This window comes from Thermoplasmatales archaeon, assembly GCA_014361195.1.
Classification (GTDB): domain Archaea; phylum Thermoplasmatota; class E2; order UBA202; family JdFR-43; genus JACIWB01.
The window spans coordinates 1-57,671 of record JACIWA010000004.1 but is presented as its reverse complement, the minus strand read 5'-3'; the positions used below and the strand labels follow the sequence as shown (position 1 = coordinate 57,671).

Below are 57,671 nucleotides of genomic sequence, written 5' to 3'. Positions count from 1 at the left end.
GATGATAAGCGTGTATTAACAAAAATAAGGATTTGCCCATCACGAAGGGTATCTTCAACTATTCCTTCAAGCTTCGGATTTTCTATTTCCTTAAAACTCTCATCATCAAAATATATTTTCCTCCCAAAAAGCACCCCCTGCTTCAAAGGAACAGGCCTCCAGTCAGATTCAATAAGCTCTGCATTAAGCCATTCCGCAATCTCATAAGCATTTTTTATTGTTGCGGATAGAGCAACTATTTGAACAGGCATCATATGCATGAATCTTGAAATAATAACTTCAAGAGTTGGACCACGAGATGCATCATTTATCATATGAATCTCATCAATGATAACATTCCTGATCTCATATATCCATTCTGAATTATGCCTTAACAAAGAATCCGCTTTCTCGCTTGTGCATACAATTATATCATATCTGCCAAGTTTTTCGCCTTTATCATATAAGTCGCCGGTTGAAATACCAACTTTTATTCCAATTTTTTCAAACTTTTTTAAATCCTCATATTTTTCTCTTGCAAGAGTTCTTAAAGGAACAATATAAATACTTTTTCCTTTATTTAAAGCAGTTTTAAGCGAAGCTAAATATGCAATCAAGCTTTTTCCAGAAGCAGTTGGAGTGGAAACAACAACATTTTTCCCTTCTAAAACATAAGGTATTGCCTTTTCCTGCGGCGGGTATAGCTCATTTATTCCCTGCTCCTTTAAAATTTCCTTTATGCTTTGTTCAATTTGCAGTTCATCAATCTTTACCATAGCATTCCTTTGTAATATGGAGAAGAAGGACAGCCAATGCATTTTCCCTTTATATAGAAATCACAATTCTTGCAATCGCAACTCCCGCATCCATTGTTTGGCTCTGGAATTTTTATTGGAAGAACTAAATTTGGATAGGAAGATATTACAACTTCAAAATCATCCATGTTAAAGTGTTTCTTTGCTATTGCTTCAAGGCTTGAGAAATCCTCGCTTACAAGATATAAAACATTTTTATCAACTGTTTCAATTATGGAAAGAATGTAAGGACATTCCTTAATAAATTCCTTTTTATAATTTTTATTTAATTCTATTTTTGCAACATGGAGCCCTACTTTTTTAATATCTATTCCAAACATCAATGCAAGAACTCCACTTTCGCGCATTCTTTTAATTCTTGCACTTACAGAAGGCTGAGATAACTCCACTTCTTTTGCAATCTCGTTCTGAGAGATATTTGGATTTTTTTGGAGCAGGGAAATTATCTTCCTGTCTATACTATCTATTCTTGCATTCACAACCCTATAACAATTTTCTATTTAAAATATTTATGAAATAAAATCAAAAGCCTATAAACAAAAATTATATATCTACTATTATTTTAAGCTCATGAAAATTTTGCTTGTATTCCCTAAGCTTGAGCATGGAGTTACAACTTACAGGGATAGAAGAACTCCTTTTGTAAAACTCTTTGGAAACCCTTCTTTAAGCCTTGCTCAGGTTGCTGCTTGCTCTGACGGGCATGAAGTAACAATAGTTGATGAAAATTTTGAAGAAATAAATTTCGATGCAAAATGGGACATTGTTGGAATAAATTCTCTTACAATGACCGCTTTTCGGGCCTATGAGATTGCAGACAAATTCAGGAAAAAAGGCGTGAAAGTTGTGCTGGGTGGGTATCATCCAAGCGCCATGCCAGAGGAAGCAAAGGAGCATGCGGATGCGGTCGTTATAGGAGAGGCGGAAGGAATATGGAATGAACTGCTGAAAGATTTGGAAGCAGGGGAACTAAAGCCATTTTACTATGGCCCACATGTTGATGCGGGAGAAATTCCATTTCCAAGGAGAGATTTGATGAAAAATAAACCTCTTGCAGAAGGGGTTCAGACAAGCAGGGGTTGTCCAAATGCATGCGATTTCTGCGCTACTTCTGTTTTCCTTGGAAGAAAGTTGAGAAGCAGGCCAATTGATGCGGTTGTTAAAGAAATGAAGGAAATAAAAAATAAAGTAATAATCTTTAGAGACCCATCTCTTACAATAAACCCAAATTACAGCATAGAGCTTTTCAAGGCAATAAAACCTCTGAAGAAAAAATGGATTGCAAACGGAAATATAAATCTTCTTGGCAGAGATGAAAAATTTTTGAAATATGCAAAAGAAGCTGGGTGCATAGCCTGGTTTGTTGGGTTTGAATCAATAAATCCCGCAAGCCTAAAAGAAGCACATAAAGTTTCAAATAAAGCGGAGGAATATGATAAAGCAATAAGAAAAGTTAGAGAATATAGGATGGGGGTAATAGGTGGATTTATATTTGGTTTTGATGCAGACACACCAGAAATATTTGATACAACTCTCGAAGCAATTCTTCAATGGGAAATAGATGCTGCTGAATTCAATATTCTAACTCCATATCCTGGAACACCACTATATGAGAGACTGGAAAAAGAGGGAAGAATTCTAACTAAAGATTGGAGTAAATATACGCAAGCACATGTCGTATATCAACCAAAGAATATGTCGCCTGAAGAACTTCTTGAAGGAATGAAACATGTAATAAGAGGATTTTATTCAATGAAAGAAACCATAAAAAGAGTTTATAGATCAATAAAAATGACAAAATTCGCTCCATATTCTTTAGCTCTTCCTACAATAAATATTGCAATGAGAAGATATTACTGGCAGGAATTTATAAAGGGAAATGACGCTGAAAAACTTCCTCCTTGCTAAAAGTTAAGACATAATATTCTGCTTATTTCTTCTTCCTCTATATTTTTTGCATTATCTCTTGCAATTACCTTTATATTGTGCACTCCTGTAGGAGGATCCCAGAAATATTGATAAGGCCATTCGACAGGGAATGGCTCATCTTCATCTATTTTTATCCTAACATCTTGCAGTCCAGAATGAGTATCATATGCATAAATCTCGATTTTTATTTTTCCTATTATAATCGCATCATATAAAAATCCAAACAGTTGGAGGGGCGGTATTATGTCCTTCCCGAAGATATTTATATACAAATACCCTTTGCTAGGTTTTATTATTCTTAATTGAGGGGGTTGTTTGTCAATTGTGAAATTTGAATAAGCAAATCCTGTATTTCCCGCATCATCACTTGCAGAAATTCTTATAGTATATTGTCCATCTCCCCAATCACTTGCATTTGTTATTGTATATCTGAAGTTATTGTTATAGTTTTTTTCTATATCAAACCATGTCCCATTATAAAGAGAAATATTTATGCTTCCATTTAAGTCATCATCTATGGCATCAAATGCACTCCATATTATTTCAATTATTATATTTCCATATTCATCTTTTCCATATGCCTCTCCCTTTGGAGAAGTTATTGCAACGACTGGAGGTGTATTATCTAAAACAAAATTTTGAGAAATTGCATATCCAACATTTCCCGCATCATCTTCCGCTGAAATTTTTAAAAGGCCATTTCTTGAATCATTAAATAATCGAGTATTCCATGCATATCTCCCGCTGTTTTGGATATTTTCCTCTATTATTTCCCATGTTGTGCCATTATCTGGAGAATAATATAGAGAGATGCTTCCATTTAAATCTGTGTCTATGTTATCAGTTGCATTCCAAAATAGCTCATACATATCTTTTATAAATAAACCTGATAGATTGCCTATGGTTATTGTGGGAGGTGTTGAATCTTTTTTTAGTTCAAAACTTGTAATATTTTCATTTCCAGCAGAATCAATCGCTCTTATCGATATATTTAGATAACCTTCTTCCCTGACAGCAAAGAATCCTTTATATTCTTGCCATCCTTCTTCATTTATATTATAATCAATGCTTCCATCCATCATTCCACTTACACTATCATTCGCACTTATTGATATTGATACATTTCTATACCATCCATTTTTGCCGTTAGGGAGTGAGGGATCAATTATATATCCAATGGAAGGGGACGAGGTATCAACCTTAATTTCAAATTCTTCCTTAATAAAATTTTCATTTTTATCAAACACATAAACTTCTATATTATGGATTCCTTCTCCCAATGTTATATTAAATGATGAATTTGTTGTTGTATTTCTCAATCCATTTATGCTATAATTTATTTTAGATATCTCATCATTATCAAATGCCTCTATGCTTATAGTGACATTGCTCTTATACCACCCATTCTTTCCAGATTCTCCGGAAATTGTATAAATTAAAGAAGGAAGGGTTAAATCCCATGGCTCCAATGACGGATTTAAATCCTTATTGTCTCCTCCTGGAATAGCATAAGTTTCATCTGTTAAATCGCTCCAGTAATTTTCCTCCCATATGTTATCGCCATTATCAAAGGCATTCTGCGAGTTATTTATTATATTATTTCTCCTTATGCTATTTGAATAGCTTGAATTGATGTAAACTCCAAAATTATTGTTTGAAATAATACATCTGTAAATTGTGTTATTTGTTGAATTTGAAATATATATTCCATTTCCTCCAAAAATATTGCAATCAATTATTTTGTTGAAAGAAGAAAATATTTCAATTCCTTTTGAGGAGATATTCCTAACTTCTACTTGCCCATAGATACTTATTTTTCCATTAACAAATGTTTTCTCTCTATTTTCTCCAAAAATTTTTAAATTTTTATTTACACTCAAATTTTCAGAATAATTTCCATTATAAACAAAAACTGTTCCATTTTCCGCAACCTTGTTAATTGCTCCCTGAATGCTATTGAAGCATGTTATATTCCATCCACCAGTATTTTCATCAAAATCATCGTTAACATACACGACACTGAAATCGCTAGCTTTGTTATAATTCAGCAACATGAAGCAAAGAAAGGCAATCGCTACCATAATCACAAATTTTTTCATGAATATGTAAAGAAAACTTAAACATAAATTTTATTATTTGAATTTCAAAATAAAAACAGAAAAACTTAAATAATTGTTAGCATTTTGCTATCAATATATGCTGAATAAATATAAATCTATATATATCAAAAAAAATGTAGGATTTAGATGAAAAATAAAAATTTGCTTAAAGAGGAAGAAAAAGAAGAAAGGAAAAAAGCAATGTTTTTACTTAGTAAATATAAGGTTGATGAAATTATATCAAAAAATAAGAAAATTATAGAAGAGTTAAAAAATATTCAGCAAAATGAAGAAGTTTTTAAAGCCAGAGAAAGTTTGAGGTTGATTAAAAGAGGAGAGGACATAGAAAAACTTTTTGGTGTAAAAAAAGAAGTTGTGCAGATTCTTCCACCCAGAGAAGATTATATAGAGGTTGTTGAAGTTCATCCAATAAAAAAACCATATTCTTACATAAGAATACTATACGACAATAAGAATCACGAATATATTTATGAAGTAATTGAACCGCCTCTTTCCCTAGAAGAAAGAAAAATTTTAGATTTTATAAAAGAAACATTGATTAAAACAATGGATATAGAGCTGACTGAATTTAAGGAAGAAGAGGCGAAAGAATATTTGAAAAAAAATGTTGATAGAGTGATAAGAGATTATTCAATAAAGATAGATGATATAACAAGAGAAAAGATAATGTATTATGTGATAAGAGATTTTCTTGGTTATGGAAAGATAGATGTTTTAATGACCGATCCAATGATTGAAGATATATCATGCGATTCAGCAGGCGTTCCAATTTTCATATATCACAGAAATTATGAATCACTTAAAACGAATGTATATTTTCAGACAGATGATGAACTTGATTCTTTTGTAATTCAACTTGCCCAGAAATGCGGAAGACATATTTCCATATCCCATCCATTGCTTGATGCAACAATGCCAGATGGTTCGAGATTACAAGCATGCCTCGCGCGAGAGGTTTCTTCAATGGGTTCAAATTTTACAGTAAGAAGATTTAGAGAAGAGCCATTTACCCCAACTCATCTTGTAGAATTCAACACAATTTCTGCAGAGTTAGCTGCTTATTTCTGGCTTGCGATAGAGCACGGCGCATCCGCCATAGTTGCGGGTGGAACCGCTTCTGGGAAAACAACAACATTAAATGCCCTTGGCCTCTTTATACCACCTCAAATGAAAATAGTTTCAATAGAGGATACGAGGGAAATAAACTTGCCTCATCCAAACTGGATTGCATCCGTGACAAGGGAAACAGTAACAGGAGAAGAAGATACAAGAATTGGAATGTTTGATTTACTCAAAGCAGCACTCCGCCAGCGACCGGAGTACATCTTAGTAGGAGAGATAAGAGGGCAGGAGGCGGTTGTTCTTTTCCAAGCGATGGCTACTGGACATACTGTTTATTCCACAATGCATGCGGATTCAATATTTTCTGTTGTTCATAGGCTTGAAGGTGAGCCAATAAGCATACCTCGAATACAACTTCAAGCATTAGATATAGTAGCAATTCAGGGATTAATGAGGATAGGAAAAAAGAGGGTTAGGAGAATTAAAGAAGTTGTTGAAGTAGTTGGTATTGATCCCACTACAGATGATTTATTAACAAATGATGTTTTCAGATGGAATCCTAGGAAAGATAGCTTTGATTATTATGGAAAAGGTCATGTGATGGATAGAATTGCGGAGCAGAGAAATTGGAGTGATAGAGAGTTAAATGAAGAATTTAACAGGAGGGTGGAAGTTATAAAATGGATGGTTGAAAGAGGAATAAAGAATTATATCGATTTTGGGAGCATAGTATCTGCATATTATAAAAGTCCTGATAAAGTTATGGAAAAAGTGAATAAAAATGCTGACAAAATATCAGAATTTAGCATATAAAATATTTGGAAGAAAGGCATCAAAATCTCCTCAAATCGAATACATAAAAAGGGCACTTGAAAGAGGATTCTTTGAAATAAGAGCGGATGCATATATAGCGTTTGCATGGATGAATGCATTGATTTCTTCTCTTGCAGGGTTGATTTTTGTATTTATTTACATTATGTTTCTTTCTCCAGTCCTGAACTTGCCCAAGAAACTTCTCTCAATAATAATTCCTCTTCCAATTCTTCTTGCAGCACTCACATATTTCATAACCTTGACAATTCCTGAAAACAGAGCAAATAAAAGAAAAAAGGATATAGATGCAAAATTGCCATATGCCTTGAATTTCATAGCAGCAATGGCCACAGCGGGCATCACCCCTGCGGAAATATTCAGAAACCTTGCGGAGCAACCGATATATGGAGAAATACATAAAGAAGCAGCTTGGATTTACAGGGATATTTATATGTTTAACATAGATATAATAACCGCATTGAGAAATGCTGCCAATAGAACACCTTCAATAAAATTTCAGGAATTTTTGCAGGGAGCAATAACAACGATAACTTCTGGAGGAGATTTAAAGAGATATTTTCTGGCGAAAGCAGAAGAATATATGAGGGAAAACAGGAGGATTCAAAAAGAATTTTTAAATACTTTGGGAATTCTTGCTGAAAGTTATGTAACAGTGGTGGTTGCTGCCCCTCTTTTCCTGATAATAATGTTTTCGGTTATGATTTCATTTAGCGGGGGCGCACCTACCTCCCCAATAATCCTTTACTTAATTGCCTTTGTAATGCTTCCTATATCCCATTTAGGATTTGCTCTTGCAATAAGTTCCATGACACCGGAGGTTTAAAATGATCGCGAGGAAAATAACAATTTTTGCTTTAATTGTTTCCTTTTCCATAATACTTGCATCAACAATTGCCAGATTTTTTGAATATTATGCTCTTTCAAACATACTTTTCGCTACCGCGATAATATTATTTTTATTCTTCTCATATGTTCAGAGAAAAATAAAGGAAGATATGTTGCCATTTATACCGGATGAATATAAGGAAAGAGAATGGAAATATTATTTCACCTCCCTGTTTTCATTCATAATTTTACTTTTTGCGACAATTCTAAATATATTCATTGTTTTTTTTGCCATCAATATCTCAAGAGTTTTAATAAATATATTGCTTGGAGCGGTATTGTTGCTTATGCTTTATACAGTGCTCTCTATCCCATATGTTGAAAGAACTCCCGCTTACCTTATTTTCTTCATATTTTCAATAATTTTCTCTCTTGTTGTTATTGCCTCCCAGACAGATCTCTACCATTTGCCGAGAAATGTTCCTCGCATAATCATTAACATGGCAGACCCTCTTTTCCTTTTAAATTTTGCAATGATTTCCTGGATGATGTCCCTTATGATAGGAGGAGAAATGCCTTCTCCAATTGACTCAATAGTAGGTATTTATGAAAGTGGTAAAACTGTAAAGGAAGAAGTTGTTTTAAGGAGAAGGATATTGTATTTTGGAATAATTTTCCTTATAGTCGGTTTCATTGCTATCAATATAATAGCGGTTCTCCCGAAGCCAAGAATTTTTCTAGCAGAAATAAAATGGGTATATGTATTAATTGGATTGAGTATCTTTCTCTTATTTTTCTTAGTTTTATACATATTGTTTATATTACCTGAAAAAAGCGGTGTTCTCAAGGAAAAATATGATGTAGAAACAGTTAAAAAAATAGTGATTTTGTCTATATCAGCGGTTTTCGCTGCAATATTTATTGCAATTGCAATTTTACTTCAAGTTGGAAAAATAAGTTCAATAGGAGCACTATCCCTTTCCAGAGAATATTCAATAGACTTTGCGATATACGCAATACTTGTTTCTATTGGCCCCTTCGGATTTTATGAATATTTCCACTATAGGAAAATAAATTCAATGGAAGAAAGATTTCCAGAATTTTTAAGAGATCTTGCTGAATCAAGAAAGGCGGGAATGACCGAGGCAAGAGCGGTGGAAATGGCGGCAAGAGGCGACTATGGACATCTCACACCAGAAATTAAAAAAATGGCAATTCAGATTTCCTGGGGTATTCCTTTTACAGAAGCTCTAAGAAGATTTGGGGAAAGAATAAAAACACCTCTCATCCAGAGAACAACAACAATGGTCATAAAAGCTTCAGAGGCGGGAGGGAAAACTGCAGATGTGATAGAAGCTGCTGCAACAAATGCGAGGGAAATAAAAATTTTGCAAAATGAAAGAAAGACAGAAATGAGTCTTTATCTTATGATTATTTACATTTCATTTTTTGTATTTCTTGCGGTAATAGTAGCATTATCAAAATTTTTCCTATCAAATCTTATTTCAAAAGCGGTAAGCTTACCGGGCTTCTCGGGCCCATCAATTTCATTGAAAGAATATGAATTTATTTATATATGCACTGCGCTTGCTCAGGCAATAGGAAGTGGTGTTGTTGCGGGATCAATAACTGAGGGAAAAGCTATTGCGGGCTTGAGACATGCAACAATAATGATAATCATTACCTATCTAATCTTCAAATTAATTTAGAAAATTTTATTACCATTTTCTGGTTATATGAAAAGTATGACAAAAAACTATAAGGAGATACTAAGGGAGCTTGAAATGGAGAAAGGAGTGGAAGGAGTATTTATCGTTTCCAGAGATGGTCTTCCAGTATATACAAATATAGAAAATTTCCATGTAGAAGTTTTCTCTGCAATGGTAGCTACAATATTAAGCTCCGCAGAAATAGCAATTGATGAAATAAAAGGAGGTGTGCCAAAATTTGTTGTTATTGAGGGAAAGAACAGGAAGATAGTTGTAGGAGGCGCAGGGCCAGATTATTTGATTGCGGTTGTAACATCTCCTGACGTAGAATTTTTGGATTTAATGCAGAAGATTGGGAAAGAGCTGGGAAAAAATGATTGATACAGGCATATCAAAACTTGATAGATTTCTAAATGGCATACCTTATGGAAAATCTGTTTTATTTTATATTGATCCTGTAGTGGAGGAAAGCAATATAGGAATTCATGTCCTTCATCACAATCTTGAAAAAGGGTTGTATGGTGTATATGTTGTTTCAGAGTCCTCACCAAAAAATGTTGAAAAAGTTTTTAGAGAATTTAACTGGAGTAGAGAAAATTACGACAAAATGATTGTTGTGGATGCATACTCTTCTTTAATAGGAGCACCTTCTGAAGAGAAATATAGAATATATGAAGCACATGATATAGAAAACTATGAAGGTGTCTTATTAGATATTATAGAAAAAATAGATAGAGGAGTTGTTATTTTTGATTCCCTTTCAAATATAATGGATTTGTGTGGGGAAAAAGATACCTTAGATGGAATAGAAAAATTGAATAAGGAATTAGGCAAAAAAGAAGTTGTTTCATTTTATAATTTTATTTCATGGCCTTACAAAGAATCTATAATTTACAGATTGAAAAGAATTTTTAATGCGATAATAGAAGTAAATCTTGTTGAGGATATAGTTACAAGACAAAAAATGTGCATAAGAAAAGTCGATTGGAATGACTGCAAGGATAAAGAAATATATTTCAAAATATTCAAGCCGGAGGGATTAAGAGTATATATACCAAAAGTTTCTGTTATAGGACCGCATCAATCTGGAAAAACAACTTTTATAAAATCTGTCTCAAAAGAATTTACACCTGTAGAAAGAAAAGGAGCAACTGTTGGAATTGAGTATGGCTCTGTGGATTATAAGGGCTACAGAATTGATATTTTTGGATTACCTGGTCTCGAAAGATTCTCGCCCATAGCAGATAAAATGATTGGCTCATCAAACATCATATTTATTGTTGTTGACTCTACAAAAGAGGAGGATATTTTTTATGCTAAGGAGATTATATCAAAAATTAATATTCCATTCATTATTTTAGCAAATAAGCAAGATATACAAGGAGCAATGAGTAAGGAAGAAATAAGGAATAGGATGGAATTAAGTGAGGATATTCCTATTATAGAAATTTCCGCAAAAGATGGAAAGAATGTTTATGAAGTAATTGATAAAATGCTAGAAATTTTGGAGGATGCTCAGAATGCTTGCTAGCACTGGCATAGACAGACTTGATGAGCTTTTGAAAGGAGGAATACCATTAAAAACAAATGTTCTTATTTATGCCCCTCCATTTATAGGAAAGGAAATAATTCTCAGGAGATTTGCTTTATCTGGTCTGAAGAATAATGAGGGTGTTATTTTTGTTTTAACAGATTGTTCATTTTCAGAAATTAGAGATGAAATGGTTAAATTAGATCCTTCCTATAGGGAATATGAAAATAAGGGAATGGTAAGATATATAGATGTTTATTCTCAGAGCGTTGAATTAAAAGAAAAGGATGAGAGAGTAATATTTATTGATAGTCCTGTTAATAGGGAGAAAATTGCTTCATCTATAGTTCAAATTCATAGAGAAAATGCTGGATTATCAAGAATGGTTTTTGATTCCTTATCAACTTTAATTGTTTATTCAGATGCAAAAGCGGTTTTCAGATTTTTACAAGTTCTAAGCGGGATATGCAGTAGAATGGGACTCACATCAATGTTTTCGATGACAAGAGGAATGCATGATGAAATTGAAGTTCAGACAATGAAACATCTTATGGATGGAGTTATAGAGCTTAGAGAGGAAGGAGCAAAAATGCAGTTAAGGGTCCAGGGTTGTGGAGAAGTTATATCGCGCCACTGGATAGACTATAGTCTGGAAGAAGATGAAATAAGAATAACAGGAGCCTTCAGGATGGGAAGAGTTGCTTAAATTTCTTTCAATATATCCTCAATTAATTTTCTGAAATCAGATGGCAGAATTGTTCTCTCTATAATTTTTTTTGCGCCCGCCTCCTCCAGTTTTTTCGCCCAGGCGGTGGCGAACCAGGCGGTGTAGCCATAGATATTTGCATTTGGGTCAAATTCCAGGATTTTTTTGGTGGTTTCAACTCCATCCATCTTTCCCTTTCCCCATTGAGTAAGATTTAAATCCATTAAGACAAGATGGGGTTTTTTCCCTTGCTCTGCCAATTTTTTGTATTTTTCCAGCCCCTCTTCGCCACTTGTTGCTCCATAAACTATTACTGGTATGCTTATCTTTTCAAGATTTCTCTTTATTAGATCAATCATTGTTTCTTCATCATCTATTGCAAGAACTATTTTTTTCTCCATGCTATAGTGAAAAGGAATTAAATATTTTTAATTTCCGATGATACAACAAGATATATACCAAACAAGGTAATTACTCCTCCCGCTATGCTCCATAAACTAGGAATTTCTCTGAAGAAAAGCGTTGCTAATAAGGATGAACCAATTGGCTCACCAAGGAAAGAAACTGAAATAACCGATGCTTTAACATATTTTATGCAGAAATTGAAAAGAAAATGACCGAGCAATGTTGGAAAGATTGCCATAAGTAGGAAAATTGATAACTCCTTAGATGAGATTTTCAAATTTATTTTGAAAATAAGGCATAATAAAAGAAGGAAAAATGATGCAACTCCATAAACAGTGAAGCTGTATTCAAAAATATTCGCGCTCTGTCTCACTTTTCTTCCTCCAATTATATATAATCCAGCGAAAATTCCCCCTAAAAAAGCTAGTAAATCACCCTTAAATGTTTTTGGAAGAGAAAAATAATCTGATGAAAAAAGAACTATTATGCCAGAAAACGAGAGAATTATACCATATATACTTCTTTTGCTTAATTTCTCTTTAAAAAGGAGAAATGAAACTATCGACACAAAGAAAGGGTGAGAGGTTACAAGAATTACTGAACTTGCAATTGAAGTGTAAGAAAGAGATGTAATCCATGTTATAAAATGAAGGGCGAGAATTATGCCGATAAGAGAAGATAATAAAATCTCTTTTTTATTCATTTTAATTTTATATACTAACAGAAAGGGGAGAATTAAAAGAGAGGATAATGCCATTCTATAAAATGCAATAACAAGAGGAAATGAATCACTCATTTTTGTTAGAATGGAAGAAAAAGATATTGAAATAATTGAAATAATTAGCAATATTTTTATCTTCTTTTCTTCCACAGAAATATAAATTATGAAGTAATTAATTTTTTGAAAAAAATCGAATAAATTTCTTGATATTCCAGCTGAATTAATCGAAATTTTTATTAATGCAAAAGTATTTCATAAATTCTGTGATAAGAATTGGACCCGCGGGCATTCCTCTTTCCTGTAAGGAAAGGACATATAAAGATGGAATAATTTATACTCGTTGTCTTGGTTTATCCGCAATTGAGATAAGATTTTCAAGAGCTTTTTTAACTAAGGAAGAGGCAAAGATAATAAAGAGAGTTGCAAAAAAATGTGATATTGAAATAAATGTTCATGCCCCATATTATATAAACCTTGCAGGAGATGAAAGAATTGTAAATTTGAGTAAGGAAAAAATAGAGAAATCTCTTTATCTTTCTCATTTTCTTGGAGCAAGAATAATGACAACTCATCTTGGTTTTTATGGAGGACTATCAAAGAAAGAAACAATGAGGAGAATTGTAAAAAATTTAAGAGAGATAAGAGATAAAGCGAAGATGGATGGTATAGAGGTTGAAATAGGAATAGAAACCATGGGAAAGAAAGAGGTTTTTGGGAGTTTAGGCGAAATTGTAGAGGTCTGCAAGCGAGTTAAAGGAGTTGTGCCTGTTATAGATATAGCCCATATTCATGCAAGAGGAAATGGATGCTTAAAAAGCAAGGAAGACATGCAAAAAATTTTCGATGCCCTCAAAGATTTGAAACTTGATCATTACCTCTTACATGTTACAGGGGTAAAATATGATATGGAAGGGGAAAAATATCACACACCGATAAAGAAAGGAGACCTGCAAATTGTTGAGCTGATGAAATGCATAATTGAGAATGATTATGATGTAACAATTATTTCAGAGTCACCATTAGTTGAACATGATGCAATGTATACTCAAATATTATTACAAAGAACAATGGAGATGCTAAGATGAGGTTCAGGGAGGCGATTTCTTATATAAGTAATGAGGCAAAGAGAATAGTTGAAGAGGTTGATGATGAAAAAATAGAAAAGATGATAAAATATTTTTTTGATGCAAAAAACATTTTTGTTTACGGAGCGGGCAGGAGCGGGCTGGTGGGCAAGGCATTTGCGATAAGGCTGGTTCATCTTGGATTTCCAACTTTTGTGATAGGAGAAACTATAACCGTGCCTGTGAAAAAAGGGGATCTGGTTGTTCTGATTTCTGGTTCTGGAGAAACAATTCCTGTTGCAATGACCGCAGAAATTGCTCGCAGATTGGGGGCGAAAATAATTTCCATAACCGCAAATCCTGAATCGCATATTGCCAGATTTGGAGACATTGTAGTTGTGCTTAAAGAAAAAGAGAAGAATAAGGAACTTGCTCCATTAGGAACAATTTTTGAGGCTTCCGCATGGATTTTTCTCGATGCCCTCGTGGCGGAGATTATGGCAAGAAAAGGAGAAGATGAAGAAAGCATGAAAAGAAGGCATGCAACTCTTGAATAAAGTTATATATTTAAAAATACTTCACAACATGGATAAATACAACTATGAAAAACTTCTTGATAGGGCAATAAAGGGTTTGCCAAAGGAAATTATAGCAAAAGATAGGTTTCAAATGCCTGTTGGAGTTATTTATTATGAAGGAAACACAACTATATTAAAAAATCTCGGGGAAATAAGTGATAAGGTAAATAGGGACAAAAAACAAATATTCACATATATTTTGAAGGAAGTAGGAACTGCTGGAGAAATGAATGACAGGGTTGTTTTGCAGGGGAAAATACCTGAGGCAAAAATCCAAGAATGCATAAAGAGATTTGTAACAAAATATGTTCTATGCAGGGAATGCGGTAGACCAGATACAAAAATGACTAAAAGGAATAGAGTTTTAATGCTAAAATGTGAAGCATGTGGAGCAATCCATCCAATTGAAGGGAAAATAAAGAAAACCTAAAATAAATTTAACCAGTAAAATTCAATCCAATCCGTTGAGAATTTATTTTTGTTATATGCAATCAATTTTAATTCATGCTTGCCAAAAGAAGGAAAACTTATTTCCATTTCATAAGGTGGGAAATTAAACACATGAATGATTTTATTGTCAAGATAAACCTTTATTTTTTCCGCTTCATTTTTCAATGATAAACTCAGGAAAATTTTTCCAAGAGCAAATAATTTTTCATTCCTTAGCTCGTATACTTTTTCCCCGTTAAAATAAATTCCTCCTCTTCTTGGGGAGATAATAGAGAAATATGGTTTTTCAATTTCTGCATCCGCGGTGCAAGCGATTGCGCCCGCTATAAGACGGGTTGTTTTTAATAGATAGCTGAAATTAACATTGCTTAGGTCATCTTCTGGCTGATGCATATATGGGTTCCATTCATATTCAAAGAATGCTATTGATTCAAAACCATATTTTGCAAAGGACAGATAGTCGCTTCCTCCAAATTTTCTATTTATGTTGCCTATTATAAGCTCAAAACTCAAAAAATTTTTGTTGATTTCCTTTATTTTCTCCACTATCCAGTCCGCATCTTCAGTTGCATAAATCCTGAATTTGGAGCCATTTTCACCATTTGCATGAGCAATCATATCCGCATTCATTTCAACAATTATAAAATCATCTTTTTCATATGAATTTCTTGCATATTCATTGCTTCCCAATAAACCATTTTCCTCGCCAGAAAAAGCAACAAATTTTACTGTATGATTGAATCTGAATTTGCTCATCACCTCCGCAACCGCAATTAAACTCGCCACTCCCGCTGCATTATCATCCGCCCCAACAGTATTTTCAACACTATCAAAGTGTGCATTGAAAATAATTATCTTTTCATCTCCTGGCAAAACTCCTTCAACATTCTGCCCGTTATATTTTCTTAAGCCAGATGAAACACTCCAGTTATAAATAGTTGAATCAAGCCCGAAGGATAAAAATTTTTCATGGATATATTTCGCACAATTATAGCATGCGTCACTTCCAGTAACTCTTGGCCCAAAAGAAACTATTGCTTGAGTGTAATTGAAGAGCATTTCTTCATTCAGAAGAGATAAAATTTCTTCTATCCTATTTTTATCATAGTTATCATAACTACCATATTTATCATAATTATTATAGCAAAAAGAAGGAAAAAGCAGGAGAATTGCTATTCCTGCGGTAACTCTCCGTAAAGCTTTTTCCATTTTCTATCAACCCATTTCTGCAATTCCTGAATCATTTCTGGAGTAAGATGGCGGAATCTACCCTGTCCCTTTATATATTCTTCAACTGGTATTTTCTTCTTTGGCTTGTAAATATTTGTTATTTCCCCATATTCCGCTTCATATAATGTCCACATCCCGCTATCCACCGCTTTTCTTGCTATTTCAACACTTTTTGATGGATCAAATCTCCATCCAGTTGGACAGGGAGAAAGAACATGCAAATACCGGAAGCCACTCATTTCTTTTGCTTTCTTTGTCTTTTCAAGAAGATCCTTTGGATGGGATATGCTCATTGTTGCAACATAAGGTATTTCATGCGCCCTCATTATTTCCGCCATGTCCTTCTTATGCTCGAGCTTTCCAAGAATTTTTCTTCCCGCAGGGGTGGTTGTTGTATCCGCTCCATAGGGTGTAGCTCCACTCCTCTGTATTCCAGTATTCATGTATGCCTCATTATCATAGCAAACATATATGACATCCTCATTCCTTTCAGCAGCTCCAGATAAAGCCTGTATTCCAATATCATAAGTTCCTCCATCTCCCGCAAAACCCACCGCAATCACTTTTTTCCCTTTCTTCTTATAAGCCCTTGCAATTCCAGATAAGCAAGCTGCGGTATTTTCAAATGCCTCATGTAGATAGGGCACCTTCCAGGTTAAATAAGGATATGTTCCACTGAAAACAAGCAGGCAATTTGCGGGTGTATATACTATCGTATCTTTCCCGAAAACTTTCATCATGTTCCTCACTATGGCGGGCGCGGCGCAACCCGCGCAGGCGGTGTGGCCTGGCGTGAATAAGCTTTCTTCTGGCAAATCTTTTATATTCATATTTTCACCCCCCTTGTGTTAAGCCAGTATATATCTTCTTTTTTCTTTTCTATCATTATTTCAAACATTTTTTCAACATCCTTTTTTGTTACATCTCTTCCTCCCAAGCCAGCAAGGAAATTATAAACCGGCAAGTTATAGCCATATAAAGCATTTCTTGCTTCAATATATATTGGCCCACCTACACCATATGAAATTGCTCTGTCGTATATTCCAATTGCGGAAGCATTTTCAGCAACCTTGCGGAGTTCTTCTTTTGGGAACGGGCGGTAAAAGCGAAGCTTCAGGAGCCCTATTTTTTCCCCATTGCTCCTCATTTCATCAACAACATCTCTTGCGGTGCCAGTTACAGTACCAATTGTTACCAAAATATAGTCCGCATCATCGCATCTATATTCCTCAACTAGCCCGTGATAATTTCTTCCAAATTTCTCATAAAATTCTTTTGTAACTTCTTTTATAGCCTTTTTTGCTCTTTCCATTGCAATATGTTGCTGATATCTCAGCTCCTGTATATATTCTGGAGGAGTAAATGTTCCTATTGCCATAGGTTTGTCAGGATTAAGCTCTGCATGGGGCTGATATTTTGGAAGGAATTCCGCAACTTCATCACTTGAAGGTGCATCAACTGGCTCAACAGTATGGCTCAAAATGAATGCATCAAGGCATGGCATTACAGGCAACAAAACATCTTTTCTTTCCCCTATTTTATAAGACATTATTATCATATCAAGCACTTCTTGATTATCCTCGCAACTCATCTGGATCCAGCCCGCATCTCTTTCTGGCATGCTGTCATTGTGCTCACACCATATCCCAATAGGAGCTGCAAGAGTTCTATTCACAACTGGCATGACAATTGGAAGCCTTAAAGCGGATGCAATGAAAAGCATTTCATGCATAAGTGCAAGTCCCTGCGAAGAAGTAGCGGTAAAAGTTCTTACTCCACATGCCTGCGATGCAATACAAGCACTCATTGCGGAATGCTCTGATTCAACCATAATAAGCTCCGCATCAGTTATTCCATCATTAACAAAATTTGAGAATTCCTCAACTATAAGTGTTTGAGGGGTTATGGGATATGCAGCGACAACATCCACATCGCACAGCAAGGCGCCATAAGCAGTTGCATAATCACCTGTTACAACCATCTTCTTTCTTTCAAGCTTTTGAATCATGCTCTCACCTCCCTTTGCATTGAAATTGCTTTAGCAGGGCATTCATTTGCACATATCCCGCATCCCTTGCAATATTCATAATCAACTTTTGCTTTTTTATTCTCCATTTTTATGCATCCCTCAGGACAATAAAACCAGCAGAATTGGCAACCAATGCATTTCTCCTCATCTATAACTGGCATAAATGTTCTCCAGTCACCTGTCTTATTTTCCACAAATGAGCCAATTCCAACAAGTCCCGCTTCTGTAACAAGAGAGGAGGTTGCCCCTCCAACAGGCATTTCATCAACTCCTGGCAACCATTTCCTACGAGGTATGAATTCCTTGCCCGCCTTAGATTTTCCAATAAGTGTTTTTTCATATGCAACCCTTGCAGCCTCCGCATTTCTTTTGCCAGCCTCTTCTCCAAGCTTGCCTCCAAATTTCTCAATAATTGCCTTTTCTATTGATTCAATGCTTACTTTACCTGTTGCTTTTGCTATGGCTCCAAGAATGGAAGTATTAGTTATTGGTCTTCCAAGAATTTCAAGGGCAATGCTCGTAGCATCAACAGTTGCACATTTCACCTCCCTTGATAGCTTAACTTCTTCAGGCTTCCTTGAAGTATTTATTATAACCATTCCATCTTTTTTAAGCCCTTCAAGCACATCTTCTGTTTCAACAAGCGTCTCATCAAGCACCACTACATAATCCGGCTCATAGACCTGTGTCTTTATCCTTATCTTATTTTCATCAACTCTCGTAAATGCCCTCACTGGCGCCCCCCTCCTTTCCGCCCCGAAAAATGGGAAGCTCACCGCATACTTTCCTTCTAAGAAGGCAGCGAGCGCAAATGCCTCCGCCGCCATCCTTGCGCCTTGGCCACCTCTTCCATGGAAGCGAATTTCATACATGAAGGGGTAATGGAAGGGGATTTATTAATCTTGCGAGTAAAGTTTATCTTTCTGGATATTTTTATAAGCATGTATGTGAGCGTTGTAGGAGGAGAGAATTGCGAAGAAGAAATATATGAGATGGCAAGGGAAGTGGGAAGAAGGCTTGCGGAAAATGGAGCGGTAATTGTTACTGGAGGAAGAGGAGGGATTATGGAGGCGGTTTGTAGAGGGGCGAAGGAAAAGGGAGGAGTTACAATAGGAATTCTTCCTGGAAAAGATAAGAGTGAGGCAAACAGATATCTTGATTATGTTATTTTGACTGGCATGGGATATGCAAGAAATGTCCTCGTTGTTATGAATGGAGATATTGTTATTGCAATAGATGGAAGATATGGAACTCTTTCAGAAATTGCAATTGCAATGCAACTAGGGAAAAGAGTATATGGACTTAAAACCTGGGATGTTGGAATAAAAAATTTTGATAGTGTTGATGAGCTTTTTGAAGAGATTGAGAAATTAAAGCTATTTTAGCTCTTCTTTTGCCATTATTTCAATTATTCCCGCAATAATTAATATTATGCCTGAAATAAGAAGCATTATTGCCCCGATATCAATCCCCCATTTCAGATGCAAACTACCATATTCTGGGAGTAAAAGAGTTTCATCTCCTCCCAGAGGCGAGGAGGATATTTCAGCCATAATTTCTTTTACACCATATTTTAATTCCATGCTTTGATTTGATGCAAACTTTGAAATAAGAATTGCAACAATTAATATTAGCACGAAAGGAATTATTAACTTTATTCCCCTTGAAATATATTTTTTGCCCGCTTTTCCGCTTTCAATTATTCCAATACATGATAAAATGAAGAGAATTATTCCTATTCCAATTACATATGAAAATGGTATAGGAAAGGAAAACAGTTGAATTAATCCGCTATTTTTCTCCATTAAATTTACCTTTATTCCATCAATTCCATCTATTGAAATTATTTTCACCATACCTGGAGTTTTATATGAGCCAGTTTGAACATCCACAAAAGCATTATACCATGGGAATAAAAGAGAAAGGAAGGCAATAACTATTCCAATTATGCAGAGAATATTTCCAATGCTTTTTGCATTAATTCCATCTATAGAAGCTAGGAATAAGGATTTTTTTCCTGTCTTTTTGTATCTGAGATATATTGAGAATAAAATGATGGAAAGTGACAGAAGGGTTAGTATCAAAAATATTAAAACAAAATTGTAGAAAAACCATTCAATTTTAAGAATTAAAGGATTAAGTGATGGCAGGCTTTCTCCCCATCCAACAGGATTCTTCCACATTTCTCCATCTTCTCTGTAAGCTGGACCATATGGCCCTCTCTTTCCTCTCAGCTCTTCTTCCGCACTTCCAAATTCTCCCCATCTACCCGCAAAATCAATCCATCCTCCTTTCTCCGCCATCACTACTATGCGGTAATCTTCAGGCGAAAGTATTTTACCATTTTTCCCCACCCTATCATTTGCAAGCCCCATCTTTCCCTGACAATACCTGAAATAATTTGCATGGCTCCCCCCTCGCAACATATACCTTTATATGATTTCCTTCTTTTTCAACATCTTCCCAGCCCGCCTTCTGCCCGCTGATGTGCTGGCTGTACATCACCGCCAGGGGCTGGCGCGAGGGGTTTAGCAAAATCTGCACCATTTCCCAGTCTCCTTCATGAGTGTTGAGTGGGCCTTTATTGAAGGCGTAGAAGAACCAGTATTGGACTACTATATTACTTCCAGAAGTGGTAACTCTTGCATAAACAGTATAACCCAGATTTTCCATTTCATTCCTGTAATCTTCTATTATTCCCCTATCCTCTATGCTTCCTTTTCTGTTATCGAGATAGTAATTTTCGCCAGGATTTTTATATTTTGAAAGAATTTCTGCGGAAGGGTTTGAATCTATTAAAATGTTTTCGCCATCAACGCTCTTATTTAAATTGGAATTTTTTATATGATAATCCACGCTCACCGGATAAACTTCTTCGCCTTTCTCAAAATAAAGAAATGGGGAAAATTCATTTGCAAGAGAAATTTCATCCTCATCATTTATTCCATCATTATCGCTGTCTATTGCTTTTGCAAATGGTATCATCAAAAAAGCGCATATAATCACCAAAATTCCTTTAAATTTCATTATTTGTAAAAATAAGTTTATATATAAGGATTTCTTATACGAAAATCGCAATTGGGGAAAAGCAAAACAGTTATATTTAAATACCTAAAAATACTTTTTTCTAATGAGATTTGTTGTTGTAGCGGAGAGGGAAGGGATGAAAAATTTGGTTTATTATTTGAGAAAATATTTTCCAGATGATGAATTTATTGAAATATACAATGAAGTAGGATTTTATGAAATTGTTGATGGAGATTATGATTTAGTATTGACTGATTATGAAATTCCCTGGGGAAATGGAATTAGAGTTTTGATTGAAGTTAAGAAGAGAAAGGAATTTGTTCCTGTAATAATGGTTCTCTCGCCTGTTTTTGAAGAAGTAGTAATTGAAGCAATGAAGCATGGATTGGATGATTATGTTATCAAGGATAGCATAGGAAGATTGCCATTTGCAATAAAAATTGCTATTGAAAGAGTTAATAGGATAAAAAGGGATATGGAATACAAGAAAGCACTTCTTGAGCTATTTAAAACATCCTTTAAAGATTTTGATTCCGCAATAAGAAAGATAAATGAAACTGTTTCAAAAACAATGAATGTTGAAAGAGTTAGTTTGTGGTTTTATGATGAGCAAAAAAGAGAGCTTTCTTGCCATGATTTATATACTCTGAGTAAAAATTCTCATGAAAAAGAGCTCATTTTAAAAGCGGATAGCTATCCGAGATATTTTCAGGCATTTGAAAAAAGCATATTGATAGATGCAAGTGATGCAATGAAAGATGAGAGGACAAGTGAATATGCGGATTATTTGAGGAAATATGGAATTGTATCAATGATGGATGTTTCATTGAGAAAAAATGGAAAACTGATTGGTGTAATATGCTATGAGCACAATTCTTTTAGAGAATGGAGCATTGAGGAAAAAAATTTCGCTATTTCAATAGCGGAGTTTGTGGTGAATTTAATTGAATCTTTTGAAAGAAAAAAGGCGGAGGAAAAAATAAAGGAGAAGGAAGAGCTTTACAGGGCAATCTGCGAGAGCTCGGGAAGTGGAATATTTATTATGCAAGAAGGAGAGATAAAGTTTGCAAACCGCTCCCTTATAGATGCATTGGGCCATACCATAGATGAATTGAATAAAATGGGCTATTTATCTGTAGTATATGAAGAGGACAGGAAGAAAGTCGAGGATGCAATAAAAGAAATAATTGAAGGGAAAACAGCTATTGTGCCAGAATTCAGGTATGTAAGCAAAGACGGATTCATTCAATGGGCGGTTGGAAGTGGAAGAGTAATTGAGATTGAGGGAAAACCCGCATTTATTGGGGTAATAACTGATATAACAAAAACAAGGAGGGCGGAGGAAAGATATAAGGAACTTTTTGAGAAATCGAAAGATGCAATACTGATAAGCACGGTTGAAGGGAAATTTATTGATGCAAATGATTCCGCCCTAAAACTGCTCGGCTATGAAAGCAAGGAAGAGCTTTTCAAAATAGATATTGCAAAAGATTTTTATTATAACCCCAATGAAAGAGAGAAAATTATGAAGGAAATTTCAAAGAAAGGACATATTAAAGATTATGAAGTAGAGATAAAAAGAAAGGATGGAAAAAAGCTGATTGTTCTTGAAACAAGCTATGAATTGAGAGATGAAAAAGGGAATTTAATTGGATATGAAGGAATTATAAGAGATATAACAGAAAAGAAAAAAATGGAGGAAGAGATGAAGGAAAGAGATGAAAGGCTTTCATATTTTTTAAACAATGTGGAAATTGGGGTATATTGCTTCATGCTAGATGAGCCCTTAGATATTTCTACTCCCGAGGATAAGATAATAGAAGAGGCATTTAAAACAAAATGTGTTGAATGCAATAGCTCATATGCAAGAATGCTTGGAGCGGAGAGAGAGGAAATTATTGGAGCAAGACTTTCTGATTTCATGCCTGATACTGAAGAAAATAGGGAATATCTGAGGCAGGCAATAAGGAATGGTTTCAAAATTTATGGAGGAATTTCTCATGAAATAAACAAGAAAGGGGAGGAAAAATATTTTTCAAATTCATTTGTTGGAATTATTAAGGAAAATAAAATTTATGGGGCATGGGGCTTCCAGATAGATATAACTGATGAAATGAAAGCAAAAATTGCGCTTAAAGAAAGTGAGAAGAAGTTTAGGAAAATTTTTGAGAATGCAAATGTTGGAATATATAGAACTACTCCAGATGGGAAAATACTTTTTGTAAATCCTTTCCTTGCAAAAATGCTGGGCTATGAGAATGTTGAGGAATTACTTAAAAGAGATTTAAAGGATGAAAGATATTACGAGCCTGGTTATGAGAGAAAGAAATTTACCGAAGAGATAGGGAAGAAGGGATATTTTAGGGGAATTTCTGCTTGGAAAAGAAGAGATGGAAAAACTGTTTGGGTAAGAGAAAGTGCAATTGCAATAAGAGATGAGCATGGAAAAACTCTTTATTATGAGGGAATTGTGGAGGATATAACTGAGTTAATTGAAAAAGAGAAAGAATTACAGAAGGCAAAAGAGGATTGGGAAAACATTTTCAATTCAATAATTGATCCTTCAATAATTTTGTCTCCAGACCACACAATTCTTGATTTAAATGCTTCCGCTTTAGAATTGCTCAAAGTTAAAAAAGAAGATGTTGTTGGTAAAAAATGCTATGAAATTTTCCATTTAAGCACTAAACCAGCGGATAAATGTCCATTGGTTGATTTACTTTTATCATCAAAACCAGAATTAAAAACAATGGAAATGAGTGCGGTTCGGGGCGAGTTTATAGTTACAGTTTCTCCAGTGCTTAGAGAAGGAAAAATTGAGAAAATTATTCATATTGCAAAGGAAATAACGAAGATAAAGGAAATGAGCAGGGCGCTTGTAGAAAGTGAAAGAAAATACAGGGCAATTGTAGAGGGAAGCCATGATGCAATCTATATTTACAGAGGGAACAAATTTTTGTTTGTAAATGATAGAGTTTGCGAATTAACTGGTTATACTAAGGAGGAGTTATACAGTATGGAGGATATATATCAATTAATTCATCCAGATGATAGAGATAAGGTAAGAGAATATGGAGCAAAAAGAGCAAGAGGAGAAAAGGTGCCAACTATTTATTTTGCAAAAATTTTGAGGAAGGATGGAGATGTTAGAGAGGCTGAGTTCAGCGTTAGCCCGATTATATATGAGGGAGAGTATGCGGTAGTTGGAATGGTAAGAGATTTAACCTTAGAGAAAAGAGCATACAGGGCTCTTAAAGAAAGTGAGAAGAAGTTTAGAAGTTTGGTGGAGAGTGCAAATGATGCAATTTATATTGTTACACCTCGAGGATTTGAATATGTTAATCCAGAATTTGAGAGGATTACTGGTTATAGCAAGGAAGAGTTGCTGAGCAAGGATTTCAATTTCATGAATTTGATATATGAAGAAGACAGAAAATTGATTGAAAAAAGGAAAAAGGAAAGAATAAAGGGAAAGGAAATACCGGGCAGATATGAATTCAGAATCGTTAGAAAAGATGGGAAAATAAGATTTTTGGAAGCAAAAACCGTTGAAATAGGTGAGAAAGGAGAGGCAAAAGTTATGGGAATTTTAAGAGATGTTACTGAAAGAAGGGAAGCGGAGGAGGAAATAAAGAAATTATCTGATTTACACTATTATATAGGAAAATATGTTAATGAAAGTGAAAATTTAAAGGAGCTATGCAACAGTTTCCTTGAATCTCTGATAAAGATAATTGAAATTGACTACGGGAATATATTTATATATGAAAGGGAGAAAAATTCATTGGTTCCTGTTGCATTTGTCAACTATCCAGAAGAATTTGTAAAAAGAAACATAGTTGAATATAGCATTGATGATAAAAGAAGGGAGGCGGTAAAAGTTTTTTTAAGCGAAAAGAAAAGTTATATAAAAAATCTTCAAAATTACAAGCCACTTTCCTATAATTTTGATTTATATAAAAAATACAAGATGAAAGAATTGCTAACCCTTCCTCTAATATCAAAAAATGAAATTCATGGAATATTGCAGGTTATGGGAAGCGAAGAAGAGCCATTAACAGAAAGTAAGATAAGGCTATTGGAAGCAATAAGTGAAGAGCTTGCAGCGGGTATAGTAAAAATAAAGGCAATAGAAAAAGTAAGAGAAGCACTTGAAAGAGAGATGGATTTCAAGAGCAAAACCGCTCATTACTTCTTCAATCCTCTTGTAATAGCAAAAGGTTATCTTGAGCTTGCAAAAAAAGAAGATGGAAAGGATAAAATAGAAAAAGCAATTAAAGCCATTGAAAGAATAGAAAAGGTTATTAAAAATGTAACACAGAGAGGTGAGATAGTTGAATAAAATATTGATTGTTGATGATGAGCCAGATATACATGAACTATTGAAAATCTATTTAGAAAGAATAAAGGATGTAGAAATTATAAGTGCATTTTCTGGGGAAGAAGGAGTAAAAATATATGAAGAATTGTTCAGAAAAGGAGAAAAACCATCTCTTGTAATAATGGATTTAAATTTATCAGGAAAAAATGAAATTGAGCTCGATGAAATTAAGATGGATGGAATAAGAGCAACTCAAAGAATACTTAAAATTGATCCTGATGCAATTATATGGGGCTATACCGCATGGTTTGGGACAAAATGGGCGGAAGAGCTTAGGAGAGTAGGAGCAAAAATAATATTTGGGAGAACCACTCCATTCAAAGAATTTTCGAAAATGGTGGAGAGATTTTTGCAGGAAAGAAAATCATTTCTTATACCCTATCTTCCTTAAAAATTCAATTCTTTCCTTCTTATCTTCCTCTTTTTCTATTCCCTTGCTCTTGAATCCATCAACAACTCCAATTATTGCCCTCCCTTTCTCCTTGCCAATTTCTGTTTCATGAATCAAAACTTTTGTTGGATTTGCGGTTGCACAGTATATCCTGCATACTTCTGGCACATTTTTTATTGGATTAAGCACATTTATTGGATAGCAATCTTTCATGAATATGATAAAGGTATGCCCCGCCGAAATTTTCTCCGCATTTTTTATTGCAAGAGAAATCATTTCTTCATCATTTCCTTCATATCTTATCAAGCATTTTCCAGATGCCTCACAGAATGCTATTCCAAACTTTGCATTTGGAACATGCATCATTGCTTCATATAAATCTTCAATGCTTTTTATGAAATGGGTCTGCCCCAAAATGAAGTTTACATTTTCTGGCTTTTCTATTTCAACTTCAATCATGAATTTAAATAAAAAGCAAAATTTAATTATTGCGATTTTAAGGTTGCAAGGGTTGTTGATGCATTTGGAGAAACAACAATTTTTGCATCCTTCCCATGATTTTTGTAAATATGGTCAAGAATTTCATTTTCTTCTATTTTTTTCATTCTGAAATGAGAAACCATTTCCTCGCTCATTTTTGTTACCATATAAATTTTGAATTTCTCACATGCCTTCAGCATATAATAAACCTTGTGCTTTCCCATTATGAATTTTTTTAGCAAATCTTCTTTAACTTCCTGGCTGTTTTTGTATTTTCCAATTTCATCATAAAATTTCTTGCTTCCATGCCCTTCACTACACTCCGCTACCAAAAATATACTCCCTCCCTCCTTTACAACATCAACAACAGTTTGAATTGCCTTCATCGCCTGATAAAGATTTATGTCATGAGGATAGCCATCTGATGCAATTATGGCGCAGTCCGCTTTGTGGCCCACTTCAACTTTATACATTTTGTCAACCATTTTTGCGCCTTCCCTCAAAACTTCTCTATGCCCTCCGGAGAATGCTCCAACTATTTCATGCTTGCTGTTAATTACAACATTGAAACAGAAATCAATGCCTGCAATATCTGCTGCATTTTCCATGTCATCGCTTACTGGATTTCCATCGAGAACACCAAATCTTGAATTTTCATGAAACATTCTCTGATGATTTATTTCAATTGTTTTTTCAGATGCAACACCTGGCAAAACACTTTTTCTTCCCCCTCCATAACCCGCAAAATAATGATATTCTATATCTCCGAGCAAAATTTTAACATCCGCTTTCATGAATTCCGCATTAAGGAGCAATGGAGTGCCAAACTTTGTTTTTCCTAGCTCAACAAACTCGCTACTCTGACTATGACTGATCCATTCATATTGATATGCTATATCCCCAAGAAGCTCTTGAGCTTCTTTTTCATTCACCGCTTCATGTGTTCCAGTTGCAAAAATTATTTTTATTTCCCCTTTTAATTCATCCAATAGATAAGGAATAATTTTTTTGGTAGGGCAAGGGCGTGTTTTATCATCAACAACTATCGCTATTTTTCCCCTGAACTTTCTCAATGCTTCTCTGTTAATACCTCTTTCTATAATCTCCTCCTCATTTTCCGCTATTATCTCCTTTGCCCCAATTATTTTAAGAATATTCCTGTCAGGAATATCTAATCCAATCTTTCCTTTCCCGTAAGGAAGCAGAACTTCCATAAAGGATAAAAACGAGATATATTAAATTTGTTGCTCTATCCCGCTAAGCCTTTCCACCGCCCGCTCAACCGCCTTTACCGCGCTGGCGGGATTTTGGCCTCAAGCGAGTTGAACCGCATTTCCTGCATCTTTCCGCTTTTGATGGATTCCTTGCATTGCATTTCATGCATATAAGCTTGTTGAGTAATCTTGCTTCTGCTTCAGGGAAATTTGCCATGAGAATAAACAAAAGCATTTATAAAAGTTTGCCTGTTTTGCTAAAGCTCCGCTTCAAAATCTTCTATTCTATATTGGAATTCGTCATCGCTCTTTATATCCCCTCTCGCCTTCAATATTTCCCTTGCTAAAAGCCAGTAGGTTAATGCAAGAGATTTCCTTCCCTTATTATTAACTGGAATGATAAGATCAACAAAACCTGTCTCATTATTTGTATCACAAAGGGCTATGACTGGCAATCCCACTTTTATTGCCTCATTCATTGCCTGCTTATCACCTATTGGATCATTTATAAGGAGAATATCCACTTCTTTATAATTCTCAGAATTTGGATTTGTGAATGTGCCAGGCAGAAATCTTCCTGGCATTGCATTAAAACCACATATCTCAGAAAGCATTTTTATCGGTTTTTGAGCGTATAGCCTGACCGCAACAACCGCAACCTTCTCTGGCTCATATCTTGCAAGTAATTTTGCAGCATGTCTTATTCTTTTATCTGTCTCCTCTATATTTATAAGATAAAGTCCATCATTTCTTACTCTTGCAATAAATGGTCTCATATGCTCTGTTTTCTGCTGTGTGCCTATTTCCACACCACAGGAAATATATGTTTCTTCTGGAACCATAAACTTTTTTTCTTCCATGATGTCACCTTATACTACAGGCCCTTTTATAATTTTTCCTCTCCTCCTCACAGTTATAGGGATAACCCCTTTTTCAAATTCCATGAGAGCAAGCTTAATAGGATCTACAATATCATCCGTTATTTTTATAAGTAGGGGAGCACCCATCGCTATCTGCAATGCTCTCGCTCCTATTATTCTCGCTTTTTCGAATCTCGTATACTTCACAGTATCCCTTTTAAAATTCGTGAGTTGGAATATATTATCTATTTAAAAATTTTACCCTTTTTAGAGGCAATGCGAGAAAGAAGAAAACAATTTTTGCTGAATTCAGACGAGAATAATAAAATGTTGCAATAGAAGAATGGTTTTAATCTTCTTAAATGGTTTTAACCTTCTTAAGCTCTAGAAGGATGGAATTGCATTTGAAGCAATGTACAGTATGGAAAGAAAATTTCCCGATGCTATCAGAGGTATTTTTTCAATAGCAGGGGTATGTAAAGATTAATCTGGAAGAAGGAAATAGAGCAATGCTCTTCTATTCGGTAAAGATATATGTTCTATTCCTTGGTATTCATTATAGAGAAGAAAAATTATATCTTGAAGTTATATCTTAAAAGTCTCGCATAGCAAACATCATTTGAGAATATAATTGAGATATAAGGCAAGGATTTTTTCAAGATTGAAAAATAGAAAAATTTTTAATTTAAATAATTTTCATCTATAGCATTGAATTTATTTTTCCAGTGGAAATGCAAAAATAGAAAAATTTTTAAATAAGTTAGATATTATTGTCTGACAAATGATGGACAATGTCCTACAAAGTCCGTCATTTGGGGGAGAAAATGGAAACAGAAAAAGTCACAGTAAGGCTACCAAAACACCAAATTGCATGGATAGATACCTTGATTACCCTCGGTGAGTTCAGCTCAAGATCCGAGGCAATAAAAAGGGCGGTAAACTTATTGCTCAGAGACATCGGCAAAGAAGTAGAGGAAAGAAAGAAGACATGGGATACTTTCAGAGAGTTGCAAGCGTATGTAGAAGAGGTGAAAAAATATGATAAAAAATAAAGGAGGGGATGGGATGCCTTTGCAACCAGCCTATATAAAGAAAAAGGAGGGGATGTAAATGAAAAGTTTAGTAGAAGATGCGCTAAAGTTTGGGACGGAAAAAAAGGAAATAGATGATGGATTTGGAATACCAAAGATTGTGGTCATAGGGGTAGGGGGAGCGGGAGGAAACACAGTTAACAGATTACACAAGATAGGAGTAAAAGGGGCGGAGATAATAGCAATAAATACAGATAAGCAGGCATTGGACGTAGTTGAAGCGGACAAAAAACTTGTCATAGGGAGAAACATAACTCGCGGCCTTGGAGCGGGTGGGTATCCAGATATTGCAAGAAGAGCAGCAGAGGAGAGCAAGGATGAAATTGCCCAGATAATAGGCGAACCGGACCTGGTTTTCATAACCGCTGGCATGGGCGGTGGCACAGGCACAGGCGCAAGCCCATTGGTGGCAAAGATTGCAAAGAGGAACGGAGCGATTGTGGTTGGCATGGTATCTATTCCATTCAAGGTTGAGAGAGGAAGAATAGTAAGAGCGGAGCAAGGACTCGAGGAGCTCAGGAGAGAGTGCGACTCGGTGATAGTGCTTGACAATCAGAAATTGCTTGAATTTGTACCTCATCTGCCAATAGACAAGGCATTTGGAGTAATGGACCAGCTTATATCTGAAACAGTTAAGGGAATATCTGAAACAATTACCCAGCCATCTCTGATAAATCTTGATTATGCGGATGTAAAAACAATTGTAAGCGGTGGAGATGTGGCAGCGATGTTCTGGGGAGAGGGAACAATAAGGGATGGTCCTGAAGCACTAGCACATGAAGCATTGCACCATCCATTGCTAGAAGTAGATACTGCTGGAGCAAGAGGTTGCTTGATTCATATAACTGGCGGACAAGATATGAGCCTTGAATTTGCTGAGAAAATAGCGGAATATATGACAAATGAAATAGACCCATATGCAAATGTTATACTTGGAGCTAGAGTAAATCCAGATTACAACGGGAGATGCAGGGTTATGGCAATAATGACAGGAGTAACCTCACCTTATATTCTATCTCCAAAAACGGATGAAGTAAGACTTGCAAGATGGGATAGTGGAAAAAGATTGGGCGTTGATATAATAGCCTAATCTCCCCCTATCTCTATTTTCTCCCCATTTTTTGGAATATATGTATTTGCTTCTATTTCTTCCGCTAGCAGTTCGGGCTTTTCTGAATGAAATATTATAATATTTTCTGGAGAGCATTCATTTATAAATTTAACAAGCTGGCTGTGGCCTGCGTGGGCGGAGAAATCGTAAAATTTTACCTGGCAATTTACTTTCCTGACAACTCCATATAAATCTATTTCTTTATTATCGAGCAATCTCCTTCCATTTGTTCCCTCTACCTGGTAGCCACTGATAAATACCGCTGATTTTGGGTCATCCTTTATTTTATCTATATACCACAAAACCGGGCCACCATTCATCATTCCACTTGTTGTAATTACAATTCCCGCCTTCAATGCGAGTTTTTTCCCTTGATTTGAATAAACAAAATTGATTTTTTCAATTGCTTTTTTTAATTTTTGAGGAGATTTTATATATTTTCCATTCTCCAGGAATATTTCAGAAATTTGATAACCCATTCCATCAACCCATACTTCTTTTTCTCTTTCCGCAAGAATCATTGCAATTTCTTGGGTTCTCCCTAACGCAAATGCGGGAATTATTGCCTTTCCCCCATTATTTACAACATCCTCCACATCATCTATGAATTTCTTTTCTAACTCTATTCTATCAGGATGATCAACGCCCGCATATGTTCCCTCAATGAAGAGATTTCTGCATTTAACAGGCTTTACTCCATGAAGCAATCTTGTTTCTATTGTATTTATATCACATGCAAAAAGAGAATCATTTATTTTTATCATTGTTGATCCAGGAATATGACCCGCTGGATATAAATTTATTTCAATATCATCGTCTATGAAAATTTTCTTTTCAACATCAAAAAAATTCTGATTTGCTATCTCTATATCATTCATATCGTATGGAAAAGGATAACCGCTTGCATCCGCTATCTTTAACGTGTCATAAAAGAGAATTTGTGAAATCTCCCTAGTCAATTTTGTGGAAAAAACCCTTGTGTTATATCTTCTGCATATCCAGGGAATCATGCCAGAATGGTCAAGATGAGCATGGGATAAAATAACATCTTTTACTGGAGGAGATTCAATTGGATAAACTGGAGGATTTTGAGGAGATATGCCATAATCAATCAAAATTTTTTTATTTTCTATCTCCAGAAATATGCCAACTCTTCCTACTTCTCTTCCTCCTCCAAGAAATGTAGCAATCATCTTTATTCCACTTTTTCTATTTTCATTCCTTTATATTCAAGAATTTTTGACCTCTTCACAACGCATCTCATCTGAACAGGAGATAACCCTATCTCCTTTTCTATTTCTCTGCTTAACTCTCCTTTTTCCTTAACTCTTTCATAAATCTTTTTCTCAATTTCTCTAAACTTTTTATCATCCATGAGAACTATTGAAAATGTATCTTTTATGTTTTCTATGGATGTCATAACATTTATATGGAATGAATTATAAAAGGCATGATATTCCTTTCTTGCCTTTCCATCTTCTGGCATTATCCATCTTGTCTCCACCATTTTAACTTTTTCAAAAAATTTTAATGCTTCTTTTCCTTCCTTACCATACTTTTCCTCTATTTCTTCCATTGTTTTCCATCCTTGAAAAATTTCATTGAATACACTTCTCTTTACTTCTGTATCGAATGCTCTTGAAAGCCATGCTAAATCTGTAATATCATTAATTAATTTTGCTTGCATCATAAATATAATGCGGATTTAGAATAAATTTTTATTGTTGCTGTGCAATCAATATGCCAAATATTGCTATAAATCCTGAAACAATAGTAAGTATTTTTATTTTTTCATTTAAAAAAAGTCCTGAAAAAATCACTGAAAAAAGAGGCATCATGAAAGTAAAGAAGGATAATCTCGATACCTCAATTTTTTCCATCGCTGAATACCATAGGATATATGCAAATAAGGTTGTAACTATTGCAAGAAAAACCGCAAGAGCAATCCCTTCATAAACAATTTTTATTTCCTCTAAAAACAAGCATGGAATAAGAAAAATTGCCCCAGAAAATGAAGAAAAAGATAGCAATTGAATTGCCTTATACCCCCTGTTCAACAAATTTTTCGCAATTATTCCCCCCGCAGAATAGCTTATTGCAGAAAATAAAACAAGCAAGTTGCCCGCCACATTACCGCCGCCCTGCGGAGAAACAACAAAGTAGGTGGCGGAAATGGCTATGATTAAGCCCGCTATTTTTTGTTTTGTTATTTTTTCTTTTAGCATGAGATAAGCAAGGATTAAGGTATATAGGGGGCCGGTGCTCTGAATAAATCCAGAGATATAGGCATGGGTATATTTTAGTCCAACATTTTGAAGAATTGTGGGAAATGTTACGCTGAAAAGTCCCAAGAGAACAAAATCCTTTATTTTTATTTTAAAAGGGAAAAGAAATGGAATTAGAATTGAGCTTGCAATTCCATATCTCAGAAAAGCGAGCATTATGGGAGAAGCTCCATTCAGGGCAATTTTTGTTATTGGAAATGATGCCCCCCAGATCAAGGAGGAGATTGTTGCATATACCAGAATTTTTCTGTTCATGGATAACATTTACAGTTAAAAATATATCTTTTATATTAGTTTGTGTTATATAAGCATGGATGGAGAAGTAGTTTATTATTTCCTTTATGATATAGGAGCATTGCTTGATATAGAGAATGTAAAAAAGCTTGATACTCTGCTCATAGAAAAACTTGATATGAGCTTGATTGAAATTAAAAAATCCGCTCCAAAATATGTTAAGTTCCCTAAATATCTTTGCTTTAAATTTGAAGAGAGAGATGTTTTAACAAATAGAGGAAGGGTTCATTTAAGGACAAATATAAAACTTTTCCCGATCGGAGTAATTTCATATGAAATAAGAATAGAATTTTCAAATAAAAAATTTGAATCCCTCTTTTCCTACTATACCATAAAGATAATTGAGGATAACGAAGAAATATCACTGGAAAAATATGTGGAGAAAATTCATAAGGAAGTTCTTCAAGCGGTAAAAGAGAATATAATAGAGCCATATGGAATTGAAATAGAGCCAGAAACACATACAGTATTCTGTATAAAAAGAATAAACGAAATGGAATATAAAAAATTGCACGCCAGAAATTTGGCATCATTGCTTGCGAATGATGAAGAAATAAGAAAATTGAGTGATGATATAATAAAGGATAGAACAAAGTATAGTTATTCCTACTATGATGAGGATTTAATAGTAATAGACTGGGATTCCGCAATAATTGTTGAGCCAAGTGGAAAATATAATGATATTTTATTTACAATTGAGCTTGCAAATCTTCAACTTCTTGAATTGAGAACTTATGATAAATATTTTGATACAATTTTGGCAAAAGCTTATGATGATGTTGAAAAATTCCTTTATCAGAAAAATATTTTTAAATCTCCAAGAAAAATAATAGAAGAGCTTTCAAAAACAAAAATTGATTTAACAAAAGTTACTGATTATATATCAAATATATCAAAATTTTTTGGTGACTGGTATTTAGCAAAAATATATGGGATGACTAGTGAAAGATTTTATCTTTCTCAATGGGAAGAAAGAGTAAATAGCAAGATGGAAATATTAAATTCTCTCTACTTAATATTGAATCAAGAAAATGCAAATAAGAAGTTGCTGATATTGGAGCTTTTGATTGTAATTTTCTTCCTTGTTGATATAATATTGATACTTGCGGGTTACCTCAAAACATAGCTTCCACCCTCTATTTTTATTCCCTTTCCATTTATAATTGCATCCGCTATTTTAAAACGAGCATTTTTCAAATCGTTCCAAAGTGTTTTTTGAGAAACGCCCATTCTTATAGCTGCTTCATGCTGTGTCAAACCAAGATAATCAACTAAACGAAATGCCTCAAATTCCTCTATAAGAATAATAACTGTTTCCCTATATGGCATGTTAGGAATAAAGTAGTTTGCATTTGGTAACATGCTTACCCATCTTCTGCATCTTCCCCTACCTGGCATAATTTGTATGTAACTTTTATATAAAAATTTTGTGGAAAAATTTATATATTAAATGCTATATATTCCATGGTGATGAAATGTTCGGATGGTATGGAATATATAGATGGCCTGGAAGAGGACCTTTCAGCTACTTACCACCTTGGCAAAGACCTGGATGGCTATTTGGGAGAGGAGCATGCTGGTGGCTATTCAACCCATATTTTGCCACTCCTTGGCTACCAACCGCTTCTTTTCCAACCCCGACTACTTCTTTTGCACCAACAAAAGAGTGGGAAAAAGAAATACTTAAGAAAGAAATAGAGTTAATTGAGCAGGAATTAGAAAGGATAAAAAATAGATTGAGTGAAATAGAAAGCAAATAAATCAGGGGATAAAATGAGAATATTAATAGCAACAACATCTGGTGGTTTAGAGGATAGCATATCTTCTGTATTCGGAAGAAGCCCTACCTACACATTGGTTGAAATAGAGGGAAATAAAATAAAAAATGTTGAAGTTTTGCCAAATCCGTTTGCGGATTCCTTCAGAGGCGCAGGCATAAGGGCGGGGCAGTTCGCAATAGATAAAGGAGTAAATGTTGTGGTTGCGGGCAATTTTGGGCCAAATGCGGCACAAATACTTCAAAAAGCAGGAATTGAAATGTTAATTTTGCAGGGAAAAGTAAAAGATGCGATAGAGAGATATATTGAAAAAGAGGGGAGAGATGATATTAAAATGCTCGAAGAAGAAATAAGAAGGATAGAGGATATGCTGCAGGAAATTAAAAGGAAAATAGAGGATATAGAGAGCAAAAAATGAAAATAGCTTTTCCAACTCTTGGAAATAAAGGAATAGATGAGCAAATTGGGGAGCATTTTGGGAGAGTGCCAACCTACACTATTTTTGATTTAGAGAGCGATAAAATAAAAATTATTCAAAATATAAGCCACCATATGGGTGGAATGCTTTCTCCCCCAGAAATACTTTTAGCAGAAAAAGTTAAAGCAATAATATGTAAGGGACTTGGAAGAAAAGCGATTGAAATTTTTGAAAGAAGTGGGATAGAAGTTTATAGCGCGGGAGAAGCTACTACTGTCAGAGATGCAATTTATGCTTTCAAGAAAGGGCTTCTGAAGAAAATTTCAGGAAGTGAAGCATGTGACAGGCATCTTTTTGGACATCATCAAAAATGATTGTTGCGGTAGCAAGTGGAAAAGGAGGAACAGGGAAAACAACAGTTGCGGTAAATTTTGCTATAGCAAATGATGGCACAATATACGACTGCGATGTTGAAGAACCAAATGCAAATATTTTTGTCAAAGCAAAATTGGAAAAAATAGATGATGTTTTTTTAATGAACCCGGATTTTGATTTAAAAAAATGCAAATTCTGTAAAAAATGTGCGGAGTTTTGTGAATATAATGCAATTGCGGTTTTGCAATCCGATATTCTATTTTTTAAAGAATTATGCTCCGGATGCAATGGCTGTAAAATTGTTTGTCCCTATGATGCGATTAAGGAAGATAGAAGAAAAATAGGAGAAATTTATAGAGGCAAAAATGAGATAGAAATATATCAGGGGATACTTAATATCGGAGAAGCAAGATCCACCCCTATAATAAGAAAGGTTAAAGAATATGTCAGAAGTGAGGGGTTGTCGGTGCTGGATGCCCCTCCTGGAAATGCATGCCCCACCATAGAAACAATTGAGGGCTCAGATTTTGTAATCCTTGTTACCGAGCCAACACCTTTCGGATTACATGACTTAAAAATAGCAATTGAAAAGGTTGAAAATTTTGGCATTCCTTTTGGTGTTATAATAAATAAATATGGTTTAGGAGAAGAGGAATTGGAAAAATTCTGTAGTAGCAAAGGAATAGATATTTTAATGAAAATTCCTTATAATAGGGAAATAGCGGAAAAATATTCCAGAGGAATGATACTTGTAAAAGAAAAAGAATGGGAGAAGAAATTCAGAGAGCTTTATGAAATGATAAAAAGGTGAGAGAATGGAATTGGATGAAAAAATAGAAGAAAATATGAAGAATGTTAGGTATAAGGTAGCTATAATCAGTGGAAAGGGTGGGGTTGGTAAAACAACTGTTGCGGTAAATTTAGCATATGCTCTGGCATTGAAGCAATATGAAACCGGATTGCTTGACGCGGATATTCATGGACCAAATGTTGCAAAAATGCTTGGAATAGAAAATGAAAAAGGGATAAATCCTGTAAAAGTTTTCCCTCATCTCAAAGCGATTACCATTGCTCTCCTTCTTGAAAAAGATATGCCTGTTATATGGCGTGGCCCTCTTAAAATGAGCGCAATAAAACAGCTTATTGGGGATGTGGTGTGGGATAACTTGGATTTTCTTGTAATTGACCTGCCCCCGGGGACGGGAGATGAGGCTTTGAGTATAGCACAAACCATAAAAGGTTGCAATGCGGTGATAGTTACAACTCCTCAGGATGTTGCATTGCTTGACAGCAGAAAAGCGGTAAATTTCGCTCGCTATCTCGGGATGAATGTTATTGGAATTATAGAAAATATGGGCGGGTTCAAATGCCCTTATTGCGGTGAAAATATAGATTTATTTAAGATCGGGGGAGGAGAGGAGGTTGCTAAAGAGCTGGGCATAAATTTTCTGGGAAGAATACCCATAGATAGAAAAATTGTGATGGGGAGTGATGCGGGCATACCTTTTGTAAAAGAGGAGGGAGGGACAAAAATATATTCGTGGAGATAGTTTCCAACATTTTGGAAAAAATGGGAGTAAAATGATTGTTGCGGTAGCAAGTGGAAAAGGAGGAACAGGAAAAACAAGCGTCGTTGCATCTTTTGCAAGCTTTAATAATGCGGTTATTGCGGATTGTGATGTAGACGCACCAAACCTCCATCTTATTTTTAATCCAAAAATAGAGGAGGAAATTTCTTTTGAAGGGATGAAAGTAGCGGAAATAAATGAAAAATGCATAAAATGTGGGAAATGTGAAAAAGAATGCAGATTTAAAGCAATAAAGAATTTTAAAATTATAAGTGAAAAATGTGAGGGATGCGGGGTGTGCAAAATTGTTTGTCCCTATGAGGCTATTGAATTGAAGAAAAGAATCACAGGAAAAATTTATGTTGGGGAAACAAGATTTGGAAAATTGGTATATGGTTTGCTTTCATCCGGGGAAGGAAGTGGGAAATTAATCAATCAGATCAGGCAAAAAGCTAACGAAATTTCAGAAAAAGGGAAAAAGCCTGTTTTAATTGACTCTTCTGCTGGAATAGGTTGTCCGGTAATAGCATCCATTGTAAATACAGATTTAGTTGTTATTGTGGTGGAACCAACTTTAGCATCCATACATGATATGCATCGCATAATAGAAGTAGCAGAATATTTTAAAGTAAAATTTGTTGTGATCATAAACAAATATGATATAAATGAAGAATTGACTAAAAAAATCGAGGAATATTGCATAGACAATGGAATTAAAGTAGTTGGTAAAATACCTTTTGATAAAAAATTCATTGAAGCAATGGTTGAAGGAAAAAGTATTGTTGAATATGATGAAAATTTTAAAAAACTCATGAAAAAAATATGGAATAAAATCGAGGAATTAAATTATCTGTGAAGCTATATCTTCCGCTTCTCTCTCACAATAATAGCATTTTATTCTCAGCGGATTTCTGCTTTTAACTATGAATTTTGTTTCTATTGGCTCCTTACCATTTGATATGCAATTTGGATTTGCACATTTTACAATTCCAACAATTTCATCAGGTATAGAAACCTTGTATTTTTCAACTACTTCATAATTCCTTATTATATTTATTGTCGCATTTGGAGCAATTAATGCTATTTTATTCACTTCTTTCGGATCAATTTCTCTATTTTCAACCTTTACTATATCTTTAACTCCTCTTTTTCCAACAACATTCATTGCAATGCTTATCACCGAATCTGCATATTTTTCAGTTATTCCCAATATTTTCAGCACTTTTAGAGCATTTCCTGGAGTAATGTGATCAATAACTGTTCCATTTTTTATTGGCTGGACTTTAAGCTCCTTCATTTCACCACCCCGAGCACAAGGGCAAGAAGAGCCATTCTAACAGGCACGCCATTGAAGGTTTGTTTAAAATAGACCGCATTTTTTGTTTCATCCACTTCAGGAGAAATTTCATCAACTCTTGGCAATGGATGCATTATTATCATGTCTTCTTTCGCTTTCTTTAATATATCCATATCAATTCTGTAGCTCCCCGCAACTTTCTTATATTCCCCTGGATCAGGAAATCTTTCCCTCTGAATCCTTGTAACATAAAGAACATCAACATTGCCCAAATCTTCTATCCTATTTTTTACTTCTATATTTGCCCCCATTTCCCTGCATTCCTCAACAACTTCTTTTGGCATCTGCAATTCTTTAGGAGAGATAAATATCATATCAACCCCAAACAAGGCAAGAGCATAAGCAAGGGAATGAACAGTCCTCCCGTATTTCAAATCTCCAAGAAGAGCAACAGTGTTTCCTTCAATATTCCCCTTCTCTCTCCTTATAGTAAATAAATCAAGCAGACACTGGGTTGGATGATGCCCCGCTCCATCCCCCCCATTTATAACTGGCACGCTCGCAAATTGCGCAGCCATGCGGGCGGAGCCCTCCTGGGGGTGGCGCATCACTATTACATCGCAGTAGCTTTCCGCAGTCCTTATTGTATCCGCTAAGGTCTCTCCCTTTTGCATTGAAGTTGTGCCAGGTTGAGCAAAGCCGATTACTCCCCCACCCAGTCTTTTCATCGCAGCTTCAAAAGATAGTCTTGTTCTTGTTGATGGTTCAAAAAATAAGGAAGCCATGATATAGCCATTTAAAAGAGAGCTTTTCTTTTCTCCTTTTGCAATTGGAATCATTTCTTCCGCAACATCAAGAATATGCAAAATTTCTTCCTTACTAAAGTCTCTTATACTTATAACATCTCTTCCCTCAAACTTCATTAAGGATATATTGTTTTTAGTTAATAAAATTAATCTTTGTGAGATTTCAGGATAGATGCAGTTTTTACTCTTTTTAGGCTAACTTTCTTTATCCTCCCAAAACTATTACTTCATTTTTTACTTCTTCTTTTTCATTTTTTCCTATTGCTTTTAAAATATGAATCCCTTGAGGAAAATTGATGGTGAGACGAATGTCTCCTATGCCTTTATAGATAATTTCATCATCTAAATAGAGAATATTCTCAGAGGTATTTATTGCCTTGCAGAATATATTTGAAGCGCCAATTACAATTGTATTCTGGCTATAAACTATTTTTCTTCCATTTAAATAAATCCCATATCTTGGCTCTTCTATAATAATGCATGTATTGCTTGCGGGAGAAATTTCAAAATTTCCAGCCCATGCAACCGCTCTTCTCAAAATCCACCAGTTGTAGCTTATCTCACTTGAATTATTGCTCACCCAGTTATAAATAAACCAGGTAAAAGGAGAAAGTTTTTCATGAACAGGAAATTCTTCAACATATCCATCAAAAAATGTTTCTCTCTCTGGATGAGGGCCAAATAGAACAACTTTCCCCTTGCCATAGGTAGTTGAAATTACCGCATACTGTCCCTTTATATCAGTGGTGATATTTTTATAAGGAATCCATCCTCCCGCCCATCTCCAGTAATGCAATGGTGCCACTTCCATCGGCTCTTCTATATATGTAGCGAGAGGAACTATTTTTCCAAATTTCTCATCTTTTAGATTTGCTTCATACATTCCTGGCCCTCCCCAGTATCTTATACTTCTCTCCTCACCATAAAATCCGCTGAATATTGGATTTTCACTGAAATTTATGTAAATCTTTAAAGGCACACCTCCATATCTCCAGTTGGAGCGCCATAAATACTGCCATTCTTCATATTGCTCATCATTTACATAAACATTTGCTATCTTGAGCAAGAAAGGATTAAGAACAATATTTATATCCATGCCATCAAATCCAACACTTGCAAGATTTGCCCCTCCACATATTCCAATATACCCTCCACCATTTTCAACAAATTTCCTCACTTCATTCCTCCATCTCGCATCAATCGCATCCAGATAGGGGCGGGCGATGCCTGGAATAACAAGAACATCATATTGCGATAATTTCCCGTTTATTACATCCTTCCTAGTTATTATTTCAGATGAAATTTTATATTTTTCTCCACTGTGAATCCAGCTATATTCAATTGCATCTTTTATTTCTTCCGCATATCTTTTAACTCCTGAAAAATATATTGCAACATTTATTTCATTTTCTTCATCGCCATTAGCGAGGATTATGAAAAGCATGGAAATTATTAAGCATTGAGCTATCAGGCATCGCATAATCGCGCGCATGAGTATAATTTAAAATCTTTTTAAATAATTTTCATTTACATCATATTTTCAATATTTTTTTCAAGCCTTTTCAACTTTCCATCAATAACTTCAATCATATGATTGGCTATATCCCTCAATATTTCCAGATATTCATCACTTACAAATATCCTCCCATCTTTCCCAATTGGAACATCTATTCTTTCACTGCTCAAAATTTCAACAATAAATCTTCCATTGAAATTTTTTATTGAGGAATATTTAAACCCGCTATTATTTGCTATGCTCAAAATTTTTTTTGCATTCTCTATCGAAATTGTCGAAATATGGAAAATCGGGGATTGAACCAAAAACCATATCTCTCCCTTTTTTGCTTTTTTAATTGCATTTCTTAAATCTTTTTCATCAATTTTATCATGCCATTTCCCTAGGAAGCGAGCATTTCTTTTCATTCCAAAATGAGGTACTTCTATAATTACTATCCTTCCCGCACAACTGCTTGTTGTAAAAAAATCCTCTTTCTTATTTATCTTCTCCACTATTGGTAAAACTTTCTCATCCACTTTTTCTTTTTCAATTGCCTCTTCCAGAGCTTTTATTGCCCTCCCTCTTGTATAAATAAATTTATCTCTATGTTTATGAGCCATGTGCAATATATCCTTAAATTCCCCTCTTCTTATTGCAATTGTTCCAAATATAGCTATAATTATCCCCGCTAAGAGATCAGCAATTAAATCACCCATTGTATTATCCAAGCTTATTTGGGATGCGGAATAACCAAAGAAAAACTTATCATAAAAAAATTCAGCAATTTCCCATAGCCCCCCTATTGCAAGACTGAAAATTATAATAAAAAACATCATTGTCAAGGAATCCATATAAAGGCGGGGAGAAAAAACAGTCAAAATATAAACAACCATAAGAGCAAAAAAAGAAATAATAGCGGACACAATAAAGTGCGCAAATTTATCATAGAAAGGCAGGGAATAAAGGCCAAGCGCCCCACCCCATATATGCAATGATACAGAAAAAACAATAAGGAACTCAAATAACCATGGAAGAGATATTTTCAAATTCCTCTTTATAATTGTTGGCATAAGAGATAAAAATAGACCAACAAAGCATGCAAGAGATTGAGCAAAATAACCTTTATATATGCTGAAAATACCTATAGCAAATATTATTGCTTCTAAAATCCTTGATAATATCAACCCTTTAATTTTCATATTCCGATTGTAATATTTTTAATATTTTATCTTTTACTTTTTAATCTCCTCTCCCTATTTCTATCATTCTTTGAAGTGGCTTCCTTGCATTTTCAATTATATCATCGCTCAATTTTATTTCAGGTTCCATTTTTTCCATACTTCTTAAAACTTTTTCAAGAGTTATTTTTTTCATATTAGAGCAAATAGCTTTTTCCAAACAATAAAAATTCTTTTCAGGCATTTCTTTTTTCATTCTATAACATAATTCCTTTTCTGTTCCAACTATAAATTCCTTTGATTTAGATTCCCTTGCATATTTTATCATTCCTTCAGTGGAAGCAACTTTATTCGCAATATCAATAACATCTTCTTTGCATTCAGGATGAACAATTATTTCCGCAAAAGGATGCTCTTTTTTTATTTTTAATATATCCTCCTTCTCAATATTTACATGCGTCGGGCAGAAGCCTGGCCAGAGATAAATATCTTTATCTTTAACAAATCTTTTAACATATTTCCCTAAATTTTCATCTGGAGTAAATATTACCCCATTTTTCATTTTGCTTACAACTTTTACCGCATTTGAAGAAGTGCAACAAACATCACTGATTGCTTTTACATCCGCTGAAGTATTCACATATGAAACAATCTCATATCCACACTCTTCTTTTTTCTTCAATAAAGATTCAACATCAACCATTTTTGCCATCGGACACATTGCTTGCTTTTCAGGATGAATGACAACTTTTTCTGGATTTAATATTTTTGCGGTTTCTGCCATGAAATCAACTCCACAAAAAATTATTACATTCGCATCTGTTTCTTTTGCTTTCATTGCAAGGGCAAGGGAGTCACCAATAAAATCTGCTATATCCTGTATTTCGGGAAGTTGATAGTTGTGAGCAAGTATAATTGCATTCCTTTTTTCTTTCAATTTTTCTAATTTTTCCACGATATTATATAAAAATGGTATAAATAAAATGCGTTTTTGTAAAAAAAAACAAAAATTGCAAAATATTTAAATATTATTAAGATAATTTCTATTATGAGCTTAAAGGGAGAGGTAATTAAGGCAATGACCTCTCTTATAACAGCTGCCTTTGGACTTGTTGCCGCCCTTGCCTGGAATGGGGCAATTCTTGCAATATTCAAAGCGGTATTTGGTGGGCAGGAATCAATACCCGCGATGCTTGCATATGCAATAATAGTTACGATTATAGCGGTTATAGCAACAATAATGATAGCAAGGTCTGCAGCAAAAATAAAAGAATAAACAGGGATAGTTATTTATATAACAAAATACTATTTGCTTAGATGAAACTGGGCATAATAGGTTGTGGAGCAATAGGAACCGATGTTGCAAGAGCTGCGGATGAAATTGAGGAAATTGAAGAGATTTATCTTTATGATATAATAGAGGAAAAAGCAAAAAATCTTGCGGAAGAGCTTAGAAAAGCAAAATTTGAAAAAGTGGAAAAATTTCTTGATAAGGTAGATTTTGTTTTTGAAGCTGCCTCGCAAAAGGCGGTTTATGAATATGCGGAAAAAATAGTGAGCAAAGGAAAAGATTTGGTAATAATGACAATAGGAGCACTCTTTGATGATGAATTCAGAGAGAGATTGATCAGGAAGGCAAAAGAAGGAAAAGCTAAAATATATCTTCCATCTGGGGCGGTTGCTGGCTTAGATGCAATAAAGGCGGCGAGCATAGGAGGGCTTGATGAAGTTACTCTTGTAACGACAAAAGCACCAGAAGCTTTTGGAATGCATTTTGACAGAAGGACGGTTATTTATGAAGGAAATGCAAGAGAAGCGGTGAAGCATTTTCCGAAGAATATAAATGTTGCAGCTTGCCTCTCTTTAGCGGGCATTGGATTTGATAATACAAAAGTTAAAATTGTAGCGGATCCAGTTATAAAATACAACAGCCACAAGATACTTGCACATGGGAAATTTGGAAGACTGAGAGCGGAAGTGGAAAATCTGCCAAACCCGAAAAATCCCAGCACAAGTTATCTCGCTTCACTTTCCGCAATTGCGGTGCTAAAGAAAATTGTAAATCCATTGCAGATAGGAATATGAAAAAAATATTTCTAGCAATATCAATTATTCTTCTTATTTCAGGAGCATATACAAGATATAAAAAAACAAAGGAGCTGAATGAAATGGTCTGTCAGGGATGCATTGCAATAATTTCAAAATCTCAAAAATTTGAGGAATTTTGGATTGAATATCCTCATGGCTATGGAATGAGTGGCATACCATCCCATCCCCAATGGGCTTTAAATTATTCAAAAGATAAAGTTTTGATGATTTTCTTCTATGGCCCCGCTTGTGAGCCGTGCAACCAGCAATGGGAAGAAATGAAGAAAGCGGGCATGGTGGAAGGAAATGAAAAAGATGGAAAATTCAGCGAAAATTTTAGTTATGCCATTCTTTTCACAATAGACATATCTGATGACAGAGAAGACACAATAATAGTTTATAATTCAAAAAGATCGGTTCCAACAACAGTAATAATGTTCGAAAAAAATGATAAAATCTACTGGTATTCCTTTTCCGGCCCACCTGACGGAAAAGGAGGAAGACCCTCAATAGAGGAACTAAAAAATATACTGGAAAGAGCAAGGGATGAAAAATGGTCTGCAATTTAAATTGCCATTCCTGTCCATTTGCTTATATATGCATTCCTCTCGCAATCGCCTCATTTTTTGCCTTAAAAAAATCCTCTGGCTTGCAGAAAAAAAGATTCGCCTCTCAAATTTCATTCCTCCTGATAAGCAACCTTTCCTTCATTTTTGGAGCGACTGGCCTGATTTATTCATATTTTTATTGCTGGGAAAGCCCTTTTGCGCTTGCCGCCTGCCCGATCGGGGTGCTTGAGCATGCATTTGCGGACAGGGCTTTTTATCTTTTGATATATCTTTTTGGAGTGATTTTTACTGTCAGCATTGTTTTTGGAAGGGGTGCATGTGGATGGGCGTGTCCAATTGGGTTTTTGCAGGATCTGGTTAAGGGAAAAAGGGTGGAAAGGAAGGATAAGAAATTTAGATATGCTAAATATTTAATTCTTCTTGCAATTCCATTTGCATGCTTTTTTACAGGAAAACTGGCTTATACTGATATCTGCCCGATAGGTGGTTTAACAGGCACATTGCCATATCTATTAATTAATCCAACAGGTTATACATTCACTATTTTCTTCTATCCAAAAATGATTTTTGTTGCATCCTTTTTAATTCTGATAGTTATCATATCGAGAGGATGGTGTAGATATCTCTGCCCTGTTGGAGCAATGATGGCTTGCTTCAATAAAATAAGCTTTTTGCAGATTAAATATGATGAGGAAAAATGTATAAAATGCTTTAAGTGCTCTCAAGTGTGCCCGATGCAGATAGAAATGCCTTATGAGAATAAGAGCAATGAATGCATAAGATGCGGAAAATGCATTACTTCTTGCCCGAAAAATGCTCTTGAATTTAAATGGCAATAAGAAAATTTGAATACAGGGATTTGGATGCGGTATTAAAAATTGCGAATGAGTCATTTCCAGAAAAATATTCATCGGATTTTTTAATTTATTTGTGGACATCATATCCAGATGGCTTTTTGGTTGCGGAAAAAAATAATGAAGTTGTGGGCTTTATCATAAGCGTGAAGGTTTCAAAAACTGATTTAAGAGTTTTAATGCTCGCGGTAAGCAAAAAGTACAGGAGACAGAGCATAGGAAAATCCCTTTTAAGAGAGCTTGCTATAAGATTTCCAGAAGTAAGAAGAATTTTTCTTGAAGTGAGAGTAGATAATGAAGGAGCGATAAAATTTTATCAAAAAAATGGATTTGCGATAAAAGATATAATTGAAGATTTTTATACAGATGGCTCCCCTGCATATATCATGGAGAAAATTATTTTTTAGGATAAGAATTAAAAAGAAGTGTGAAGAATAGCTAAACCAGAATAGTTTGTTATTATTTTAATTGACCCTTATTTCCTCTTTCTTACCAAATAGAAAATAAGAAAAGAAATTAAGATAAGAGTAAAAGAAAAGGAAGGTGCTTCATTCTTTCTTTCTATTTCTTTTTCAGTTGTGAAGGAAAGAGAGAAATCTTCGATTAAATTTAGCCCTCTTGCATCTTCTGCATTTTTTGAAATATTTATAAAATATTTTTTACCTTTTTCAAATTCAATTTTCAATATTAGCCTGTTTCCATTCCATTCATAAAAAGTTTTTGAAGGAGGATAAACAAACAGATTTTTTTCAACAGAACTCTCATTCATTTTATTGGAAAACTTTATCTCAACTATTTCATGTATCGAAACATTTTCTTCTCCATTAATAATATTTGTTGATAATATGCTCGGGTTTGTTATTGAGAAAGAAAAAGAGTATTCACTGTCCAAAGTATTTCCATTTTTATCCTCCATATATTTTGTTATTTTAACATTGTATTTTCCTGGCACATAATATTTTAAATAAATGAGAAGTAAAGAATCATTCTCTTTCCATTCATATGTAAATGGAATAAATGGCTCTATCCTTATTGCATTATGAAGGATTGTATTCATCTGTTTCGAGAATTTAATTTTTATAAATTCATATAGCTCACTATCAAATGGCTCAACATAAACAATTTCTGGGGAAATAATATCCGCTGGAGATGTTTTAAATGAAAAATAAAATTCAGCCATTTTTTGACCACTTGTGCGGGATGCATTCTTTATTTTTATAGTATAAGTAGTTTCATGCTCCAAATAAGGTTTTAAAATCAACTCTTTTTCATTTTTCCATTCTATACTATATGGTGCATTTGGGAATATTTCTATTTCAACGCTTTTATTCATTTCATGAGAAAATTTTATCGTAATCGATGCATGAACAGGAATATTTTCTGATTTATTTTCTGGATAATGATAAACAACTTTTGGAGGAGATGTATCCACTGAAAACCTGTAGGATATTTCGCTTATCTGCCCTATATTATCTTTCCCTCTCAAAAAAAATTCATATTCTCCATCGCTTAAATTATATTCAACTCTTTTAACATAGCTCCACTCACTCCAATCCCCGTCATTTAACTTATAAGAATAAAGAATTTCACCCTCATCTTCCCCACTCCACTCAAAAGACACATTTCTATAACCCCAAACTTCCTCTGGCTTTTTCAAAAAATACAAGGCGGGTGGCGCATCCTCCGCTGGCGGGCTGGCAACACATGCATCCACGAAGTGCGCAGAAAAGGGATGTGTGTTAGTTGGGGGGTATGAATATCTTGTTTCTGATTGATTGCTGAAAACAACCGCTATTGCCATCACATTCTCTTTGCTTGTTGGCTCATTCCAGTTTGCATTTATTTTCATTCTTCCGTTTTTTTCTATGCTAATCCTATCCTTGAAAGCATATCCAAGGAGGGCAAAATGAAATGGATTTCCTTTTGCATCTTTCCATCTCGATAATGGCTCAACAACATAAACCTTTAGATAACCTTCGTAAATTCTATCTTCGCCATTTTCTATTTCGAGAGAGATATTTAGCCTGCTATCTCTCCATATAACCCTCATTGAAATTTTTATATTTGCTCTTTTCCTTTCTATAGATTTCTCAATCGCATTTATATAATCTGATTTACTCTTTTTACCAAAAATAACTTCATAACCTCCATCAAAAAATAAGGTCGGATAGCCATAAACATTGTATTCATTCACCCTTTCATTTGCATCACTGTTTTTATCCGCTACAAGCGAAACAAAATAAAAGGGATACTGGCGGGAATTATAAATTTCATAAATAATCTCACTCACATCAGGGCAGGCGGTGCAGGTTGTTGTAGTTGCTTCCTCGCAAAAAACAAAGGCATTTGCCCTGACTATGAAAATTAAGGGAATCAAGCAAAGCAATGCCAGATATTTTTTCATGCTAATGAATTTATTTTCTAATTTTAATTTTTGCCATTATTAAAATAGCTATCGAGAACAAAATAATTTCAAACCCTGGAGTACTTTTACTTTTTACCTTTATAAAAGCTTCCTTAACAACATTTCCATCAACAATTACCGCAATTTCATAATCCCCTTCATTTGTAGCATTGAATTTTGCAACCCATTTCCCATTTTCATATTTCATGTTTTCATAAAAGCATGTCTCTTCAGTTGGACAATATTTAAGCTTTACTACACTTGTACTTGTTACATTCTCTATTTCCGCATATACTGTTACAACATCTCCAACTCCCGGATTTGCTGGCTCCCAGGTAACATTTACTGCAGATGCAAAAGAAGAAAAAAGGAGGAGGAAAAGAATCGCTTTCTTCATATTTTCACCTTATAAAGCACTATTTCATCCCTGTATTCATCCCATGCAGAAGTGTATCCCTTGACAATTATCTGGGTAAATTTCTCATCTATAACATCATTGTTATCATAATCCTCACTCCATCCCCACTCAAAAGGTCTCTCTTTATCAGTGTGCATCACCTTCAACCCGCACCCGCAGGCCATTGGAAGCAGGAAATCAACAACCTGGATATCTGATGTCGCATATACTTCTACATTTATTTTCCCTATTACAATTTGCCCTATTACTGGAATCACCTTTATTCCAAAGATATATATTCCATTCCTGGGCTTTGTTATTCTACAAGATGAAAGTGTTTTTGGCATGCTTACTTGCAAGGTTGCTGGCTCACTCTTTGCCCCATGCTCATCTGTTGCTGTCACAGTGATTACATATGTACCTTTTTCCTGCCATGTATGCTTTGCTTCATATGGCTGACCAGAATTTACATATGGTGTGCAGAATTCATTTTCATCTCCCCAATTGAAGCAATAGAATATTCTATCTCCATCCGGGTCATTTGCAACCGCTGTAAAAGTATATTCTTTTCCCGCTTCACCACTTGTTGGCCCATTCACTGTTGGTTTCTCTGGTGGATTGTTTGAAATTACTAATCCAGAAAAAACAAGCATTCCTACTATAAATATTGCAAGCTTCTTCATGCTCTCATATATTTATTACATATAGATAAATTTGCTCTTCCGCATAGTTTCCATTTGCATCATATGCGCCTATTATGAGAGTATGACTTCCAAAAGTTCCATCATATAAGCATTCATAGGGTGGGTCATAGTCATCAAGCAACACTTCTCCACAAACTGTGAAAATAACATTTTTAACTCCAGAGTCATCCGTAACATTTGCTTTCAAAGTTATTTTTCCAATAACTATTGCGGTTTCTATTGGCAGTGATATTATTTCTCTATCAAATATATAGAGGTACCCTTTCTTTGGTTTCTCAACAACTATTTGTGGAGGTGTTACATCTCCCATCTCAAGATTTTCTATAGTAACATTTATTCTCACAATAGTACCACACTCACATCCAGTAAGCCAATCAACCTTAAGCCATAAATTTAAATCATGAACATCTTGACCCATGCAATAGCTTATTGCATTTTCATATGTTGCTTCATTGCTTATTCCCCCGACGATTACCTTTCTCCCTCCATCAAAGAAGGCGGTTGGGTATCCATAAAGATTATAATCATTTTTCAGCCTATTGTAAGCAACACTATTAACATCTCCTATCATTGAAACATAGTAGAGAGGATATTTATGCTTATCAAAAATGCTTTTCAACGCTCCTCCCATCGCTGGGCAATATGGGCAATATGTTGCGGTCGCCACCTCTATAAAAACAGTATGGGTAGTCTCATCATTTCTTATATTGCTCCCCTCCGCCCCGGGCGTTGCGGCAGCGCAAGCATCAATATAATATGCATTAAATGGGTTTCTGCTCGGAGGATATGCATATCCTTTGTGAGGCGATGGGTTGAATAGAGCAGCTATTACCATTATATTGTCTTCCTTTACATCCGGATAATTTGATTGAGATGGAACCCAGTCCACTTCTATATTTGTTTTTTCCATATAGGGAACATTAACATTTCCATCATAAGCAAACTCAAGGAAACCAAAATTGTATGGATTTTTGTTGTAATCGTTCCATCTCGACTTTGGTTCAACAATATATATTCTCAATCTTCCACTATATCCAATGCTCTGGCTCTTAGGCATGCTTACTTGCAAGGTTGCTGGCTCACTCTTTGCCCCATGCTCATCTGTTGCTGTCACAGTGATTACATATGTACCTTTTTCCTGCCATGTATGCTTTGCTTCATATGGCTGACCAGAATTTACATATGGTGTGCAGAATTCATTTTCATCTCCCCAATTGAAGCAATAGAATATTCTATCTCCATCCGGGTCATTTGCAACCGCTGTAAAAGTATATTCTTTTCCCGCTTCACCACTTGTTGGCCCATTCACTGTTGGTTTCTCTGGTGGATTGTTTGAAATTACTAATCCAGAAAAAACAAGCATTCCTACTATAAATATTGCAAGCTTCTTCATATTTATCACCACTGGTAAATAATTATTTATATTAAAATTTTTGCTAGTTTTAATTTTTCCAAATAAGTTGATAAAATATATGGAAGGACAGGCCAAAAAAGCATCTTTTGGGAGGGGATGGGATGCCTTTGCAACCAGCCTATCCTTCCAAAATTATAGAAAAAAACAATATATATTTATTTCGTTTTTTTATTTTCCATGGCAATTGTTAGCATTTATCATCAATGCAAACTTTTTTAATTGATTTGATATAGCAAATATGGAAAATGAGGAAATAAAACTTACGGAATTTGATGAGAAAAAATTCAAGGAAAAAGAAAGAAAAAAGGCAAAAATATATTTTGTATCCTTTATATTTGGAATTATAATGGCAATTTTATGCACCTTCTTCTGGATCAATTTACCCATGAACATAAGATGGCCTCTATGTTTTTTACTCGGGATCGCTTCAGTCGGTTTCCTAGCAAAATTATTTCAAATAGTTAAACTGGATATCAAAAATTTTAATAAAAAAGACTGGATTTCTTCCATCTTTTATTATTTCCTAACCTGGTTAGCATTTTTTATACTTTTTATAAATCCCCCATTCTACGATGCTTCTCCTCCAAAAATAGAAATAATTGCACTGCCAGAATTACAACAAGAAAATGGGACAATAACTATTTTTGCCCATGTAACAGATAATTTATATGTAAAAGATGTTATAATAAATCTGTCCGGAAAAGAATACGAAATGGAGAAAGGCAACAATTCAATTTATTCATATAATATAAGTTACCCAGTAGAGAACTATACAGTCATTGCAAGAGATAAAAACAATAATGAAGGGAAATATGAAGGAAAAGTTAGGTATAAAAATGATTTAATAAAATTAAGTGGCAAAGAGGTTTTAAATTCTTCAGATGAAATCGAGATAATGGTTTATAAAAATATAAGTAAAAAAGGTTTTAGGGTATTCTACAAAATTAATGGTAAGGAAATAAATGCAACAAAAACTGGAGAAAAGGGTGATTATTTAATTTATTCCACTTCTCCTGTATATGAAGGGTGGAAGAAGAATTCAATAACCGACATTGAAGTATTTGTGGAAGTAATTCATTACTTCCCGGGTATAAACTCCCCTTGCTCAAACAAAATATATGGCGGGAAATATTCCTTCCAAACCACAGACGATGAAATAATAGGAAGAGAAGCATCACCGATCCCAACAGATTTGCCCCGCCCCGAGCCCCTCAGGACGCCAGGCTTCGGAATTGCTTTATTGTTAATCGCCTTTGCACTATTTCTTAGAAAGAAGAAATGAGGCATCAATTTCGAAGGCAATTATTGGGTAAGAAAGTTCAAAATTGCATATAACAGATGGCTTTATTTCTCCAAAGTAACCAACTTCCTTCCCTTCCCAAAGCAAGGAAGCGCATCTCCCGTCTATGAAAGAAGGATGCTTTTTTTCTTCTAGCTCCATATTCTTGCCAAAATTTCTCAAAATGGCTTCAACAATTGATTTACACTCGCTGAAATTTGCTCTGGCGTCTATTTTCACTCCCGCCAATAGAGTTTTTTGCTCTATTTTTTTATTCTTTATTTTAATAACATCCCCTACTTCGTATATCTGCTGTGGCAAATCGTGGTGTTTATTTTTTGAAAGAATGTCAAGCAATGAAGGAATTAATGACTGCCTAACTATTTCATGCTCACTTGAAATTGGATTTTCCATTTCAACCGCATTTCCATCAATTTCCATCTTTCTAAATTCTTTATCTTTGCCAGAGAGGTTTAATGTTAAAATTTCATTAAAACCCAAACCAATCATTGTAAGATGCAGTTTTTCATTAGAAAAAGAAGAGCCAAATGTAAGCGACTTTGGCAATGTTTCAACGAATTTCTCATATCCATAACCTTTGGCTATATCCTCAATTATATCAATTTTGTGCAGAATATCTATCCTCCAAGGAGGAGAGGAAACAACTATTTTATCTCCTTCAAAATATGCTTCATGTCCCATTTTTTCTAATGCTTCAATAATTCTTTCTTTTTCATCTAAACCCAGCAATCTTTTTATATATTCAATCTCAACTTCATTTTTTGAATTTTCAAATTCTGGAGTGTGTTTTTCAACCTCATCCTCTATTTTAATCTGATAAATTTTTCCTCCTCTTTCCGCAAGAGAAGTAGATATTATTATTAGGGCATTTCTTACCGCTTTTTCTTCAGTTCCGGTAACATCTATAAATACGTTTTTTGTTTCTTCAGTAACCGCTGTTAGCTGACCATTTATAATAGGTGGAAATGATAGGATATTCTCATATCTATCAACTATTATTGGATATAATTCTTTTCCTTCCAATAAATGTGCATAGGCAATGCCTTTTTCATGTTTCATGAGGATTTCCCTGAGATTCATTTCTTCCTCACTTGCAAGAGGGACAAATCTTATTTCATCTGGCTTAACTCCTTTATAAACAAAAGGTGGCTGGACTTTATCAAAATCATGCACACCTATAGCAACTTTTTTTCTATTTTTCCCTACAGAAAAATGAAGTTTTTCCTGCAATTCCATCAAGGATGCTATTGATTCGCTATTGAATTTTATATTCTTTATTAAACATCCCATTATGCAAGGGCGCACATTTTTAACACTTTTTTCAACTTTTAAAACAATATCAGATTTTTCTATTCTATATTTTTTTAATCCCCTCTCTATCCCAAAAAAACTTCTTAGAGATCTTGCAATTCCTTCAACACTTAGCATATCTGGGCGATCTGGAAAAATCTCTATTGAAATTTCATCTCCTTCAACTTTTTCTATATTTAATCCCATATCCGAAATTTTTTCCAATGCTTCTTCTCTCTCTAATTTCCCTCCAATAAGTTCAATTAAATCATTGCAATTTATAGTTATAACTGGCATATCCAAATAATCAAAAAAGGATATATCTTTTTTTTGATTTCAATTTTTGATTTCATTTCCGTAAAAAATTTAAATATCAAAGTGATACTACGAATTGTGGGAGCATGGTGTAGCCAGGGATCATTGCGGGCTCCAGTTATGGGGATGATTTAAAGAGGGTCATCCGAAAAGTGAGGAATAACTGGAGCGATGACCCATAGAAGAGACCCGCCGACCTGGGTTCAAATCCCAGTGCTCCCACTTTAAGAGTGATAAAAATGAAAATAAATGCGAGAATAATATTCTGTTTGCTTGTAATATTGGCAGGGGTAGCTTACTATATACTATGGAATCTTAAATATAATGCATGGAGTGACATAGGTATATATTCGGTGAGTGTCTTCTTCATCGGCTTTGGATTTCTTGGTTTGCTATACAGCATTATTAAGACAGAAAGAGAAAAAACATGAAAAAAATTCTTGTTTTTGCAATAATCCTCATTATTTTTCCTAACAACTTTAGTGTCGGGCATACTGAAAACAGAGAGGCATTTACTGTAATAGTAAGTGATGAAAATCCTTTCTATGCATTAATTGCTACACCTATTGCAATTTTTTATGATAAAAATATTCATGTTAAGCCATTGCTAGTTGAAAACTTCTCTAATCCTTCTACTGCAATTGAAAGATTCAAAAAGTTATATGGGGTAGAGAATGCTGTAATAATTTCAAATAAGGATGTTGTGGATGCGAGCATTTATATTTCAAAAATGTGGCAGAAAAGCGAGGAGGCAATAATAATAAAGAATGATTCCGAAGGATATAAGCTGGGGGTTGCAATTACTTGCCTGGGAAGCTATAAGAACATTCCTATTTTTGTCGTAAATAAAATTGAGGAAATAAAGGAGAGATTGAAAGAGTTAGGAGTAAAAAGGACCTATATATGTGGTGACATAGATGGCTATGGAGATTTCATAAAATTTGAAAGTACAGAAGGGATAAATGAATTCATGATTAAATTTTTAAAGGAGAAATTTGGAGAAATAAAATACATTGCAATTACAAATCCAATTGATGTAGGGAATGCAAAAGTTATTGAGAAAATTGAATACAATTTTTCGGGAAAGATAAACTCAGGAAGCACTTTACATGGATTTAATATTTTAAAATCTGGCTTCAATTATTCTTCAACCCATATTTTTAAAGTCCCATACAATGATTTTGCAATTATTAGAGTAGAATTAGTAAACAGAGATAGTGAAGATGTTGAGAAATGGGGCGACAGGCTATTTCTCCATTTATCGGCGACTGACAATATAACTTTCGTCTACGCTTCCACTGCGGGAGGAATTCCAGAAATAGATGAAAATGGAAGAATAACATTAGATAAATTAACTTATCAAACATGCGTCTATAACTCGCCTGGCGAATACAAGGCGGAAGTAATAGGTACATGGATAGTTAAAAGGGAAGGAGAATATGAAATGAAAATAGAAGTAGAAAGGGTTGACAGAGGTAACTTCCCTCTCATGAAAAGTCTGTCTTCTCTTGCTGGGTATGTTGCTTCATATCATAAAGGAATTGTTTTTGCGGATGATTTTTCTTTTGTTGGTGGAGAAAACGTTGATATAAGCGGAGTAATTTATCCCGTATCAAATGAAAAACTTGTTGAGCCTTGCAATAACCATGTTTTAAAAATACATGAAAGAATTAATTCATTGCTTCTAAATATATCTGGAGTAAAAAACTTGGAGGAATTGCAAAAATATTATGCAAAAAATCCAATTCATATTGCAATAATAGGAGATACAACAATGGTTCCAATGTTTTATTATTACAACCCAGATAGTGATTATGTATCTGGACAGGGAACCGCTAGTGATTTTATATATGGAAATATTGACCCGAATCCAAATGATTTAGAAAATGATTCATTTACATATTATCCTTTCCAAGAAAATGCGGTTGGGAGAATAACTGGATATGATGCTCAGGATTGCTCCGCCCTCATTGCTAGAACAATATTTTACAATGAAATAGTAAATAAGTTAGGGGATTGGAAGAATAATGCAACTGTTCAAACTGGTACGGGTATAGAGTTTCAGATGATTCCAATAATTTCTCCTATGATGAATATCCTAAAAAGTTTTATAGGCTTTGGGCCAGTAAGGAATGAGCCAACAAAATTTCCAACGGGTGAGAGCAATTTCATAAATGCGAGGATAAGCAACGATTTCTCAAGAAATGGATTTAATGTTTTTTCAGCAAAAGGGCTTGATGCTCAAAGAGTTGGTTTATTTTTGAAAAGAAAGGGAGGAGAATATCAGCTAAAAAGCAACTATATATTTGCATTTAACCATGGAACATATTATTTATATGAAGCGGGAGATATGCTGGAATTTGATCAATTTGGCCTTGGATTGAAAACAGGATTATCTGGTAAGGGAAGTTTTGATGTTAGGCATATTGTAAATACAGAATATAATCCAAGTGTTGCCTTCATAGAAAGCTGTCTTGTGGGAAAAATAGAAGGACTTATTCCGGAAAATTGTTTGAGTCAGGCGTATATACATGCTGGAGTAAATTCATTTGTTGCATCTACTCGCTACACCGCTGACCCCGGATATCTTGAACCCGGATTAATTTTTAAAGGTTTTGGTATTTATGGATACATAAATGCATCAATTAATCTTAAAATGAATGGAAAATATCCTGATTTACATTTTGGAGCATTGCTTGCAGAAGACTTTATACTGAATTTAATAGAAAATAATACTTCTGTTGGAATTGCCCTGAGAAATGCAAAGAATGCATATCTTCCAAAAGATGCAAACTCAACTTTTCTATGGACACCACCCTTATACTTCTCAGGAGACCCATTTGAAAAAATAAAATGGAATTTTCAACCAAAAGAAACAAATGCTCTTGATAAAAAATATGTTTGCCTTTATGAATTCACTTTATATGGTGACCCCGCTTTCAATCCTTGTTAGAAAAATTTTTTAATCTGGTTTTAATTCCTTTTGAAGCCGGCGTAGCTTAGCGCGGTAGAGCGGCTGACTTGTAAAGAGAGATAAGCTCTCAAGAGATCAGCAGGTCAAGGGTTCAAATCCCTTCGCCGGCTCTTTCTAACATTAGAAATTTTTTAACAAATTCTCTGTAGTGAGCTATATTATCCATACCGCGGAGTGTCTCATATGTTTCCCTTGTTGACCAATTAATCCATATATTTACCATTATTTACCTATTGATTCATTTAGTTTATTTTCAGGTATTACTCCTTTTTTAGCTAAAAAACATATTCTGTTGAAATTTAAAAACACATTAGATAAAGATGCTTCTCTCTTATTATTTTTCATGTTAAAGCCTCAATTATATAGAATTTATTATATTTAAATGTTTCCTCTTTATTCGCTAATATCCTCCCAGCTTTAAGCTTGGATCACCCAGCAAAACCCATTGTTGAACAGTTTTCTCATCTATCCAGTCCCACCCAGCATCAGGGCTCCACCAGCATTCTGGAAGGGTAAATTCCTTAAAGTGGCTTATATAGCTATTTAGGGTTTGAACATAATTTGCTCCCAGGATTTCGTATCTTTTTTCTCCATATTGCCTGAAGAATTCAGATGTTATCCAACCATCACCCGCTCCAACCGTACAAAATTCTCCTTCCCAACCCCATCCATAGCCAGTATTTCCAATGCTTGCTATAGCTCCTCTCTCAGGCAATTTTACTATATACCAGCTCCAGCACTCCGGAACAAGTTGGCCATATGTATGCATCCATATATTTTTACCAAATAAGAGGAGCAGGAAAATATCAAAAACAGTTGGAATTGAGGAAACATTGAACATGCTATTGTGACATCCCCCAACAACAACAACAGGAAGCTTATTATTATTCGATAACTTTTCCATCGGGAAAAACGGGAGCTCGAAAAACGGGAAATAAGGCCTCACTTGCGACACAACAAGCCCCGCTAGCTGGGAGTTTCTCCTATTTCCAGGTATGCCAGGCAGATGATCGCCCCAGAACCCAGGACTTCCATGCCCAGATAAAAACGCAAAACCGCATCCCTGACCGATTCCATTTATAACGTCTTCCATACTCCTAAATTTTCCATTTGATGTCCATAAAATTTCTCTTTCAAAATCTTTAGGCATATAATACAATGCTCCTCCTCTCCCGTTCAAAATCTTTTCTCCAGTAACCCATTCTCCTTCATAATACATCTCTGTATTATTTCTCCAGTCCTCAAAAACAACGCTTCCATTTTCATTTTCAACCCAGACATGAATGCTTGTTAAATTTCCATATGGTTTCGGGTCATAAGATT

61 protein-coding genes and 2 tRNA genes (1 of these 63 running past the window's edge) are annotated in these 57,671 nt (G+C 34.7%); 32 read left to right on the top strand and 31 right to left on the bottom strand.

Translation table 11 applies throughout. The annotated features are described in order from the left end of the window. Together H5T44_03840 and H5T44_03835 are read right to left on the bottom strand one after the other, a co-directional pair. Positions 1–755, bottom strand: partial view of a DEAD/DEAH box helicase gene (locus H5T44_03840; GenBank protein ID MBC7081357.1) — the 5' portion only. The gene continues 1,327 nt to the left of window position 1, outside the view; only the first 755 of its 2,082 coding nucleotides appear in the window; the start codon lies at positions 753–755; the stop codon falls past the left edge of the window. Further along, a complete protein-coding gene (locus H5T44_03835) occupies positions 749–1,273 on the bottom strand; it encodes a winged helix-turn-helix transcriptional regulator (GenBank protein MBC7081356.1) in 525 nt (174 codons plus the stop codon). The genes H5T44_03840 and H5T44_03835 overlap by 7 nt, the downstream gene beginning before the upstream one ends. Positions 1,274–1,364: 91 nt before the next feature. On the opposite strand from H5T44_03835, the gene H5T44_03830 reads away from it, so the two are divergent. After that, complete coding sequence (locus H5T44_03830; GenBank protein ID MBC7081355.1) at positions 1,365–2,702, top strand: radical SAM protein; 1,338 nt, start codon at positions 1,365–1,367, stop codon at positions 2,700–2,702. Here H5T44_03830 and H5T44_03825 read toward each other — a convergent pair. Then, positions 2,699–4,822, bottom strand: coding sequence for a right-handed parallel beta-helix repeat-containing protein (locus H5T44_03825; protein MBC7081354.1), 2,124 nt, complete (start codon positions 4,820–4,822; stop codon positions 2,699–2,701). The genes H5T44_03830 and H5T44_03825 overlap by 4 nt on opposite strands. Before the next feature lie 147 nt (positions 4,823–4,969). On the opposite strand from H5T44_03825, the gene H5T44_03820 reads away from it, so the two are divergent. From H5T44_03820 to H5T44_03795, 6 genes are read left to right on the top strand one after another with little or no spacing between them, the layout of a single operon-like run. After that, positions 4,970–6,718: a type II/IV secretion system ATPase subunit gene (locus tag H5T44_03820; GenBank protein MBC7081353.1), complete on the top strand. Its 1,749-nt coding sequence runs from the start codon at positions 4,970–4,972 to the stop codon at positions 6,716–6,718. Continuing rightward, the gene (locus H5T44_03815; protein ID MBC7081352.1) at positions 6,687–7,562 is read left to right on the top strand and encodes a type II secretion system F family protein; all 876 of its coding nucleotides are present in this window, start codon (positions 6,687–6,689) and stop codon (positions 7,560–7,562) included. The genes H5T44_03820 and H5T44_03815 overlap by 32 nt, the downstream gene beginning before the upstream one ends. Position 7,563: 1 nt before the next feature. Further along, positions 7,564–9,273 (top strand): type II secretion system F family protein, encoded by a 1,710-nt coding sequence (locus H5T44_03810; GenBank protein MBC7081351.1) that lies wholly within the window; start codon positions 7,564–7,566, stop codon positions 9,271–9,273. 27 nt (positions 9,274–9,300) lie between these two features. After that, entirely contained in the window at positions 9,301–9,654 is a 354-nt protein-coding gene (locus tag H5T44_03805; GenBank protein MBC7081350.1) for a roadblock/LC7 domain-containing protein, read from the top strand. Next, entirely contained in the window at positions 9,647–10,804 is a 1,158-nt protein-coding gene (locus H5T44_03800; protein ID MBC7081349.1) for a GTP-binding protein, read from the top strand. Before H5T44_03805 ends, H5T44_03800 begins: the two co-directional genes overlap by 8 nt. Beyond that, the gene (locus H5T44_03795; protein ID MBC7081348.1) at positions 10,794–11,510 is read left to right on the top strand and encodes a hypothetical protein; all 717 of its coding nucleotides are present in this window, start codon (positions 10,794–10,796) and stop codon (positions 11,508–11,510) included. Before H5T44_03800 ends, H5T44_03795 begins: the two co-directional genes overlap by 11 nt. Here H5T44_03795 and H5T44_03790 read toward each other — a convergent pair. Next, positions 11,507–11,911: a response regulator gene (locus H5T44_03790; GenBank protein ID MBC7081347.1), complete on the bottom strand. Its 405-nt coding sequence runs from the start codon at positions 11,909–11,911 to the stop codon at positions 11,507–11,509. The genes H5T44_03795 and H5T44_03790 overlap by 4 nt on opposite strands. A gap of 17 nt (positions 11,912–11,928) precedes the next feature. Then, a complete protein-coding gene (locus H5T44_03785) occupies positions 11,929–12,786 on the bottom strand; it encodes a DMT family transporter (GenBank protein ID MBC7081346.1) in 858 nt (285 codons plus the stop codon). A 113-nt stretch (positions 12,787–12,899) separates the two neighbouring features. On the opposite strand from H5T44_03785, the gene H5T44_03780 reads away from it, so the two are divergent. Genes H5T44_03780 through H5T44_03770 form a run of 3 tightly spaced genes read left to right on the top strand, consistent with a single transcriptional unit; the run spans position 12,900 to position 14,708 of the window. Then, a complete protein-coding gene (locus tag H5T44_03780) occupies positions 12,900–13,721 on the top strand; it encodes a TIM barrel protein (GenBank protein MBC7081345.1) in 822 nt (273 codons plus the stop codon). Next, positions 13,718–14,257, top strand: a complete 540-nt coding sequence (hxlB, locus tag H5T44_03775; GenBank protein ID MBC7081344.1) for a 6-phospho-3-hexuloisomerase — start codon at positions 13,718–13,720, stop codon at positions 14,255–14,257. Before H5T44_03780 ends, hxlB begins: the two co-directional genes overlap by 4 nt. Before the next feature lie 28 nt (positions 14,258–14,285). Next, a complete protein-coding gene (locus H5T44_03770; protein MBC7081343.1) occupies positions 14,286–14,708 on the top strand; it encodes a translation initiation factor IF-2 subunit beta in 423 nt (140 codons plus the stop codon). Here the strand turns inward: H5T44_03770 and H5T44_03765 are convergent. Genes H5T44_03765 through H5T44_03750 form a run of 4 tightly spaced genes read right to left on the bottom strand, consistent with a single transcriptional unit; the run spans position 14,705 to position 18,859 of the window. Continuing rightward, complete coding sequence (locus H5T44_03765) at positions 14,705–15,937, bottom strand: Zn-dependent exopeptidase M28 (protein ID MBC7081342.1); 1,233 nt, start codon at positions 15,935–15,937, stop codon at positions 14,705–14,707. The genes H5T44_03770 and H5T44_03765 overlap by 4 nt on opposite strands. Continuing rightward, on the bottom strand, positions 15,901–16,788 hold the full coding sequence (locus H5T44_03760; protein MBC7081341.1) for a pyruvate synthase subunit beta: 888 nt from the start codon (positions 16,786–16,788) through the stop codon (positions 15,901–15,903). The genes H5T44_03765 and H5T44_03760 overlap by 37 nt, the downstream gene beginning before the upstream one ends. After that, positions 16,785–17,939 (bottom strand): pyruvate ferredoxin oxidoreductase, encoded by a 1,155-nt coding sequence (porA, locus tag H5T44_03755; GenBank protein ID MBC7081340.1) that lies wholly within the window; start codon positions 17,937–17,939, stop codon positions 16,785–16,787. Before porA ends, H5T44_03760 begins: the two co-directional genes overlap by 4 nt. A gap of 23 nt (positions 17,940–17,962) precedes the next feature. Next, positions 17,963–18,859, bottom strand: a complete 897-nt coding sequence (locus tag H5T44_03750; protein ID MBC7081339.1) for a pyruvate ferredoxin oxidoreductase subunit gamma — start codon at positions 18,857–18,859, stop codon at positions 17,963–17,965. Between the two features lie 69 nt (positions 18,860–18,928). Here H5T44_03750 and H5T44_03745 point away from each other — a divergent pair, with 69 nt between their 5' ends. After that, entirely contained in the window at positions 18,929–19,372 is a 444-nt protein-coding gene (locus H5T44_03745) for a TIGR00725 family protein (protein ID MBC7081338.1), read from the top strand. Here H5T44_03745 and H5T44_03740 read toward each other — a convergent pair. After that, positions 19,364–20,413 carry a hypothetical protein gene (locus tag H5T44_03740; protein MBC7081337.1) on the bottom strand — a complete coding sequence of 350 codons (1,050 nt, stop codon included), beginning with the start codon at positions 20,411–20,413 and terminating at the stop codon, positions 19,364–19,366. The two genes, H5T44_03745 and H5T44_03740, sit on opposite strands and share 9 nt — an antisense overlap. Further along, the gene (locus H5T44_03735) at positions 20,346–21,014 is read right to left on the bottom strand and encodes a Vps62-related protein (protein ID MBC7081336.1); all 669 of its coding nucleotides are present in this window, start codon (positions 21,012–21,014) and stop codon (positions 20,346–20,348) included. The genes H5T44_03740 and H5T44_03735 overlap by 68 nt, the downstream gene beginning before the upstream one ends. 103 nt (positions 21,015–21,117) lie before the next feature. On the opposite strand from H5T44_03735, the gene H5T44_03730 reads away from it, so the two are divergent. Together H5T44_03730 and H5T44_03725 are read left to right on the top strand one after the other, a co-directional pair. After that, the gene (locus H5T44_03730) at positions 21,118–25,356 is read left to right on the top strand and encodes a PAS domain S-box protein (protein ID MBC7081335.1); all 4,239 of its coding nucleotides are present in this window, start codon (positions 21,118–21,120) and stop codon (positions 25,354–25,356) included. Then, a complete protein-coding gene (locus tag H5T44_03725) occupies positions 25,349–25,786 on the top strand; it encodes a response regulator (GenBank protein MBC7081334.1) in 438 nt (145 codons plus the stop codon). The genes H5T44_03730 and H5T44_03725 overlap by 8 nt, the downstream gene beginning before the upstream one ends. Here the strand turns inward: H5T44_03725 and H5T44_03720 are convergent. The 5 genes from H5T44_03720 to H5T44_03700 all read right to left on the bottom strand — a co-directional run bounded on the left by H5T44_03720 (position 25,760) and on the right by H5T44_03700 (position 28,547). Beyond that, positions 25,760–26,245, bottom strand: a complete 486-nt coding sequence (locus tag H5T44_03720) for an adenosine-specific kinase (protein ID MBC7081333.1) — start codon at positions 26,243–26,245, stop codon at positions 25,760–25,762. The genes H5T44_03725 and H5T44_03720 overlap by 27 nt on opposite strands. Positions 26,246–26,271: 26 nt before the next feature. Further along, entirely contained in the window at positions 26,272–27,480 is a 1,209-nt protein-coding gene (larA, locus tag H5T44_03715) for a nickel-dependent lactate racemase (GenBank protein ID MBC7081332.1), read from the bottom strand. A gap of 64 nt (positions 27,481–27,544) precedes the next feature. After that, positions 27,545–27,697, bottom strand: a complete 153-nt coding sequence (locus tag H5T44_03710; protein MBC7081331.1) for a 50S ribosomal protein L40e — start codon at positions 27,695–27,697, stop codon at positions 27,545–27,547. Positions 27,698–27,737: 40 nt separating this feature from the next. After that, the gene (locus H5T44_03705) at positions 27,738–28,340 is read right to left on the bottom strand and encodes a 30S ribosomal protein S2 (protein ID MBC7081330.1); all 603 of its coding nucleotides are present in this window, start codon (positions 28,338–28,340) and stop codon (positions 27,738–27,740) included. Between the two features lie 9 nt (positions 28,341–28,349). Then, positions 28,350–28,547, bottom strand: coding sequence for a DNA-directed RNA polymerase subunit K (locus tag H5T44_03700; protein MBC7081329.1), 198 nt, complete (start codon positions 28,545–28,547; stop codon positions 28,350–28,352). 617 nt (positions 28,548–29,164) lie between these two features. Here H5T44_03700 and H5T44_03695 point away from each other — a divergent pair. Together H5T44_03695 and ftsZ are read left to right on the top strand one after the other, a co-directional pair. After that, positions 29,165–29,392, top strand: a complete 228-nt coding sequence (locus H5T44_03695) for a ribbon-helix-helix protein, CopG family (protein MBC7081328.1) — start codon at positions 29,165–29,167, stop codon at positions 29,390–29,392. 58 nt (positions 29,393–29,450) lie between these two features. Further along, the gene (gene ftsZ, locus H5T44_03690) at positions 29,451–30,521 is read left to right on the top strand and encodes a cell division protein FtsZ (protein ID MBC7081327.1); all 1,071 of its coding nucleotides are present in this window, start codon (positions 29,451–29,453) and stop codon (positions 30,519–30,521) included. On the opposite strand, the gene H5T44_03685 is transcribed toward ftsZ, so the two are convergent. Genes H5T44_03685 through H5T44_03675 form a run of 3 tightly spaced genes read right to left on the bottom strand, consistent with a single transcriptional unit; the run spans position 30,518 to position 33,082 of the window. Then, a complete protein-coding gene (locus H5T44_03685) occupies positions 30,518–31,735 on the bottom strand; it encodes an MBL fold metallo-hydrolase (GenBank protein ID MBC7081326.1) in 1,218 nt (405 codons plus the stop codon). The genes ftsZ and H5T44_03685 overlap by 4 nt on opposite strands. A gap of 2 nt (positions 31,736–31,737) precedes the next feature. Further along, entirely contained in the window at positions 31,738–32,232 is a 495-nt protein-coding gene (locus H5T44_03680) for an ArsR family transcriptional regulator (GenBank protein ID MBC7081325.1), read from the bottom strand. Positions 32,233–32,260: 28 nt separating this feature from the next. Further along, positions 32,261–33,082 carry a DMT family transporter gene (locus tag H5T44_03675; protein MBC7081324.1) on the bottom strand — a complete coding sequence of 274 codons (822 nt, stop codon included), beginning with the start codon at positions 33,080–33,082 and terminating at the stop codon, positions 32,261–32,263. A gap of 55 nt (positions 33,083–33,137) precedes the next feature. On the opposite strand from H5T44_03675, the gene H5T44_03670 reads away from it, so the two are divergent. Continuing rightward, positions 33,138–34,247, top strand: a complete 1,110-nt coding sequence (locus H5T44_03670) for a hypothetical protein (GenBank protein MBC7081323.1) — start codon at positions 33,138–33,140, stop codon at positions 34,245–34,247. Here H5T44_03670 and H5T44_03665 read toward each other — a convergent pair. Further along, positions 34,232–34,519 (bottom strand): DUF134 domain-containing protein, encoded by a 288-nt coding sequence (locus tag H5T44_03665; GenBank protein ID MBC7081322.1) that lies wholly within the window; start codon positions 34,517–34,519, stop codon positions 34,232–34,234. The two genes, H5T44_03670 and H5T44_03665, sit on opposite strands and share 16 nt — an antisense overlap. A 77-nt stretch (positions 34,520–34,596) precedes the next feature. Between H5T44_03665 and H5T44_03660 the strand changes: the two genes are divergently transcribed. The 6 genes from H5T44_03660 to H5T44_03635 are packed head-to-tail and all read left to right on the top strand — an operon-like array spanning position 34,597 to position 38,116. Then, positions 34,597–34,881 (top strand): DUF5320 family protein, encoded by a 285-nt coding sequence (locus H5T44_03660; GenBank protein ID MBC7081321.1) that lies wholly within the window; start codon positions 34,597–34,599, stop codon positions 34,879–34,881. A gap of 13 nt (positions 34,882–34,894) precedes the next feature. Then, positions 34,895–35,317: a NifB/NifX family molybdenum-iron cluster-binding protein gene (locus H5T44_03655; protein MBC7081320.1), complete on the top strand. Its 423-nt coding sequence runs from the start codon at positions 34,895–34,897 to the stop codon at positions 35,315–35,317. Beyond that, positions 35,314–35,691: a NifB/NifX family molybdenum-iron cluster-binding protein gene (locus H5T44_03650; protein ID MBC7081319.1), complete on the top strand. Its 378-nt coding sequence runs from the start codon at positions 35,314–35,316 to the stop codon at positions 35,689–35,691. Before H5T44_03655 ends, H5T44_03650 begins: the two co-directional genes overlap by 4 nt. Next, positions 35,688–36,503, top strand: coding sequence for an ATP-binding protein (locus H5T44_03645; GenBank protein MBC7081318.1), 816 nt, complete (start codon positions 35,688–35,690; stop codon positions 36,501–36,503). The genes H5T44_03650 and H5T44_03645 overlap by 4 nt, the downstream gene beginning before the upstream one ends. 4 nt (positions 36,504–36,507) lie before the next feature. Next, complete coding sequence (locus H5T44_03640) at positions 36,508–37,242, top strand: Mrp/NBP35 family ATP-binding protein (GenBank protein MBC7081317.1); 735 nt, start codon at positions 36,508–36,510, stop codon at positions 37,240–37,242. Positions 37,243–37,273: 31 nt separating this feature from the next. Beyond that, on the top strand, positions 37,274–38,116 hold the full coding sequence (locus tag H5T44_03635) for an ATP-binding protein (GenBank protein ID MBC7081316.1): 843 nt from the start codon (positions 37,274–37,276) through the stop codon (positions 38,114–38,116). Here H5T44_03635 and H5T44_03630 read toward each other — a convergent pair. The 5 genes from H5T44_03630 to nadA all read right to left on the bottom strand — a co-directional run bounded on the left by H5T44_03630 (position 38,102) and on the right by nadA (position 43,015). Continuing rightward, positions 38,102–38,557, bottom strand: a complete 456-nt coding sequence (locus H5T44_03630; GenBank protein MBC7081315.1) for an aspartate carbamoyltransferase regulatory subunit — start codon at positions 38,555–38,557, stop codon at positions 38,102–38,104. The two genes, H5T44_03635 and H5T44_03630, sit on opposite strands and share 15 nt — an antisense overlap. Then, the gene (gene pyrB, locus H5T44_03625; protein MBC7081314.1) at positions 38,554–39,480 is read right to left on the bottom strand and encodes an aspartate carbamoyltransferase; all 927 of its coding nucleotides are present in this window, start codon (positions 39,478–39,480) and stop codon (positions 38,554–38,556) included. The genes H5T44_03630 and pyrB overlap by 4 nt, the downstream gene beginning before the upstream one ends. 88 nt (positions 39,481–39,568) lie before the next feature. Next, the gene (locus H5T44_03620; GenBank protein MBC7081313.1) at positions 39,569–40,843 is read right to left on the bottom strand and encodes a hypothetical protein; all 1,275 of its coding nucleotides are present in this window, start codon (positions 40,841–40,843) and stop codon (positions 39,569–39,571) included. Between the two features lie 47 nt (positions 40,844–40,890). After that, positions 40,891–42,060: a hypothetical protein gene (locus tag H5T44_03615; GenBank protein ID MBC7081312.1), complete on the bottom strand. Its 1,170-nt coding sequence runs from the start codon at positions 42,058–42,060 to the stop codon at positions 40,891–40,893. A 40-nt stretch (positions 42,061–42,100) separates the two neighbouring features. Continuing rightward, complete coding sequence (gene nadA, locus H5T44_03610) at positions 42,101–43,015, bottom strand: quinolinate synthase NadA (protein ID MBC7081311.1); 915 nt, start codon at positions 43,013–43,015, stop codon at positions 42,101–42,103. 72 nt (positions 43,016–43,087) lie between these two features. On the opposite strand from nadA, the gene H5T44_03605 reads away from it, so the two are divergent. The 5 genes from H5T44_03605 to rimI are packed head-to-tail and all read left to right on the top strand — an operon-like array spanning position 43,088 to position 45,957. Further along, complete coding sequence (locus tag H5T44_03605; protein ID MBC7081310.1) at positions 43,088–43,315, top strand: hypothetical protein; 228 nt, start codon at positions 43,088–43,090, stop codon at positions 43,313–43,315. A gap of 41 nt (positions 43,316–43,356) precedes the next feature. Then, positions 43,357–44,124 (top strand): aspartate dehydrogenase, encoded by a 768-nt coding sequence (locus H5T44_03600; protein MBC7081309.1) that lies wholly within the window; start codon positions 43,357–43,359, stop codon positions 44,122–44,124. Next, positions 44,121–44,696: a hypothetical protein gene (locus H5T44_03595; protein MBC7081308.1), complete on the top strand. Its 576-nt coding sequence runs from the start codon at positions 44,121–44,123 to the stop codon at positions 44,694–44,696. Before H5T44_03600 ends, H5T44_03595 begins: the two co-directional genes overlap by 4 nt. After that, complete coding sequence (locus H5T44_03590) at positions 44,681–45,535, top strand: 4Fe-4S binding protein (protein MBC7081307.1); 855 nt, start codon at positions 44,681–44,683, stop codon at positions 45,533–45,535. Before H5T44_03595 ends, H5T44_03590 begins: the two co-directional genes overlap by 16 nt. Continuing rightward, on the top strand, positions 45,526–45,957 hold the full coding sequence (gene rimI / locus H5T44_03585; GenBank protein ID MBC7081306.1) for a ribosomal protein S18-alanine N-acetyltransferase: 432 nt from the start codon (positions 45,526–45,528) through the stop codon (positions 45,955–45,957). Before H5T44_03590 ends, rimI begins: the two co-directional genes overlap by 10 nt. Before the next feature lie 68 nt (positions 45,958–46,025). Here the strand turns inward: rimI and H5T44_03580 are convergent, their stop codons facing one another. From H5T44_03580 to H5T44_03565, 4 genes are read right to left on the bottom strand one after another with little or no spacing between them, the layout of a single operon-like run. Beyond that, the gene (locus tag H5T44_03580) at positions 46,026–47,954 is read right to left on the bottom strand and encodes an Ig-like domain-containing protein (protein MBC7081305.1); all 1,929 of its coding nucleotides are present in this window, start codon (positions 47,952–47,954) and stop codon (positions 46,026–46,028) included. 10 nt (positions 47,955–47,964) lie between these two features. Continuing rightward, complete coding sequence (locus H5T44_03575; protein MBC7081304.1) at positions 47,965–48,351, bottom strand: hypothetical protein; 387 nt, start codon at positions 48,349–48,351, stop codon at positions 47,965–47,967. Then, positions 48,348–49,034, bottom strand: a complete 687-nt coding sequence (locus H5T44_03570) for a PKD domain-containing protein (protein MBC7081303.1) — start codon at positions 49,032–49,034, stop codon at positions 48,348–48,350. Before H5T44_03570 ends, H5T44_03575 begins: the two co-directional genes overlap by 4 nt. Before the next feature lie 4 nt (positions 49,035–49,038). Beyond that, positions 49,039–50,457 carry a PKD domain-containing protein gene (locus H5T44_03565; GenBank protein ID MBC7081302.1) on the bottom strand — a complete coding sequence of 473 codons (1,419 nt, stop codon included), beginning with the start codon at positions 50,455–50,457 and terminating at the stop codon, positions 49,039–49,041. Positions 50,458–50,707: 250 nt separating this feature from the next. Between H5T44_03565 and H5T44_03560 the strand changes: the two genes are divergently transcribed. Then, positions 50,708–51,751 (top strand): hypothetical protein, encoded by a 1,044-nt coding sequence (locus H5T44_03560; GenBank protein ID MBC7081301.1) that lies wholly within the window; start codon positions 50,708–50,710, stop codon positions 51,749–51,751. Here the strand turns inward: H5T44_03560 and H5T44_03555 are convergent. After that, a complete protein-coding gene (locus H5T44_03555) occupies positions 51,728–53,356 on the bottom strand; it encodes a phenylalanine--tRNA ligase subunit beta (GenBank protein MBC7081300.1) in 1,629 nt (542 codons plus the stop codon). The genes H5T44_03560 and H5T44_03555 overlap by 24 nt on opposite strands. Before the next feature lie 98 nt (positions 53,357–53,454). Between H5T44_03555 and H5T44_03550 the strand changes: the two genes are divergently transcribed. The 4 genes from H5T44_03550 to H5T44_03535 all read left to right on the top strand — a co-directional run bounded on the left by H5T44_03550 (position 53,455) and on the right by H5T44_03535 (position 56,458). Further along, positions 53,455–53,596, top strand: a tRNA-Trp gene (locus H5T44_03550). A gap of 17 nt (positions 53,597–53,613) precedes the next feature. Next, the gene (locus H5T44_03545; GenBank protein ID MBC7081299.1) at positions 53,614–53,805 is read left to right on the top strand and encodes a hypothetical protein; all 192 of its coding nucleotides are present in this window, start codon (positions 53,614–53,616) and stop codon (positions 53,803–53,805) included. Next, a complete protein-coding gene (locus tag H5T44_03540) occupies positions 53,802–56,327 on the top strand; it encodes a hypothetical protein (GenBank protein MBC7081298.1) in 2,526 nt (841 codons plus the stop codon). The genes H5T44_03545 and H5T44_03540 overlap by 4 nt, the downstream gene beginning before the upstream one ends. Before the next feature lie 35 nt (positions 56,328–56,362). Further along, positions 56,363–56,458 (top strand) — tRNA-Thr (locus H5T44_03535). A gap of 290 nt (positions 56,459–56,748) precedes the next feature. On the opposite strand, the gene H5T44_03530 is transcribed toward H5T44_03535, so the two are convergent. Continuing rightward, on the bottom strand, positions 56,749–57,671 hold a 923-nt coding region (locus H5T44_03530; protein MBC7081297.1), incomplete at its 5' end, for a peptidase C25.

Coding starts and splice junctions, on each gene's coding strand:
- H5T44_03830 (MBC7081355.1), top strand. CDS start 1,365: ATGAAAATTTTGCTTGTATTCCCTAAGCTTGAGCATGGAGTTACAACT.
- H5T44_03825 (MBC7081354.1), bottom strand. CDS start 4,822: ATGAAAAAATTTGTGATTATGGTAGCGATTGCCTTTCTTTGCTTCATG.
- H5T44_03820 (MBC7081353.1), top strand. CDS start 4,970: ATGAAAAATAAAAATTTGCTTAAAGAGGAAGAAAAAGAAGAAAGGAAA.
- H5T44_03815 (MBC7081352.1), top strand. CDS start 6,687: ATGCTGACAAAATATCAGAATTTAGCATATAAAATATTTGGAAGAAAG.
- H5T44_03810 (MBC7081351.1), top strand. CDS start 7,564: ATGATCGCGAGGAAAATAACAATTTTTGCTTTAATTGTTTCCTTTTCC.
- H5T44_03805 (MBC7081350.1), top strand. CDS start 9,301: ATGAAAAGTATGACAAAAAACTATAAGGAGATACTAAGGGAGCTTGAA.
- H5T44_03800 (MBC7081349.1), top strand. CDS start 9,647: ATGATTGATACAGGCATATCAAAACTTGATAGATTTCTAAATGGCATA.
- H5T44_03795 (MBC7081348.1), top strand. CDS start 10,794: ATGCTTGCTAGCACTGGCATAGACAGACTTGATGAGCTTTTGAAAGGA.
- H5T44_03790 (MBC7081347.1), bottom strand. CDS start 11,911: ATGGAGAAAAAAATAGTTCTTGCAATAGATGATGAAGAAACAATGATT.
- hxlB (MBC7081344.1), top strand. CDS start 13,718: ATGAGGTTCAGGGAGGCGATTTCTTATATAAGTAATGAGGCAAAGAGA.
- H5T44_03770 (MBC7081343.1), top strand. CDS start 14,286: ATGGATAAATACAACTATGAAAAACTTCTTGATAGGGCAATAAAGGGT.
- H5T44_03765 (MBC7081342.1), bottom strand. CDS start 15,937: ATGGAAAAAGCTTTACGGAGAGTTACCGCAGGAATAGCAATTCTCCTG.
- H5T44_03760 (MBC7081341.1), bottom strand. CDS start 16,788: ATGAATATAAAAGATTTGCCAGAAGAAAGCTTATTCACGCCAGGCCAC.
- porA (MBC7081340.1), bottom strand. CDS start 17,939: ATGGTTGTAACAGGTGATTATGCAACTGCTTATGGCGCCTTGCTGTGC.
- H5T44_03750 (MBC7081339.1), bottom strand. CDS start 18,859: ATGTATGAAATTCGCTTCCATGGAAGAGGTGGCCAAGGCGCAAGGATG.
- H5T44_03745 (MBC7081338.1), top strand. CDS start 18,929: ATGTATGTGAGCGTTGTAGGAGGAGAGAATTGCGAAGAAGAAATATAT.
- H5T44_03740 (MBC7081337.1), bottom strand. CDS start 20,413: ATGTTGCGAGGGGGGAGCCATGCAAATTATTTCAGGTATTGTCAGGGA.
- H5T44_03735 (MBC7081336.1), bottom strand. CDS start 21,014: ATGAAATTTAAAGGAATTTTGGTGATTATATGCGCTTTTTTGATGATA.
- H5T44_03730 (MBC7081335.1), top strand. CDS start 21,118: ATGAGATTTGTTGTTGTAGCGGAGAGGGAAGGGATGAAAAATTTGGTT.
- H5T44_03720 (MBC7081333.1), bottom strand. CDS start 26,245: ATGATTGAAGTTGAAATAGAAAAGCCAGAAAATGTAAACTTCATTTTG.
- larA (MBC7081332.1), bottom strand. CDS start 27,480: ATGGAAGTTCTGCTTCCTTACGGGAAAGGAAAGATTGGATTAGATATT.
- H5T44_03710 (MBC7081331.1), bottom strand. CDS start 27,697: ATGGCAAATTTCCCTGAAGCAGAAGCAAGATTACTCAACAAGCTTATA.
- H5T44_03705 (MBC7081330.1), bottom strand. CDS start 28,340: ATGGAAGAAAAAAAGTTTATGGTTCCAGAAGAAACATATATTTCCTGT.
- H5T44_03695 (MBC7081328.1), top strand. CDS start 29,165: ATGGAAACAGAAAAAGTCACAGTAAGGCTACCAAAACACCAAATTGCA.
- ftsZ (MBC7081327.1), top strand. CDS start 29,451: ATGAAAAGTTTAGTAGAAGATGCGCTAAAGTTTGGGACGGAAAAAAAG.
- H5T44_03685 (MBC7081326.1), bottom strand. CDS start 31,735: ATGATTGCTACATTTCTTGGAGGAGGAAGAGAAGTAGGAAGAGTTGGC.
- H5T44_03680 (MBC7081325.1), bottom strand. CDS start 32,232: ATGATGCAAGCAAAATTAATTAATGATATTACAGATTTAGCATGGCTT.
- H5T44_03675 (MBC7081324.1), bottom strand. CDS start 33,082: ATGAACAGAAAAATTCTGGTATATGCAACAATCTCCTCCTTGATCTGG.
- H5T44_03670 (MBC7081323.1), top strand. CDS start 33,138: ATGGATGGAGAAGTAGTTTATTATTTCCTTTATGATATAGGAGCATTG.
- H5T44_03665 (MBC7081322.1), bottom strand. CDS start 34,519: ATGCCAGGTAGGGGAAGATGCAGAAGATGGGTAAGCATGTTACCAAAT.
- H5T44_03660 (MBC7081321.1), top strand. CDS start 34,597: ATGTTCGGATGGTATGGAATATATAGATGGCCTGGAAGAGGACCTTTC.
- H5T44_03655 (MBC7081320.1), top strand. CDS start 34,895: ATGAGAATATTAATAGCAACAACATCTGGTGGTTTAGAGGATAGCATA.
- H5T44_03650 (MBC7081319.1), top strand. CDS start 35,314: ATGAAAATAGCTTTTCCAACTCTTGGAAATAAAGGAATAGATGAGCAA.
- H5T44_03645 (MBC7081318.1), top strand. CDS start 35,688: ATGATTGTTGCGGTAGCAAGTGGAAAAGGAGGAACAGGGAAAACAACA.
- H5T44_03640 (MBC7081317.1), top strand. CDS start 36,508: ATGGAATTGGATGAAAAAATAGAAGAAAATATGAAGAATGTTAGGTAT.
- H5T44_03635 (MBC7081316.1), top strand. CDS start 37,274: ATGATTGTTGCGGTAGCAAGTGGAAAAGGAGGAACAGGAAAAACAAGC.
- H5T44_03630 (MBC7081315.1), bottom strand. CDS start 38,557: ATGAAGGAGCTTAAAGTCCAGCCAATAAAAAATGGAACAGTTATTGAT.
- pyrB (MBC7081314.1), bottom strand. CDS start 39,480: ATGAAGTTTGAGGGAAGAGATGTTATAAGTATAAGAGACTTTAGTAAG.
- H5T44_03620 (MBC7081313.1), bottom strand. CDS start 40,843: ATGCGATGCCTGATAGCTCAATGCTTAATAATTTCCATGCTTTTCATA.
- H5T44_03615 (MBC7081312.1), bottom strand. CDS start 42,060: ATGAAAATTAAAGGGTTGATATTATCAAGGATTTTAGAAGCAATAATA.
- H5T44_03605 (MBC7081310.1), top strand. CDS start 43,088: ATGAGCTTAAAGGGAGAGGTAATTAAGGCAATGACCTCTCTTATAACA.
- H5T44_03600 (MBC7081309.1), top strand. CDS start 43,357: ATGAAACTGGGCATAATAGGTTGTGGAGCAATAGGAACCGATGTTGCA.
- H5T44_03595 (MBC7081308.1), top strand. CDS start 44,121: ATGAAAAAAATATTTCTAGCAATATCAATTATTCTTCTTATTTCAGGA.
- H5T44_03590 (MBC7081307.1), top strand. CDS start 44,681: ATGGTCTGCAATTTAAATTGCCATTCCTGTCCATTTGCTTATATATGC.
- rimI (MBC7081306.1), top strand. CDS start 45,526: ATGGCAATAAGAAAATTTGAATACAGGGATTTGGATGCGGTATTAAAA.
- H5T44_03580 (MBC7081305.1), bottom strand. CDS start 47,954: ATGAAAAAATATCTGGCATTGCTTTGCTTGATTCCCTTAATTTTCATA.
- H5T44_03575 (MBC7081304.1), bottom strand. CDS start 48,351: ATGAAGAAAGCGATTCTTTTCCTCCTCCTTTTTTCTTCTTTTGCATCT.
- H5T44_03570 (MBC7081303.1), bottom strand. CDS start 49,034: ATGAAGAAGCTTGCAATATTTATAGTAGGAATGCTTGTTTTTTCTGGA.
- H5T44_03560 (MBC7081301.1), top strand. CDS start 50,708: ATGGAAAATGAGGAAATAAAACTTACGGAATTTGATGAGAAAAAATTC.
- H5T44_03555 (MBC7081300.1), bottom strand. CDS start 53,356: ATGCCAGTTATAACTATAAATTGCAATGATTTAATTGAACTTATTGGA.
- H5T44_03545 (MBC7081299.1), top strand. CDS start 53,614: ATGAAAATAAATGCGAGAATAATATTCTGTTTGCTTGTAATATTGGCA.
- H5T44_03540 (MBC7081298.1), top strand. CDS start 53,802: ATGAAAAAAATTCTTGTTTTTGCAATAATCCTCATTATTTTTCCTAAC.